The 42396-nt window shown below is 68.5% G+C and carries 46 protein-coding genes and 2 pseudogenes (1 of these 48 cut by a window edge); 23 read left to right on the top strand and 25 right to left on the bottom strand.

What is annotated here, in order from left to right; genetic code table 11:
• Together ACFXHE_RS22635 and istA are read right to left on the bottom strand one after the other, a co-directional pair.
• Positions 1 to 161: pseudogene (locus ACFXHE_RS22635) on the bottom strand (IS21-like element ISAau2 family helper ATPase IstB); the annotation flags it as partial.
• Complete coding sequence (gene istA, locus ACFXHE_RS22630; protein WP_379385898.1) at positions 161 to 1402, bottom strand: IS21 family transposase; 1242 nt, start codon at positions 1400 to 1402, stop codon at positions 161 to 163. The pseudogene ACFXHE_RS22635 and the gene istA, both read right to left, overlap by 1 nt.
• 473 nt (positions 1403 to 1875) lie before the next feature.
• On the opposite strand from istA, the gene ACFXHE_RS22625 reads away from it, so the two are divergent.
• Both ACFXHE_RS22625 and ACFXHE_RS22620 read left to right on the top strand, forming a co-directional pair.
• The gene (locus ACFXHE_RS22625; RefSeq protein ID WP_379385896.1) at positions 1876 to 2367 is read left to right on the top strand and encodes a hypothetical protein; all 492 of its coding nucleotides are present in this window, start codon (positions 1876 to 1878) and stop codon (positions 2365 to 2367) included.
• 63 nt (positions 2368 to 2430) lie between these two features.
• Complete coding sequence (locus tag ACFXHE_RS22620; RefSeq protein ID WP_379385894.1) at positions 2431 to 3432, top strand: MBL fold metallo-hydrolase; 1002 nt, start codon at positions 2431 to 2433, stop codon at positions 3430 to 3432.
• Here the strand turns inward: ACFXHE_RS22620 and ACFXHE_RS22615 are convergent.
• Entirely contained in the window at positions 3423 to 6158 is a 2736-nt protein-coding gene (locus tag ACFXHE_RS22615) for an AAA family ATPase (RefSeq protein ID WP_379385892.1), read from the bottom strand. The two genes, ACFXHE_RS22620 and ACFXHE_RS22615, sit on opposite strands and share 10 nt — an antisense overlap.
• 120 nt (positions 6159 to 6278) lie before the next feature.
• On the opposite strand from ACFXHE_RS22615, the gene ACFXHE_RS22610 reads away from it, so the two are divergent.
• Genes ACFXHE_RS22610 through ACFXHE_RS22580 form a run of 7 tightly spaced genes read left to right on the top strand, consistent with a single transcriptional unit; the run spans position 6279 to position 10610 of the window.
• Positions 6279 to 7517 carry a M24 family metallopeptidase gene (locus tag ACFXHE_RS22610; RefSeq protein ID WP_379385890.1) on the top strand — a complete coding sequence of 413 codons (1239 nt, stop codon included), beginning with the start codon at positions 6279 to 6281 and terminating at the stop codon, positions 7515 to 7517.
• 2 nt (positions 7518 to 7519) lie between these two features.
• Positions 7520 to 7648, top strand: a complete 129-nt coding sequence (locus ACFXHE_RS22605) for a flavoprotein (protein ID WP_379385888.1) — start codon at positions 7520 to 7522, stop codon at positions 7646 to 7648.
• A gap of 44 nt (positions 7649 to 7692) precedes the next feature.
• A complete protein-coding gene (locus tag ACFXHE_RS22600; protein ID WP_379385886.1) occupies positions 7693 to 8139 on the top strand; it encodes a UbiX family flavin prenyltransferase in 447 nt (148 codons plus the stop codon).
• Positions 8127 to 8711, top strand: coding sequence for a UbiD family decarboxylase domain-containing protein (locus tag ACFXHE_RS22595; protein ID WP_379385884.1), 585 nt, complete (start codon positions 8127 to 8129; stop codon positions 8709 to 8711). Before ACFXHE_RS22600 ends, ACFXHE_RS22595 begins: the two co-directional genes overlap by 13 nt.
• Entirely contained in the window at positions 8711 to 9445 is a 735-nt protein-coding gene (locus ACFXHE_RS22590) for a UbiD family decarboxylase domain-containing protein (protein WP_379385882.1), read from the top strand. Before ACFXHE_RS22595 ends, ACFXHE_RS22590 begins: the two co-directional genes overlap by 1 nt.
• Positions 9426 to 9773, top strand: a complete 348-nt coding sequence (locus ACFXHE_RS22585; RefSeq protein ID WP_379385880.1) for an anthrone oxygenase family protein — start codon at positions 9426 to 9428, stop codon at positions 9771 to 9773. The genes ACFXHE_RS22590 and ACFXHE_RS22585 overlap by 20 nt, the downstream gene beginning before the upstream one ends.
• A gap of 24 nt (positions 9774 to 9797) precedes the next feature.
• Positions 9798 to 10610 (top strand): class I SAM-dependent methyltransferase, encoded by an 813-nt coding sequence (locus ACFXHE_RS22580; RefSeq protein ID WP_379385878.1) that lies wholly within the window; start codon positions 9798 to 9800, stop codon positions 10608 to 10610.
• Positions 10611 to 10863: 253 nt separating this feature from the next.
• Here the strand turns inward: ACFXHE_RS22580 and ACFXHE_RS22575 are convergent, their stop codons facing one another.
• Positions 10864 to 12297 (bottom strand): RNA polymerase sigma factor, encoded by a 1434-nt coding sequence (locus tag ACFXHE_RS22575; RefSeq protein WP_379385876.1) that lies wholly within the window; start codon positions 12295 to 12297, stop codon positions 10864 to 10866.
• Between the two features lie 153 nt (positions 12298 to 12450).
• On the bottom strand, positions 12451 to 13209 hold the full coding sequence (gene ppgK / locus ACFXHE_RS22570) for a polyphosphate--glucose phosphotransferase (protein ID WP_379385874.1): 759 nt from the start codon (positions 13207 to 13209) through the stop codon (positions 12451 to 12453).
• A 126-nt stretch (positions 13210 to 13335) separates the two neighbouring features.
• Here ppgK and ACFXHE_RS22565 point away from each other — a divergent pair, with 126 nt between their 5' ends.
• Positions 13336 to 14277, top strand: a complete 942-nt coding sequence (locus ACFXHE_RS22565; protein ID WP_379385872.1) for an inositol monophosphatase family protein — start codon at positions 13336 to 13338, stop codon at positions 14275 to 14277.
• Positions 14278 to 14454: 177 nt separating this feature from the next.
• Here ACFXHE_RS22565 and cei read toward each other — a convergent pair whose 3' ends face one another.
• Entirely contained in the window at positions 14455 to 15132 is a 678-nt protein-coding gene (gene cei / locus ACFXHE_RS22560) for an envelope integrity protein Cei (protein ID WP_379385870.1), read from the bottom strand.
• Positions 15133 to 15567: 435 nt separating this feature from the next.
• Between cei and ACFXHE_RS22555 the strand changes: the two genes are divergently transcribed.
• Positions 15568 to 15870, top strand: a complete 303-nt coding sequence (locus ACFXHE_RS22555) for a DUF4193 domain-containing protein (protein WP_364618887.1) — start codon at positions 15568 to 15570, stop codon at positions 15868 to 15870.
• A gap of 136 nt (positions 15871 to 16006) precedes the next feature.
• Here ACFXHE_RS22555 and ACFXHE_RS22550 read toward each other — a convergent pair whose 3' ends face one another.
• Positions 16007 to 16501: a DUF3093 domain-containing protein gene (locus tag ACFXHE_RS22550; RefSeq protein ID WP_379385930.1), complete on the bottom strand. Its 495-nt coding sequence runs from the start codon at positions 16499 to 16501 to the stop codon at positions 16007 to 16009.
• A 79-nt stretch (positions 16502 to 16580) separates the two neighbouring features.
• On the opposite strand from ACFXHE_RS22550, the gene dut reads away from it, so the two are divergent.
• On the top strand, positions 16581 to 17081 hold the full coding sequence (gene dut / locus ACFXHE_RS22545; protein ID WP_379385868.1) for a dUTP diphosphatase: 501 nt from the start codon (positions 16581 to 16583) through the stop codon (positions 17079 to 17081).
• Between the two features lie 5 nt (positions 17082 to 17086).
• Positions 17087 to 17944 (top strand): DUF3710 domain-containing protein, encoded by an 858-nt coding sequence (locus tag ACFXHE_RS22540; RefSeq protein ID WP_379385928.1) that lies wholly within the window; start codon positions 17087 to 17089, stop codon positions 17942 to 17944.
• A 182-nt stretch (positions 17945 to 18126) separates the two neighbouring features.
• Here ACFXHE_RS22540 and ACFXHE_RS22535 read toward each other — a convergent pair whose 3' ends face one another.
• Entirely contained in the window at positions 18127 to 18843 is a 717-nt protein-coding gene (locus tag ACFXHE_RS22535; protein ID WP_379385866.1) for an alpha/beta fold hydrolase, read from the bottom strand.
• 165 nt (positions 18844 to 19008) lie between these two features.
• Here ACFXHE_RS22535 and ACFXHE_RS22530 point away from each other — a divergent pair, with 165 nt between their 5' ends.
• The 3 genes from ACFXHE_RS22530 (at position 19009) to ACFXHE_RS22520 (ending at position 21112) form a co-directional block, all read left to right on the top strand.
• Positions 19009 to 19401 carry an OB-fold nucleic acid binding domain-containing protein gene (locus ACFXHE_RS22530; protein ID WP_354836890.1) on the top strand — a complete coding sequence of 131 codons (393 nt, stop codon included), beginning with the start codon at positions 19009 to 19011 and terminating at the stop codon, positions 19399 to 19401.
• Positions 19402 to 19559: 158 nt separating this feature from the next.
• The gene (locus tag ACFXHE_RS22525; RefSeq protein ID WP_379385926.1) at positions 19560 to 20234 is read left to right on the top strand and encodes a DUF3159 domain-containing protein; all 675 of its coding nucleotides are present in this window, start codon (positions 19560 to 19562) and stop codon (positions 20232 to 20234) included.
• Between the two features lie 239 nt (positions 20235 to 20473).
• Entirely contained in the window at positions 20474 to 21112 is a 639-nt protein-coding gene (locus ACFXHE_RS22520) for a sigma-70 family RNA polymerase sigma factor (RefSeq protein WP_379385864.1), read from the top strand.
• An 87-nt stretch (positions 21113 to 21199) separates the two neighbouring features.
• Here ACFXHE_RS22520 and ACFXHE_RS22515 read toward each other — a convergent pair whose 3' ends face one another.
• Positions 21200 to 21889 (bottom strand): potassium channel family protein, encoded by a 690-nt coding sequence (locus ACFXHE_RS22515; RefSeq protein WP_379385862.1) that lies wholly within the window; start codon positions 21887 to 21889, stop codon positions 21200 to 21202.
• A 19-nt stretch (positions 21890 to 21908) separates the two neighbouring features.
• On the bottom strand, positions 21909 to 22574 hold the full coding sequence (locus ACFXHE_RS22510; RefSeq protein WP_379385860.1) for a potassium channel family protein: 666 nt from the start codon (positions 22572 to 22574) through the stop codon (positions 21909 to 21911).
• A 213-nt stretch (positions 22575 to 22787) separates the two neighbouring features.
• On the opposite strand from ACFXHE_RS22510, the gene ACFXHE_RS22505 reads away from it, so the two are divergent.
• The 3 genes from ACFXHE_RS22505 to ACFXHE_RS22495 all read left to right on the top strand — a co-directional run bounded on the left by ACFXHE_RS22505 (position 22788) and on the right by ACFXHE_RS22495 (position 27328).
• Positions 22788 to 24776 (top strand): APC family permease, encoded by a 1989-nt coding sequence (locus ACFXHE_RS22505; protein WP_379385858.1) that lies wholly within the window; start codon positions 22788 to 22790, stop codon positions 24774 to 24776.
• Complete coding sequence (locus tag ACFXHE_RS22500) at positions 24773 to 26371, top strand: class I SAM-dependent RNA methyltransferase (RefSeq protein ID WP_379385856.1); 1599 nt, start codon at positions 24773 to 24775, stop codon at positions 26369 to 26371. Before ACFXHE_RS22505 ends, ACFXHE_RS22500 begins: the two co-directional genes overlap by 4 nt.
• A 147-nt stretch (positions 26372 to 26518) precedes the next feature.
• On the top strand, positions 26519 to 27328 hold the full coding sequence (locus tag ACFXHE_RS22495) for a hypothetical protein (protein ID WP_379385854.1): 810 nt from the start codon (positions 26519 to 26521) through the stop codon (positions 27326 to 27328).
• A 3-nt stretch (positions 27329 to 27331) separates the two neighbouring features.
• Here ACFXHE_RS22495 and ACFXHE_RS22490 read toward each other — a convergent pair whose 3' ends face one another.
• Positions 27332 to 28018, bottom strand: coding sequence for an SIMPL domain-containing protein (locus ACFXHE_RS22490; RefSeq protein WP_379385852.1), 687 nt, complete (start codon positions 28016 to 28018; stop codon positions 27332 to 27334).
• Positions 28019 to 28113: 95 nt separating this feature from the next.
• Positions 28114 to 28713 carry a winged helix-turn-helix transcriptional regulator gene (locus ACFXHE_RS22485; RefSeq protein ID WP_379385850.1) on the bottom strand — a complete coding sequence of 200 codons (600 nt, stop codon included), beginning with the start codon at positions 28711 to 28713 and terminating at the stop codon, positions 28114 to 28116.
• 94 nt (positions 28714 to 28807) lie between these two features.
• On the opposite strand from ACFXHE_RS22485, the gene ACFXHE_RS22480 reads away from it, so the two are divergent.
• Positions 28808 to 30019: a pyridoxal phosphate-dependent aminotransferase gene (locus ACFXHE_RS22480; RefSeq protein ID WP_379385848.1), complete on the top strand. Its 1212-nt coding sequence runs from the start codon at positions 28808 to 28810 to the stop codon at positions 30017 to 30019.
• Positions 30020 to 30022: 3 nt separating this feature from the next.
• Here ACFXHE_RS22480 and ACFXHE_RS22475 read toward each other — a convergent pair whose 3' ends face one another.
• The 9 genes from ACFXHE_RS22475 to ACFXHE_RS22435 all read right to left on the bottom strand — a co-directional run bounded on the left by ACFXHE_RS22475 (position 30023) and on the right by ACFXHE_RS22435 (position 36387).
• Positions 30023 to 30766: a glucose 1-dehydrogenase gene (locus tag ACFXHE_RS22475; RefSeq protein WP_379385846.1), complete on the bottom strand. Its 744-nt coding sequence runs from the start codon at positions 30764 to 30766 to the stop codon at positions 30023 to 30025.
• Positions 30763 to 31962, bottom strand: a complete 1200-nt coding sequence (locus tag ACFXHE_RS22470; protein ID WP_379385844.1) for an NADH:flavin oxidoreductase — start codon at positions 31960 to 31962, stop codon at positions 30763 to 30765. Before ACFXHE_RS22470 ends, ACFXHE_RS22475 begins: the two co-directional genes overlap by 4 nt.
• Positions 31959 to 32534 (bottom strand): TetR family transcriptional regulator, encoded by a 576-nt coding sequence (locus ACFXHE_RS22465; protein ID WP_379385842.1) that lies wholly within the window; start codon positions 32532 to 32534, stop codon positions 31959 to 31961. Before ACFXHE_RS22465 ends, ACFXHE_RS22470 begins: the two co-directional genes overlap by 4 nt.
• A gap of 134 nt (positions 32535 to 32668) precedes the next feature.
• Positions 32669 to 33016 carry a hypothetical protein gene (locus tag ACFXHE_RS22460; protein ID WP_379385840.1) on the bottom strand — a complete coding sequence of 116 codons (348 nt, stop codon included), beginning with the start codon at positions 33014 to 33016 and terminating at the stop codon, positions 32669 to 32671.
• A 54-nt stretch (positions 33017 to 33070) separates the two neighbouring features.
• The gene (locus ACFXHE_RS22455; protein ID WP_379385924.1) at positions 33071 to 33646 is read right to left on the bottom strand and encodes a GrpB family protein; all 576 of its coding nucleotides are present in this window, start codon (positions 33644 to 33646) and stop codon (positions 33071 to 33073) included.
• Between the two features lie 32 nt (positions 33647 to 33678).
• Positions 33679 to 34695 carry a hypothetical protein gene (locus ACFXHE_RS22450; RefSeq protein WP_379385838.1) on the bottom strand — a complete coding sequence of 339 codons (1017 nt, stop codon included), beginning with the start codon at positions 34693 to 34695 and terminating at the stop codon, positions 33679 to 33681.
• A 68-nt stretch (positions 34696 to 34763) separates the two neighbouring features.
• Complete coding sequence (locus ACFXHE_RS22445; RefSeq protein WP_364618937.1) at positions 34764 to 34937, bottom strand: hypothetical protein; 174 nt, start codon at positions 34935 to 34937, stop codon at positions 34764 to 34766.
• A gap of 16 nt (positions 34938 to 34953) precedes the next feature.
• Positions 34954 to 35367, bottom strand: coding sequence for a DUF1707 domain-containing protein (locus ACFXHE_RS22440; RefSeq protein ID WP_379385836.1), 414 nt, complete (start codon positions 35365 to 35367; stop codon positions 34954 to 34956).
• Between the two features lie 93 nt (positions 35368 to 35460).
• A complete protein-coding gene (locus ACFXHE_RS22435; RefSeq protein ID WP_379385834.1) occupies positions 35461 to 36387 on the bottom strand; it encodes a LysR family transcriptional regulator in 927 nt (308 codons plus the stop codon).
• A 163-nt stretch (positions 36388 to 36550) separates the two neighbouring features.
• On the opposite strand from ACFXHE_RS22435, the gene ACFXHE_RS22430 reads away from it, so the two are divergent.
• Entirely contained in the window at positions 36551 to 38038 is a 1488-nt protein-coding gene (locus ACFXHE_RS22430) for a UbiD family decarboxylase (RefSeq protein ID WP_379385832.1), read from the top strand.
• A gap of 133 nt (positions 38039 to 38171) precedes the next feature.
• Here the strand turns inward: ACFXHE_RS22430 and ACFXHE_RS22425 are convergent, their stop codons facing one another.
• Together ACFXHE_RS22425 and ACFXHE_RS22420 are read right to left on the bottom strand one after the other, a co-directional pair.
• The gene (locus ACFXHE_RS22425; protein WP_379385932.1) at positions 38172 to 38294 is read right to left on the bottom strand and encodes a hypothetical protein; all 123 of its coding nucleotides are present in this window, start codon (positions 38292 to 38294) and stop codon (positions 38172 to 38174) included.
• Between the two features lie 19 nt (positions 38295 to 38313).
• Positions 38314 to 38472: pseudogene (locus ACFXHE_RS22420) on the bottom strand (glutaminase); the annotation flags it as partial.
• Positions 38473 to 38659: 187 nt separating this feature from the next.
• Here ACFXHE_RS22420 and dxs point away from each other — a divergent pair.
• Complete coding sequence (gene dxs, locus ACFXHE_RS22415; RefSeq protein WP_379385830.1) at positions 38660 to 40606, top strand: 1-deoxy-D-xylulose-5-phosphate synthase; 1947 nt, start codon at positions 38660 to 38662, stop codon at positions 40604 to 40606.
• A gap of 127 nt (positions 40607 to 40733) precedes the next feature.
• Complete coding sequence (locus tag ACFXHE_RS22410; protein WP_379385828.1) at positions 40734 to 41537, top strand: enoyl-CoA hydratase; 804 nt, start codon at positions 40734 to 40736, stop codon at positions 41535 to 41537.
• A 29-nt stretch (positions 41538 to 41566) separates the two neighbouring features.
• Here ACFXHE_RS22410 and ACFXHE_RS22405 read toward each other — a convergent pair whose 3' ends face one another.
• Positions 41567 to 42079, bottom strand: a complete 513-nt coding sequence (locus ACFXHE_RS22405; RefSeq protein WP_379385826.1) for a hypothetical protein — start codon at positions 42077 to 42079, stop codon at positions 41567 to 41569.
• 28 nt (positions 42080 to 42107) lie between these two features.
• Positions 42108 to 42396: the 3' portion of a hypothetical protein gene (locus tag ACFXHE_RS22400; RefSeq protein WP_379385824.1), read on the bottom strand. Its footprint extends 212 nt past the window's final position; the window shows 289 of its 501 coding nt (coding positions 213-501); its start codon lies beyond the right edge, outside the window; its stop codon occupies positions 42108 to 42110.

Genomic DNA, 42396 nt, shown 5'->3' with positions numbered 1-42396 from the left:
TCCTCGTGGGTCCAGTTCTCGGCGCGAGCGCGCTCGGGCAGCCGCTGCGCGGCCTCCCGCAGCGAGGGCGCCTTCAACGCCCGGGTGAGGAAGTTCAACTCGGCAGCGAAATCCCTTGTCGTGGTGGAGGTTTTCGCCGCGGTTGCGGTTCGTCCGGCCATCAGGCCACCCCGCCTTCGATATCGATGCCCAGCGCGGCGTCGTAGTCGGTCAAGCAGCGCTGCTCGACTTCGGGTTCCGGCGCTGGCCGCAGGACACCGATCCGGCCGCGCCGCAACACTTTCGCCGCCTCGACATGGACGGCATCGGAGATCGTTTGATGCCAGGCCCAGATCCGCTCATGGTCGGCGACCAGGCGTCCGCCGGACAAAACCCGGACCCGGTTCAGATCGGCGAGGATCTCGATGCGGTGCCCGATCGCACTTGGATGCACCGAATAGTCGTTGGAGTCCAAGCGAATGTAGTGATCACGCGGCAGCCGCGCCGAGCGGCGCCATCCGGTCTCCGGCGCGACCGGCGGCAACGTGAGCATTGCCTGGCGGTCCGCGGTGATCCGGTCGGTCGGTGCGCAGCCGAGCGCGCGCCGGGTCCGGGCGTTCACCAGCTCCAGCCACTGCCCGAGCTGGTTGTTGAAATCGGTTGGGCTGGTGAATGTTCGGCCCGGAAGGAACGACCGTTCCAGATAGTCGTGGGCTCGCTCGATCATGCCTTTCGCTTCCGGATCAGCGGGCTTGCAGACGATCACCTTCGACCCCAGCGTTCCTCGGAATGCCTGGCACTCTCTGGTGAGCTCGCTGCGACCGCCGCGCCAGCGGCCGATCGCCCCTTCACCGTCCCAGACCAAAACCCTTGGCACCGAACCTAATCGGTGGATATGGGTCCACCACCCAGCGAACAAGTCTTCGGCATGCCGAGACGGGATCAGGATCGCCATCAACCATCGCGAATATCCCAGCACCATCGTCAGGACCGGCAACTGTTTCGGGCCGCGGACCTGCCCGAACCCGACCGGCAGATCAATCGGCGGGAACCAGAAATCGCACTGGGCGATCTCGCCTGCGACATAGGCGGTCCGCGACGCCGGATCCGGCGGCAGATACGCCGACCGCAACTCCGCGACCCGGCCCGAGAGCACCCGCACCGAGCGGGTCCACCCGATCCGCTCGGCGATCACCGTCGACGGCATCGTCGGATACACCTTCAGCAATTCGCGGATCTGCGGCTCGACCGCGTCCACGATCGACCCCTTGGCCGGCCGCTCGTATTTCGGCGGTCTGTCCGAGGCCAGCGCGGCCCGCACGGTGTTGCGGGACACGCCCATCAGCCGGGCGATCGCCTTGATCGGAACACCCTCTGACCGGTGCAAACGACGAATCTCAGCCCAATCCTCCACGGCAAGCATCCCTTCGTCCTCCTGGCTCGGTTGAAGCCAGGGTCCCGACCAAAGGGGTCAATTTTCAGATGCCACGCGGGGGTCAGTATTCACGTTCTGCCGACATCAGCGGCCCAAACTCGGGTGATCGCTAGTCGAGGTAGTCGCGCACTAGGGAGGGGTGTGGCACTGTGCAGGTCCAGCGCAAACGAGGTGACGGGCGAGCGTACCGTCTGCCGATATCTTTGACTGAGCTGTCCGATCTGTTGTACCGGAGCTGTGCCTGGTTGCCGAATGCCCACCTACAAGAGGTGCCGGACGATCGCGGCGGTGGATGCTCGGGAAGCTCTGAAGATTGGCTGACGAACCGAGCAGTGGCCCTGACTGCAGTGACGGAGCGGAGCTGCCGGACCAGCATGCGACGTTGACCCTCGCAGTTCGGGTACTGCGCTGTTCGTGCAGGACGGCGGGCTCGGTGGCGCGCTGCTGAACCTGGTCTTTCTGTGGTGCTGGGTACGGCTGCCGAACAGGTGTTTCCGCGGTGGCGCTGGCTGGTTCAGTACTTCGGGGTCGGGCTGGTGGTCGAGTTCATCGCCTATGTGTGGCAGCCTGTGGGAGGTGGGAACTCCATTGCTGATTGTGGTCTCGCGGGAGGGCTCGCGGTGTCGCTGTGGCGCCGGAAAGTGAGCTTGCCGGACTGGACGCCGATTTCCGTAATATTTTGGAGTACAGCCATGTCCGCCACCCTGTGGGACCGAGCGTGGTTGCCTGCAGCGGTGGGGTGTGCGTTGCTCGTGGGGCCGGCGAACGTGCTATCGGCCCGTGGCATCGACCTGCGCCGCCCGGTGGCGGTTCTGCTCGTGGCCGCTGGCCTGGTCCTCGCCGCGACTGCGAATATTCATGGTGCAGCGTTGATTCTGGGCACCGCCGCTGCTGCGAGTGCCGCCCCCGATCCCGGTGAATCGATCGGTCATCGACACCAGTCGATCGACTGATTCGGTCGGGCCGTCGGTTCCTAGCGTCGGGTGGGTACACCGTGCTCGACGAAAGGCAATGACATGACCACCACCTCGGCGATACCGGACCGGGAACTCAGCGAGCGGCCCGAGGGATATCAGGGACCGAACCTGTCACCGGTGGGACTCGAACACCGCGCGCATCGATTCGACGACGGGGTCTTCGCGCTGATGGCGACGCTGCCGCCGAAGGACAACAACGGCCTCATCGTGGGCGGCGACGCGGCGCTGATCGTGGATGCCGGTATCACGCCGGCCATTTCGGCGCAGATTCAGGCGCAGGCGGCCATGTTGACCGATCGGCCGGTGCGGTACCTGGTGAATACGACCTATCACGGTGATCACACGTTCGGCAATGCCGCGTTCCCGGATGAGGTGGTGGTGATCTCGTCGCGGCTGAACAAGGAGAACATGTCCGATCTGGACAACGAGAAGCGGCAGCGGACCGGGAACATGTACGGCTCGGAGGCGGAGTTCGACGCGGTGACCCGTTGGCGCACACCGGATGTGGTGTTCGACGACTTCGCCGAGATCGATCTGGGCGGGCGCGTCGTGCAGCTGTGGCAGTTCGGGCCGGGCAACGGCCCGGGCGACACGGTCGTGTACGTCCCGGATACCCGCACCGCGTGGACCGGCAACTACGTCTGTCATGCGGGCATCGCCCCGATGCTGCTGCAGGGTGGGCCCGAGCCCTATCTCGCCTCGCTGCGCAAGTTGCGGGAAACACTGCCGGACATGGCGATCGTGGTGCCCGGGCACGGGCCGATGGGCGATGCGCTCGAGGCCGTCGACTGGTTGATCGGATACCTGGAACGGCTCCGCGACGAGGTCACCGCGGCGTTCGCCGCGGGACGGACCCTGGAACAGGCCCAGGCGCAGGTCACCAACCCGTGGGCGGAGACGCTGACGCCGAGTCTTGTTGCCGCGCTGAGTGATTACGCTGTTCCGGTCGAATTCGCCACCCAGGGACTGCTCACGCTGTGCCGGAATCTGCACCGACTCAATGTATTGGCGACCTACCGGAGTCTCTCCCGCTACAGCTGATCGAGCAGTGCGGATAGTTCGGCCCGGACCGCGACGCCGAGTTTCGGATAGGCCTTGTAGAGGTGGTAGCCGACGGTGCGGGGGCTGAGGAACAGTTGCCCGCCGATCTCGCGGTTCGACAGCCCGCGCGCCGCCAGGCGGACCACCTGAATTTCCTGCGGCGTGAGCAGATCCAGCACCGACGCACCGGCCGGCTGCCGGCCGGTGTCGCCGGTGGCGCGCAGTTCGGCGCGGGTCCGCTCCGCCCAGACCTTTGCGCCGATGCGCTCGAAGGTCTCGAGCGCCGCACGTAAACTCGTGCGCGCCTCGGTCTTTCGCCGGGCGCGCCGTAGCCATTCCCCGTACAGCAGGTCGGTGCGGGCGGCCTCGAGGGGGCGGTTGCCCTTCTCGTGCAATCGGACCGCCGCGGCGAAGTGCGCCTCGGCCTCGTCGCCGGAACTCATCTGGGCCAGGCACCGCGTGTAGACGCCTTGGATCCAGGGCGCTCGGCTGGCGTCCGCCCAACGGCGGAGACGTTCGAGCGACTCGCCGATGCGCCCGGGCTGGCCGGTGCGCAACGCGGCGTCGACGCGCAGGGGCGTGAAGAACACGGCCATGTAGTGGCCGCCCATGGGACCGCGGGCAGCGGATTCGATCCGGTCCAGTACCCGGTCGTAGCGCCCCGCGCCCAGATCGAGCAGCCCGAGCGCGGTGGTGGCCAGCAGGGCAGTGGCGAGTTCGCCCCGATCCAGGGCGGCGGCCAGGGTCGGTTCGGCGAATTCCCGGCAGCGCTGCTCGTCGCCGGTCTGGGCCGCACCCCAGGCGAGAATGCTGCGGAGGCCGTCCATTTGGTGATGCTGTCCAACGGAGTCGGCCAGTGCCAATGCCTCCTCGGCATGCACGGTGGCGTCGCGGTGATGGCCGGTCGCGTATTCGGCGGAGGCGAGATAGTGCAGCCGCATCGGCAGCATCCGGAGCGAGGACTGTTCGCGGTCCTCGGCGACCAGGGCCGTGAGCAGTTCCCGTGCCTCGTCGTCGAGGCCGACCATCAGGCCCATGGCGGCGGCGTTCATGCGCTCGTCCGGGCTCAGTTCGGCGGAACGGGAATGTGCGTACGTCGCGCAGGCGTGCAGCCGGCGCAGTGCGGCTTCGTCGTCGCCACCCAGCATGTGGGCCATGCCGATCATGCCCTCGCTCATGGGACTCGGGCCGCGGCGCTGCTGGATCAGATCCGCGGCATGCTGGGCGAGCTCGGCATTGCCGACCAGTACGCCATTGCGCATCGCGTCGGTCAGCATCTCGCCCACCAGGTGGTCCGGTGCCCGGCGGGCCGCGTCGATGAGGATGCGGGCGGCCTGGTGCCGGGAACCGAATTCGGATTCGACGATGGCGCGCAGATAATCCAGGCGCGGTGCGTCCGCCTCGTCGACCGTTCCGCGCGCCGCGCGGCGTACGAGAACGGCGGTGCGCTGCAGATCGCCGGCCGTCGCTGCCGCCTTGGCGGCGCAGGTGAGGCGACGGGTCGCGGTGGCCGGATCGACGGTCAATGTGGCCGCGCGTTCCATCGCGGCGGCCGCGAGCGCGTGGTCGGCTCGGTCGGATGCCCGGCGTGCCGCGGTTTCGAGGGCCGTGGCGATGTCGTCGTCGGGTCCGGTCGCGGCCGCGGCGCGATGCCAGGCCCCGCGATCGGCCGCAGCGGGGCAGCCGCACGCCGTGAGTGCCGCGGCCAGCGCGCGATGCGCGTCGAGCAGGCGGTGCATCGGGGCGGCGCCGAGCACTGCCGCGCGTGCCAGCGGGTGGCGGAAGGTGATCTGATCTCCTTGGCGCACAATCAAACCGGAGTCCTCGACGGCGGCCAGTTCGGTGTGTCCGGCGTCGTGGGCGGCCGCTGCGGCCAGGATGATCTCGAGGCGGCCGGTCTCCTCGGCGGCCGCGATCAGCAGCAAGGCGGTGGCCGCCTCGTCCAATTGCGCGGCGCGCCTGCCGAATGCCGTCTGCACCCGGGCGGAGACGGGCAGCGCGGCGAGGTCGTAGGCGCCGGTCGGCGCGCGGCCGGTACGTTGCTCGGTGCTCAGCACGGACGGCAATTCGACCAGGGCCAGTGGATTGCCCTCGGTTTCGGCCAGCATGCGGGCGCGAACCGCCGGCACGAGTTCCGGATACCGCTCGTCGAGCAGGGCGGCCGCGGCGGCGGGATCGAGTCCGGTCAGCTCCCGGGTCGCGAGGGCGGTGAGTCCGGCCGGATCGCGGGCCTCGCCGCGCACCGCGAACAGCAGCAGCACCCCCTCGTGGTGCAGGCGCCGGGCCGCGAAAGTCAGTGCCTCGGTGGAGGATCGATCCAACCATTGGGCATCGTCGACGAGGCACAGCACCGGGCCCTCGTCGGCCAGTTCGGCCAGCATGGACAACACGGCCAGACCGATCAGGAAGCGATCACCGGACTGCGCCACGGCCAGGCCGAAGGCGCCGCGCAGCGCGACCGCCTGTGGTTCGGGCAGCGCGTCGAGGCGATCGAGGGCCGAGCGGAGCAGCAGATGCAGTCCGGCGAAAGGTAACTCGGCCTCGAGTTCGATGCCGGCGACGCGGATGACCCGCAGTCCGCGGGCCTGTTCCGCGGCGTAGTCGAGCAAGGCCGTCTTGCCGATACCGGCGGGTCCACTCAACACCAACGCTCCGCTACGGCCCGCGCTCGCATCCGCCAGTAGTCGATCGATCAGCGCCAATTCTTCTGCACGCCCGTATAGCACTCGACGGACCCTACTTAACCAACGTGACAGATCAAGAACCAGTCGGTCAACTGAATCGTTTCCGATCGCGCCGCTATAGCGTTCCCAGCAGCCGATTCACACGAAATCAGGAGCTTTGACATGCAACCGAATTACTCGCTGGGCGAACGCGATCGACGCTGGGCACTGGCCCGTGAACTGATGGACGAGCAGGGCGTCGACGCACTGGTGATCTACGGCGAACACGAGAACGGCGGCCCCGCATCGTTCTCACCCGATGTCTATTTCACCAATGAGCGCCCGGGCGCGATTGTGGTGTTTCCCCGCGATGCCGACCCCATTTCGCTGGTGTGGTCGCCCATGCATATCGCCGACCACATCGAGGCCCGCCGCCGCGGCGACGCCTGCTGGACCGAGCCGCAGAACATGCGGGTGGCCAAGCACGCCCAGGGCGTGGTCGACGTACTGAAAGAGCATGGGCTGGAACGGTCGGCGGTCGGCGTGATCGGTCTCGAGCCGTACCCGCCGTTCCACTTCAACCCGATCATGCCCTACACGCTGTGGACCGCGGTCCAGCAACAGCTGCCCCAGGTGAACTTCAAACCGGTGTGGTTCCCGTTCCTGCTGCGCACCCTGACCCAGTCCCCGGAAGAGCTTGCGGTACTGCGGCATTCGGCCGAGATCGGCGAGGCCATGGCGGCCGCCATGCTGAAGGCCACCGCGGCGGGCGTCACCGAGGCCGACGTGTATGCCGCCGGCATGGCCGAATCGTTCCGGCTCGGCACCGTCGCACCCGGCATGCTCATCCAGTCCGGGCCCGGCTTCGCCTGCTGGGGGCCGCCGGTCTGGTCCTACCGCCCGCAGTCCCCGCGCGTCATCGAGGACGGCGATGTGATCCTGGCGGAAGTGTTCTGCCAGTTCGGCATGCGCGAAACCCAGCATCAGGTGGCCATCGCGGTGGGCGAGGTGCATCCCGATATCGAGGCGGCGGCGCAGGTGGCGCGCGCCTCCTACGAGGCCGGGCTGGGCGCGCTGCGGCCGGGCAACACATTCGGCCAGGTGGTCGACGCCATGAAGGCGCCACTCGATGCGGCAGGCGGCTGGAACATCCATCCGCTGGTGCACGGGATGAATCCCTATGGCACCGTGTGCGGTTTCGGCCGCGGAATGCGTGAGCTGCCCGAAGCCGCCGAGTACGGGCTGCTGGCCGAGGTGCCGACCATCGGCACCGATCTGCCGCTGGCCGAGGGCATGACCTTCGCCTTCGAACCCAACTGTGTGATCAACGGGAAGCTCGCGAATATCGGCGGCACCGTCGTCGTCGGATCGGACGGCGCCGTGGAGCTGAATTCGCTCACCACCAACCTGCTGCGGGCCTGACCATGACTCCACAACGACTGGTGGTCGGCATCGGCGGCGCCACCGGGATCGTTTACGGCATGCGGATTCTCGAACTGGCCCGCAAGGCCGAGGTGGAGACCCACCTGGTGGTGACTTCCGCCCACAGCTGACCCGCCTGCACGAAACCGACATCAGCGCAGGCGATCTGGCGGCGATGGCCGATGTCACCTACCGTCCGGCGGAGATCGGGGCCGCCATCGCGTCCGGATCGTTCCGCACCGCGGGCATGATCGTCGCACCCTGCTCGGTGCGGACACTGTCGGCGATCGCCTATGCGAACAACGACAATCTGCTCACCCGCGCCGCCGACGTCACGCTCAAGGAACGCCGCCGGCTCGTGCTCATGGTGCGCGAAAACCCGCTCACCATGGCGCATCTGCGCGCGATGACCGCGGTCACCGAATCCGGCGGGATCGTCATGCCGCCGGTGCCCGCGTTCTACCTCGGGCCCGAATCCGTCGACGACATCGTCGAACACACCGCCGGGCGGGCGCTGGATCTGCTCGGCATCGACGTGCCGGACCTGCCGCGCTGGGGCGAAGACACGACACCCAGCCGGGAAACATTGTCGCATCAGGAAAGATTGGTATGGAACACCTGAAGAGCCTGCGGGAGTTCGTCACCGCACTCGAGACCATCGGCGAGATCCAGACCATCGACCACGAGGTCGACTGGTACCTCGAGATCGGCGCGGTGATCCGGCGCTCCTACGACTTACGTGTGCCCGCACCACTTTTCACCAATATCACCGGATATCAGGACACCGGGTTCCGGGTAGTCGGCGCACCCGGCGCCTTGAGCGCGCCCGAACATCGGCTGGGCCGCATCACGCTGGCTCTCGGCCTGCCCGCAGACGCCACCGGTCAGGAGCTGATGGAGGCGCTGGTCGCCGCGCGGGAAAAGCCCGGCATGCCGCCGGTCGAAGTGGCGCGCGCGGACGCGCCGTGCAAGCAGAACATCATGCTCGGCGACGACATCGATCTGCTGAAGTTCCCCACCCCGTGGATTCACGGCAATGACGGCGGCCGCTACATCCAGACCTGGGGCTTGAATATCGCTCGCACACCGGACGGTTCGTGGACGAGCTGGTCGGTCAACCGCATGATGATCCACAATGCGGAGCGTATTTCGGTGAGGGCATCGAGGTGGTACCCGCCGAGACAGTGGATCTGATGGTCCCAGCGACCGCCGAGATTGTCATCGAGGGCTGTATCAGCCTGGACGAGACGGTCATGGAAGGCCCGATGAACGAGTTCCCGGGCTACAACGCCGCCGCTTCCTCGCCCAAACACCTGTTCACCGTCACCGCGATCACGCACCGCGACAACGCGATTCTGCCCGTGGTCGCCGCGGGCGGCCGGTGGAGGAAGACCACACCTGCACCGCCACCATGCACGGCGCGGAACTGCTCTACCAGCTGCGCCAGGCCGGGCTGCCGATCACCTCCGCCTGGCACCCCCGAGGCCGCCATGCACTGGCTCACGCTGTCGGTGCGCCAGGACTGGCACGAAACCCTGGGTATCTCCTCGGCCGAACTGGTGCAACGGATCGCCGACGTCGCCTTCACCGGTAAGGCGTCGGTGAACGCACCGAAAATCGTGCTCGTCGAAGACGACGTCGACATCACCAACCTGAACGAAGTGGTGTGGGCCTTCGCCACCCGGTCACATCCCGACGTCGAACGCGGCGAATTCCATTTCCCGCACCGGCTCAGCGACGACCTGCCCGTCTACCTCGACGACGAAGAAAAGCACACCTACATGGCAGGCAAGGTCATCTACAACTGCCTGCTCGCCGACCTCTACCCGGACGGCAAGCGACCGGTGAAGGGCAGCTTCGAAAACGGCTGGCCCACCGACATCCAAGAACGCGTCCTCGCCAATCGGCGTGCGTACGGTTACCGATAGGAACACGAGAAGGTATCGCACACTGGACTTTCTGGCGATCATCTCCGCGGCCATGCTGGTCGGCCTCATGACCATCTTCCTGACCGTCATGCGCTGGGATGTGGCCAAGGTATGCGCCCTGACCGGCGGTGAAGTCTTCCTAGTCGGCTTCTTCCTCTGGACCGCCATCGTCAACCTGCCGATCTACAAGGCCGTCGCCAAATGGAAACTCGCCGAAGCCACCCCGGCCGACGTCCGCACACAAATCCGCCGCTTCCACACCTCGAACCTCGGCCGCCTCACCGCCGCCCTCGCCACCACGGTGCTGTTCTTCGTGGCGACCTTCTGATCAACCCCGGAAAGAACGAGAGACATGCAAAACATCAGCTTGAATCTGAATCAGCTCGAGGAAACCCTGCTGATCACGCTGTGGGCCAAGGCCCTCGACAGCAAACTGCCCGTGCCGATGCTCGGCGACACCCGCTCCGCGGAAATCGCGGACCGGATCGACTACGACTTCAGCAAATTGAAGATCAAGGACAGCCTGACCTACGAAACAGCGCTTCGCAGCCGGAAACTGGACGACGCTGTGCGGTCGTTCACCGCCGCGCATTCCAACGCGGTGGTGCTCGACCTGGGCTGCGGGTTGGATCCCCGGATGATCCGGTGCCGCCCCTCCGCCGGAATCGATTGGTATGACGTCGATTTCCCGGAGGTCGTGGATCTGCGTCCGCAATTCCTGCCCGAGCCTTCACATCTCGTCGGCACCAATATCACCGACACCGACTGGCTCGCCGGCATACCGCGCGACCGACCGGCCATGATCGTCGCCGAAGGCTTGATCCCCTTCCTGCCCGGCGATTCGTTCCAGCTCCTGACCCGCACTCTCACAACACATTTCACCACCGGCGAGATAGCCCTCAACGGCTACACCCGCTTCGCGGCCTGGGCGATGAAATACCACCCCACCATCAAGGCACTCGGCATCAAGGCCGCCGCCGGGTTCGACGATCCACACATACCCGAAACCTGGAACACCGGTCTCACCCTCATCGACGAGGACTTCCTCACCCGCGCACCGCAGATCGCCGACTGGCCACAACCCCTCCGCGCCCTCACCCGCGCCATGTCCCACAGCACCGCCCTATCCCGCCAGGGCGCCCGCATCCTGCGCTACCGGTTCTGACCCGAAACGATGGCCTCGCAAGCGAGGCCATCGAAATTCGGATCGCCCCCAGACCCCCCGATCGCCTTACTTCGCTGTGCCGGTGACCCGGGGGCTCGATGTGGTCGCTAGCTCCCATGAGGGCAACAGCATGGCGAGATCAATCGTGCGGTCGATCGCGATGTCGTTACCTTGACCGGGAGCTCCGTGCTCGTCCAGGAAACAGAGATTGGGCCCCAAAGCCGCAGCTCAGGGGCCCAATCTCGGGTGACGCCTAGTCCAGGTAGTCGCGCAGGACCTGGGAGCGGCTCGGGTGGCGGAGCTTGCTCATGGTCTTGGACTCGATCTGGCGGATGCGTTCGCGGGTGACGCCGTAGACCTGGCCGATTTCGTCCAGGGTGCGGGGCTGGCCATCCGTAAGGCCGAAGCGGAGGCGTACGACGCCCGCTTCGCGCTCCGACAAGGTCTCGAGGACCGACTGCAACTGGTCCTGGAGGAGGGTGAAGGAGACCGCGTCGACGGCGACTACGGCTTCGGAGTCTTCGATGAAGTCGCCGAGTTGGGAGTCGCCCTCGTCACCGATGGTCTGGTCCAGGGAGATGGGCTCGCGCGCGTACTGCTGGATTTCCAGCACCTTCTCGGGCGTGATGTCCATTTCCTTGGCGAGCTCTTCGGGGGTGGGCTCGCGGCCCAGGTCCTGGAGGAGTTCGCGCTGGATGCGGCCGAGCTTGTTGATGACCTCGACCATGTGCACGGGGATGCGGATGGTGCGGGCCTGGTCGGCCATGGCGCGGGTGATGGCCTGGCGGATCCACCACGTCGCGTAGGTCGAGAACTTGTAACCCTTGGTGTAGTCGAACTTCTCGACCGCGCGGATCAGACCGAGGTTGCCCTCCTGGATCAGGTCCAGGAACGCCATGCCGCGGCCGGTGTAGCGCTTGGCGAGCGACACGACCAGTCGCAGGTTGGCTTCCAGCAGGTGGTTCTTGGCGCGGTTGCCGTCGCGCATGATCCACTGGAAGTCGCGCCGCGACTGCACCGGCAGCTTCTCGCCCTTCTCGGCGAACTCGCGCATCTTCTCCGTGGCGTAGAGGCCGGCCTCGATGCGCTTGGCGAGCTCGACCTCCTCCTCGGCGTTGAGCAGCGCGACCTTACCGATCTGCTTGAGGTAGGCGCGGACCGAGTCGGCGGAGGCGGTGAGCTCGGCATCCTTGCGGGCCTGGCGCAGCGCCTCGGATTCCTCTTCGTCCCAGACGAAGTCTCCGGAGGCCTTGTCCTTCTCCGACGGCTCTTCGGCCTCTTCGGCCTCCTCACCTTCGGCGGCGGGAGCGGCCGGGCCGGCCTCTTCCTCGTCCTCTTCGACCTCGACCAGGTCTTCCTCGTCGAGGTCGTCCTCGTCGATCTCGATGTCACCCAGGTCGTCGTCGAGCTCCAGCGAGTCGTCGTCGATGACCTCGTCGCCCTCAGCGCCTTCGGCGCCGGGCTCCGCGGCCTTCTTCGGCGAGGCCTTCTTCGCCGCCGTCTTCTTGGCGGTGGCCTTGGTCGCCTTCTTGGCCGCGGTCTTCTTGGCCGCGGTCTTCTTCGCCGCGACCTTCTTGGCCGGGGCCTTCTTCGCGGCAGCCTTCTTGACCGGCCGTGCTGCGGTGGTGTCTGCTGAGTCGGCGGCCTCGGCCGATTCGGCGGTCTCTCGGGTATTCGTGGCTACCACGTACGCCCTTTCGTGACGGTCTCGTGCGGCGTCACGCCAGAGTGGTGATCCGGCGGAGCGGTTCTGTCGGGGGGTAAACCGGCTCTCGTGCCGGTGTCGGTTTCCGGCCTACCGCCGGGCATGTGTTCCATTGTAACGATCGAACCAGCTTACTTACGGTGCGATCCCGGCTGACACCGCCATGGCTGCTCCGACGATGCCCGCGGTGTTGCGCAGCGCGGCAGGTACCACGGGGGTTCTGTTGGTGAGCAACGGAATCCACTCCTGGTAGTCGCGGCTGATGCCGCCGCCCGCGACGAACACATTCGGCCAGAACAGGTTCTCCAAGGTGACCAGCACCTTGCTGACCTCCCGCGCCCACTCCGGGTAGGACATGCCGACCCGATCCTTGACCGAGGCGGCGGCCCGGTGCTCGGCCTCGCGGCCGTCGACCTCCATGTGCCCGAACTCGCTGTTGGGCACGAGCACGCCGTTGTACATCACGGCCGATCCGATGCCGGTGCCGAAGGTGAGCAGCATTACCAACCCGTCGAGATCCTTTGCCGCGCCGTACCGGTCCTCGGCCATGCCCGCCGCGTCGGCGTCGTTGAGGACGGTCACGTCACGGCCGCCCAGCGCCAGCGAGAACAGGTGCCGGGCGTCGATGCCGATCCAGGTCGGGTCGATATTGGCGGCGGTGCGGATCTGCCCGTGCAGCACCACGCTCGGCATGGTGATGCCGACCGGGCCCTCCCAGCCGGACTGGGCGACGAGCTTGGCGACCGCCTCGGCGACCGCGTTCGGAGTGGCCGGATGCGGCGTCACGATCTTGATGCGCTCATAGACCAGCTCGCCGGTCGCGAGATCGACCTCGGCGCCCTTCACACCGCTGCCGCCGATATCGATGCCGAACGCGCGTCCGGGATCGGACATGGACCACTCCTCGTTTTTCCTGGGATGCCGGCGAGTCGACGCCACCGGCCGATGACCGCTCGATCGACCTCCGCCTTGTGTCGTGCACGACAAGCCTAATGCGCCGGATGCCGGATCTGTGCTGCGATGGTGCTCGTGCCGGAATCGAATTTCACTTCCACCGTCCCCGCCGCCGCCACGACCACCGACACGTCCGATATCGCCGAACTGCGCCGCGTCGCGGTGTATCTGGCCGAGACCGCCGCCGCACACGTCCGCGAGCGCCGGCCGCAGGTCTTCGGACCGGGCGCGCACGAGCAGGACGCCGTGCAGTCCAAGAGCACCCCCACCGACCCCGTCACCATCGTCGACACCGAGACCGAGCAGCTGGTCCGCAAACTGGTCGCCGAAGTGCGCCCCGGCGACCGTGTGGTCGGCGAGGAGGACGGCGGCACCCTGGCCGACGACCCGGATCTGGTGCACTGGGTCGTCGATCCCATCGACGGCACCGTCAACTTCGTCTACGGCATCCCGTCCTACTCGGTGTCGGTGGGCGCGGTGCGCGGCGGCCGTCCGGTCGCGGGCGCGGTCGCCGATGTCGCGCACGCGGTCACCTACAGCGCCGGGCTCGGGCTGGGCGCGCACCGCGCCGATTCCAGCGTGGACGGCACCGCCCCGGGCGGTGCGCCGATTGCCTTGCGCGCCAACCGGGCCGACACGGTGTCCATGGCGCTGGTGGCCACCGGCTTCGCCTACGCCACCGAGCGGCGGATCCGTCAGGGTGAGCTGGTGGCGCGGGTGCTGCCGCACATTCGCGACATTCGCCGCTTCGGCTCGGCGGCGCTGGACCTGTGCGCCGTGGCCGAGGGCCGCACCGACGCCTACTACGAGCACGGCCTGAACCTGTGGGACTGGGCGGCGGGCGCGCTCATCGCCACCGAGGCGGGCGCACGCCTGATCCTGCCGCCCGGACCCGACTCGCCGGGCACCGCAGGCGATTTGGTGTCCGCCGCCGCCCCCGGCATCGCTGACGAACTGTTTGGTCTGTTCGGGCGTCTGGATGTCACCACCCCTATCCCGGTGCCGTGACAGAGGGCTGGACGACCACCGGGCCCGGCTGACCGCCGGTCCGGACCGGGCAAAACGAATCGCCGCGATCGAAGGATCGCGGCGATTCGTGTTATCCGGATTCATATATATGGTTGCGCCGGTTGGAGTTTCGCGCCGGGTCTGCCGGTCAGAGCACACACCCCGCGAAAGAGATTCTCAGCACTTCGCGTGCCGCGCGGCCTCCAGCAGCTTCGGGTCGATGGCCGGCGCGGTGCCGGGCGTCGGGTTCTTCAGCGACTTCAGCACCTCCTCGGCATCGGTGTCGGGCCGGATATCGCGGAACAGCGAGCCCAGCACCATGTCCACGGTGTCGTCCTGGCGCTGATCCTCGATGAGCTCGGCGCACGGCGCCACCAGCTGAACCGACGCCGCCGCGGGCCGGCCCTTCACGCCGAAACGGATCTGCCCGGTGCATTCGAGGTCGCCGTTCACGTACACCGGATCGTTACCGATCTGCACGTCCGGTGCACTGGCGAAACCGAGGTCACCCAGTTCGGAGGCCACGTGTGCGGCCTGGCCGCGCTGGCCGTTGGCATTGAATACGCGCACCTTCGACTGGGCGAGGGCCGCGGGCTCCACATCCCGCAATCGCGACGCCCCCACCCGTTCGCCGAGGGGGGCGGGCTGGGCCGCGGTTGTGCTCGAGGCGGGACTGGGGGAGTTGCAGGCCATTGCACCCTGGTCACCCTCGCTCGTGGTCAGCGCCTTGAACCACACGCCGACGCAGATGAGAGCGATGACGCCCACCATGGCCGCCCAGGGCTCCCAGCGCCGCCGGATGAAGGACCGTCCGTCCGGATCGGTCGAGTTACCTTGGGTGATCAGTGAAACCACGCCCACACTCTACGAAAACCTCGCGATTGTCGTGTGAACGGCCACGGCAAGTCGGCCGCCGGGTGTGGCGGGGAGGTCTCGGAGGATGCCAGGAAGATCTCGAAGAGTTCCCTTGTCGGTGACGATTACCCCTCAGTTTCAACTCGCAGGGGTTTTGATTGCGACTTTTGTCCCGGGGTCCGCTATTGTCTGGCGGCCCAGATCGTACAGCCCGGGTGAAACTGGGGTTCGATTTCGGGAACAACAAGGGCATGTCCTGCGTTGACCGAGCGCGATCCGGTGCGGATGAGGAGTATCCGGCTCGGATCTGTGACCGGTGTACGCGTGACGTACACCACGGGCGGGGCGGCATCCCACCCGATCCGGCTCCTGCCAGGAGCCGGTCAGGAGGGTGCCGGTCCGGGATATACGGAGTAAGGACGAGGGGAAGACGACATGGCAACCGACTATGACGCACCGCGGCGCAATGAATCCGACGACGTTTCGGAGGACTCGCTGGAGGAGCTGAAGGCTCGCCGCAACGAAGCCGCGTCCGCCGTCGTGGATATCGACGAATCCGATACCGCGGAATCGTTCGAGCTTCCCGGCGCGGACCTTTCCGAGGAAGTGCTCTCGGTCCGGGTCATCCCGAAGCAGGCGGACGAATTCACATGTTCGAGCTGCTTCCTGGTGCACCACCGCAGCCGACTGGCCACCGAGTCCGGCGGTCAGCTGATCTGCATGGACTGCGCCGCGTAAGGCACGGTCCCGGAGCGCGATCCGTCAGCCCGCGCTCGGTCCGCCGAGCGCGGACCGGACGGGGCTGCGCGGAAAGTCCCCTTTGCGAAGCAGGGCGGAAAGACCTCTTCGCAGCAGGGCGCGGCACCTCGATGAATCAGGACTGCTCGGCCGCATTCTTCAGGCCGAGCGCGGTGATGATGCGTTCCGGATGACGCGTACTGACCAGCCAGTACGGCGTCGGATCATCCGGATCATCGAGCACGAGCAACACCATGGGCCCGATCCAGGCCCGATGCTGGACGAACGCGGCGGGGTCGAGTTGTCGGCCCAGCGCCGCGCTTTTCGCGCTGGTCGGCACCGGTGCGGCGCGCTTGACGAAGGTCGCGGGCAGGTGCGCGCGATCGGTGCGCAGTTCGGGGACACCGGCGTCGTCGGGGGCCACTTCCACGCGATGGCGGGAGAACCACAGCAGCACCCACACGGGCACCGGGAACAGCAGCACATACGGCAGCCACGCCCGCACTCCCGGTGCGCCCATGTGGATTTCGGCTGCCAGCAGCCCCGTCACGACGAGCGCGACGGGCCACCACCACAGCGGCACCCAGAGGCGCTCGGTGTAGAGGGGCTCGGTCTGCTGTTTGGGATCCATGGTCACCTGAGGGGGCTGGTCGGACACGACCTCAGACTAGGTCAATGACCGAGAGGGGGAACGCGTAGGCTCGGCCTACGTGACCGGTATTCCACCTATTCCCCTGCTGCGGCTCGATCCCGGCATCCCCGTACCGACGCGTGCCCACGAGGGCGACGCCGGCGTGGACCTGTGCACCACCGAGGACGTCATCATCGAACCGGGGGATCGGGTGCTCGTCGGCACCGGCATCGCGGTGGCGCTCCCGATCGGCACGGTCGGGCTGATCCATCCGCGGTCGGGCCTGGCGGCGAAGGCGGGACTGTCGGTTGTCAATACCCCCGGCACGGTCGATGCGGGCTACCGCGGTGAGATCAAGGTGTGCCTGATCAATCACGATCCGCGCACGGCCATCGAGCTCCGGCGGGGTGACCGCATCGCGCAGTTGCTGGTGCAGAAGGTCGAATTGGTGGACTTCGTCGAGGTCGAGGCACTCGACGACACCGCGCGCGGCGCAGGAGGATACGGATCCAGCGGTGGGCACGCCAGCCTGTCCGCGCAGTCCGGTGGGGCGGGTCAGGCGACCGGCAAGGAGGCATGACGATGGTGTTCGGACGCAAGAAGAACAAGGGCGGCGACAGAGACGACGCGTCGCAGTACGACGACGAGTACACCGAGTACGACGAGTACGAGGACGCGGACGAGTACGACGAGACCGGCTACGCGGCAGACGAATTCGAGGAGTTCGACGAGCCCGCCGCCCGCGGCCCGGAGACCGGTCCCTACGACTACGAGGACGTCGCCGACCGGCTCGAGTCGATCGCCGAGCAGCGCCTGGATCTGGGCTCGGTCATCGTGCCGGTGCCGCCGGGCGGGCAGCTGCAGGTCGAGATGACCCCCGAAGGCGCGCCGCAGGCGGTGCACCTGGCCACCCAGCACGGCCGGATCACGGTGGCGGCCTATGCCGCTCCCAAGACCTCGGGCCAATGGCGTTCGGTGGCAGCCGATCTGGCCGAGACGCTGCGCAAGGACGGCGCGCAGGTGTCGGTGGTGCAGGGTCCGTGGGGTCGTGAGCTGCACGCCGTGACCCAGGGCGCGGATCTGCGCTTCATCGGCGTGGACGGCTACCGCTGGATGGTGCGCCTGGTCGCGGCCGGTCCGACCGGTGCGGCCGACGAGAACACCCCGCTGGTGGCCGCGGCTCGCGCGGTCATGAGCGAGACCGTGGTGCGCCGCGGGGACGAGCCGCTGCCGGTGCGTGAACCGCTGCCGGTGGTCCTACCCCAGGAACTGGCCGACCAGCTCGCCGCCGCCCACCAGCAGCAGCTGGCCGCCCAGCAGCAGGCCATGCAGGCCCAGATGGCCGCCATGCAGGGCGGCCCGGCCTTCCAGCCCGAGCAGGCGCCCGCCGAACCGCGTCGCGGCGCGGAGGGCTCGGCCATGCAGCAGCTCGGCCTGAACTGACCGGACGGTCCGGACCGGTCTGCCCGGATTCGGCTGCACGACAAGCGAAACGGGGCTCCGCCACAGTGGCGGAGCCCCGTTTCGCTATCGGCGCGATGAAGGCGTGCAGCGCGGCCATCGGACTGTCGTGAGCGCGACTCACCGCACTCACGGACGGGCGTCGTGGCGGGGACGGATTCCGGTCAGGGGGCGGGGATGCGGCGGGGCAGCAAGGCGTTGATACCCCGGAGGCCGAGAACCGACGGGTCCGCGCCCAGCTCGTCGAGGGTGATCGAGTGCAGCGTGGCGTGCGGGAGCAGCGTGGTCCAGCGTTCGGCCACGACGAACGGATGGACGGGGTCGTCGATCGCGCCGATGACCTCGACGGGGGCGGTGACAGCGGTCAGGACCTCGGGTTCGGGCCAGCGGTAGTCGGCGGCCTCTTCCAGGGCGGCGGGCAGCTCGGGCCACTGGGAGGTCCAGGAGCGGGTGAGGGCCTCGGCCAGCCAGGCGGGGCTGGACTCGCGCATGCGGGTCAGGACGGCGTCGAGGCCGTCGGCGCGCAGCTGGGCGGCGGTGGCGGCGGCGCTCAAGGCGGCGGGGCAGCCGGTGGTGTCGGCGCCGGTCCAGGCGGGCAGGGCGGCGACCACGCCGTACACCGAGTCCGGGTGGTGCGCCGCCCAGTCGACGGCGACGGCCGCACCCAGCGAGATGCCCGCGATCAGCACGGGGCCCGAGCGCGCGGCGGCGTCCAGGGCGCTGCGGTAGCTGTCGATCACCCCGCGCGGGTCCGGGTCGACCGCCAGGAACGGCAGATCCAGTGCGGCGCAAGCGGATCCGAAGGCGCGGCGGGCGAAATGGGCGTCGGAGCCGGTTCCGGGCAGGGCGACGGCGACCGCCGGACGTGGTAGATCGGGCACCGATCGAGAGTACTGGTGACCGGCGTGCGTGGCGGGTGCAGGCCGTCCCATCTACAGTGGCGGAGGTACGGCCACAGGCGGCCGGGTGGCAAACCGCCGGGCGCCGTGGAAGGAAACGAACGACGTGAGACCCACGCCGTCGAGCTCTACAGGAGAGCGTGCGAGATGCCATCCGCGGGTGGGAAGGACACCCCGTCGGGCTATTTCCGGCGGCTCGGCCGGCGCCTGACAGAGGACCTGGATCGTTTGGATGCCGAGGAGCTCGCCGAGACGTCGGAGGCGTCGGGCGCGTGCCGGGCATCGGAGTGCCGGCGCGGTGAGGAAGTCACCATGCTGGGCCGGCTCCGCAGTGTCGAGGCCTGTCCCAAATCGGCGGGCGCGGAGGTGGAGGCCGAGTTCTTCGACGGCACCGACAGTGTGGCGCTGGTGTTCATCGGGCGGCGTCGCATCCCGGGAATCGAGCCGGGCCGTCGTATCCTGGTGCGCGGCCGGGTCGGCGAACGCGACGGCGGCAAGGTCATCTACAACCCCTACTACGAACTCCGCGGGAACTCCTGACACTCATGCCTAACCCCACCAGCAACGGCGACCAGGGCCGTGATCGCACCGAGTCCTTCGGCGCGCCTGCCCCGTTCGATCCGCCCACGGTCCAGCTCAATGCCGTCTCGGGCGACGAACCGCCACTGCGCATGGACCACGCCCTGCTGGACGAGGACATGCAGGCGCTGGTCGACGCCGAGCGCGCGGCCGGGGACGAGGGCGAGCAGGAACCCGAACAGACGCTGCTCGAGCAGATGGGCGGCCTCAGCGGCCTGATCTACTCCTCGCTGCCGGTGCTGGTGTTCGTGCCGGTGAACTCGCTGCGCGGGCTGACCGCCGCCATCTGGGCGTCGCTGGGCGTGGCCGCGGCGATCCTGGTGTGGCGCCTGGTGCGTCGCGGTCCGATCCAGCCGGCCATCTCGGGCTTCCTCGGGGTGGGCGTGTGCGCGTTCATCGCCTACCGGATGGGTGAGGCCAAGGGCTTCTTCCTGTTCGGCATCTACGCCAGCCTGGTCTACGGCGGTGTGTTCCTGATGTCGCTGGTGGTGCGCTGGCCGTTGGCGGGCGTGATCTGGGGTGCGCTCAACGGGCACGGCACCGAGTGGCGTTCGGACAAGCGCGTCATGCGGCTCTACGACATCGCGACCGCGGTGTGGGCGGTGGTGTTCGTGGCCCGCTACCTGGTGCAGAACCACCTCTACGACGCCAACAGCACCGGTCTGCTGGCCGTGGCGCGCATCGCCATGGGCTGGCCGCTGACCGCGGTGGCGGCGCTGGTGACCTTCTGGGCGGTGCGCAAGGCGGGCCATCTGCCCTCCTCGTCCGCCAAAGCCCCGGAATCCGCGGGCTAGACAACCGCCCGATCGGGCCCTTATCGCGCTAAAAGTCCAGGGCGCAACACCTTCGGGGCCATTGGGGGACGGGAGGGGGTGACCAACCCACCCCTGGGGTACCTATTTCGGCGGGCCCCCAGCGAGCACGATCTTTCTCAGGAGCTCTCAGCAGCTCATTCGGAGAAAGGATCGCGGAGTTGGTTACCGACGGCAAGGCAGTGGCAGCGCAGGACCGTGGCGAGGGGCTCGGGACTGCGATGCAGATTGCAGCCTCGCGCCGGCACCCGGCGGGGCGGGGAGGCAAAACAGGCAGTGTGGCGACGTCGGAGTCCCGGCGCGCCGCAGCGGAATTGGAGAAGCTGATCGGCCCGGCCGCCGCCGGTGACCGGGCAGCGGTCTCGGAGATTCTCAAGACCGTGTACCCGCTGGTGCGCCGCTACTGCGCGGCGCGCATGGGCGGCGCGGGTCACCTGCACGTGACCGCGGACGATGTGGCGCAGGAGGTCTGCCTGGCGACGGTGCAGGCCATCCCGCGCTACCGGGATCAGGGCAAGTCGTTCCTGGCGTTCGTCTACGGCATCTCGGCGAACAAGGTGGCCGACGCGTTCCGGCGGGCGCAGTTGCACCCGGCCTACCCGGTCGCGGAGTTCCCGGATGCGCCGATGAACGAGGCGGGACCCGAAGAGCGGGCGCTGGCGATGGAAACCCGCCGGGCGGCACGCGATCTCATGCAGGTGCTGTCCACGACCCACCGTGAGGTGCTGGTCATGCGAATCGTGCTGGGGTGGACGGCGGCGGAGACCGCCGAGGCCATCGGCACCAGCCCGGGCGTGGTCCGCGTCATGCAGCATCGCGCGCTGAACCGGCTGCGCGCCGAACTGCGGGTGGCGTCCTGACGGTTCGGTGTGGACAACGGCGAGTGGGCCGGGCGCAGGGGGTGCGCCCGGCCCACTGTTGTGTCCGGATCCGTGGTCGGCGCGCGGTCAGGCCGGGGCGTTGCCCGTGCTGTTGAACCCGTTGACGCCGAGCGCTTTGCGCAGCTCGTCCTCGGCTTCGACGGAGGCGACGAACAGCAGCTCGTCCTCGCCTTCGAGGGGGTCGTCGGCCTGCGGGACGATGACACGGCCGCCGCGCAGGATGGTGACCAGCGCGGCGTCGCGGGGCAGGGCCAGGGTGCGAACGGCCTTGCCCGCCAAGGGGGTGTCGGTGGGCAGGGTGATCTCGACCAGGTTGGCCTGACCCTGGCGCAGCGTCATCAGCCGGACCAGGTCGCCCACCGAGACGGCCTCCTCGACCAGTGAGGCGAGCAGGCGCGGGGTGGAGACAGCGACGTCCACCCCCCAAGACGAGTCGAACAGCCACTCGTTGCGGGGGTCGTTGACGCGGGCCACCACACGCCCCGCGCCGAACTCGGTCTTGGCCAGCAGGCTGAACACCAGGTTCACCTTGTCGTCGCCGGTGGCGGCGATGACCACGTCGTAGGTTTCCAGCCCGGCCTCCTCGAGGGTTTCGAGTTCGCAGGCGTCGGCGTGGGTCCAGACCGCGGTGGGCGCGCTGGTCGGGTCGATGTGGTCGAGGCGGCGTTCCAGCAGCATGACCTGGTGGCCGCCGCGCAGGAGTTCCTGGGCGATGGAGCGGCCGACGGCTCCGGCGCCGGCGATGGCTACCTTCATGCTCGGGCTTCTTTCACGATCAGTCTTCGCTAGCGGGGGGATTCGCGGCGAGTGCGACGGCCTCGCCGACGGTGCCGGAGGTGGCGGCGACATAGACCACGTCGTCGGCCTGCAGCATGGACTTGCCATTGGGCAGTACGCCCTGCCCGAAGCGGATGATGAAGGCCACCCGGGCGCCGATGGCGTCCTCGAGCGAATGCACCGAACGCCCGTACCAGTTCTCGTGCAGGACGAGTTCGGTGACCGCGACGGTGCCGGTCGGGTCGCGCCAGGTGGTGGTCGACTGGTCGGCGACCAGGGCGCGCAGGAAGCGGTCGGTGGTCCAGGGCACGGTGGCGATGGTGGGGATGCCCAGGCGCTCGTACACGGCGGCACGCTTGGCGTCGTAGATGCGGGCCACCACGCGTTCCACGCCGAAGGTCTCGCGGGCCACGCGGGCGGAGATGATGTTGGAGTTGTCGCCGGAGGACACCGCGGCGAAGGCGCCGGCGCGCTCGATTCCGGCGCGGGTCAAGACATCTCGATCGAAACCGACGCCGGTGATGCACGCACCGGGGAAGTCGCGGCCCAGACGCAGGAAGGCGCTCGAGTTCTGATCGATCACCGCGACCTCATGGCCGACGCGGACGAGAGCGCGAGCGAGCGAGGAGCCGACCCGCCCACACCCCATGATCACGACGTACACCGTACGAACCCCATTCCCGAAAACCGTGGTGTGCGGTCTGGTTGCTTGCTCGGGTCGCAACCGTACCGTTCGAGTTTCATTGCGGGCACTTTCCCCCTCCGGAAGGCGTTCAAACCGGAACCGGGAAAACCTCACAACCCGCACCCGCCACCCTACGACTGCGAGGTCGCGCCCCGAACACGGTCGCTCGCGCACTGCCTTATGCTGCCTGGAGTGTCGAAGTTGACGACGGCCGCCAAGCGCATGCTGGTCGGCCGCCCATTCCGCAGCGATTCTCTCGGGCATACGCTGCTGCCCAAGCGGATCGCGCTCCCGGTGTTCGCCTCGGACGCGTTGTCCTCGGTGGCATACGCGCCGGAGGAGATCTTCCTGGTGCTGTCGGTGGCCGGACTGTCGGCCTACGCCTACGCGCCGTGGCTCGGTCTGGCGGTCGCGCTGGTGATGGCCGTGGTGGTTGCCAGCTACCGCCAGAACGTGCACGCCTACCCCTCCGGCGGCGGCGACTACGAGGTCGCGACCAAGAACCTCGGCCCCACCGCGGGATTGACTGTCGGCAGCGCGCTGCTGGTGGACTACGTGCTCACGGTGGCGGTGTCGATTTCGTCGGCGGCCTCCAATATCGGGTCGGCGGTGCCGTTCGTCGCCACCCACAAGGTGTTGTTCGCGGTCTCGGCGATCGTGATCCTCACCGCAATCAATCTGCGCGGCGTGCGGGAATCCGGTACGGCCTTCGCGATTCCGACCTACGCCTTCATGATCGGCATGTTCATCATGCTCATCTGGGGCTTCACCCGGCTCGGCCTGGGACAGACCGTGCACGCCGAGTCGTACGGCTTCGGTCTGAAGGCCGAGGACGAGCATCTGTTCGGGCTGGCGTTCGTGTTCCTCCTCGCGCGCGCGTTCTCCTCCGGTTGTGCGGCGCTGACCGGTGTCGAGGCGATCAGCAATGGAGTGCCCGCGTTCCGCAAACCCAAGTCCCGCAATGCCGCGACCACCCTGCTGCTGCTCGGCTGCATCGCGGTGACATTGTTCATGGGTATGATCGTGCTCACTCAGAAGGTCGGCATCGTGTACGCGCACAATACCGACGACCTGATCGGCGCACCCGCCGGATACGAGCAGAAGACGCTGGTGGCGCAGCTGGCGGGCGCGGTGTTCTCCGGATTCCAGCCCGGCTTCTACTTCATCACCATCGTCACCGCGCTGATCCTGGTGCTGGCGGCCAATACCGCCTTCAACGGCTTCCCGGTGCTGGGTTCGATTCTGGCGCAGGACCGTTTCCTGCCGCGGCAGCTGCACACCCGCGGTGATCGGCTGGCGTTCAGCAACGGCATCCTGTTCCTGGCGGGGGCGGCCATCGCCTTCGTGGTGCTGTTCGGCGCCGAGGTGACGCGCCTGATCCAGCTCTACATCGTGGGCGTGTTCGTGTCGTTCGTACTGAGTCAGACCGGCATGCTGCGGCACTGGACGCGACTGCTGCGCACCGAGACCGATCCGGCGGTGCGGGCGCGGATGAAGCGGTCGCGGGTGATCAACGCGATCGGTCTCACCATGACCGCGACCGTGCTGCTGATCGTGCTGGTCACCAAGTTCCTGGCGGGCGCGTGGATCGCCATCGTCACCATGGCGGCCATCTTCGGCCTGATGAAACTCATTCGCCGCCACTACGACACGGTGTCGCGGGAGCTGGACGAGTCCGAGTGGGACGGCGTGCTGCCCAGTCGCACGCACTCCATCGTGCTGGTGTCCAAGCTGCACCTGCCCACCAAGCGCGCGCTGGCCTACGCCCGCGCCACCCGGCCCGACACGCTCGAGGCCATCACGGTGAACGTCGACGAGCCCGATACCCGGGCGCTGGTACGGGAGTGGGAGCACAGCGATATCGTGGTGCCGCTCAAGGTGATCGAGTCCCCGTACCGTGAGATCACCAAGCCGGTGGTGGATTACGTGAAGCGGGTGCGCAAGGACTCACCGCGCGACGTGGTGACCGTGTTCATTCCCGAATACGTGGTCGGCCGCTGGTGGGAGCAGTTGCTGCACAACCAGAGTGCGCTGCGGCTGAAGGGCCGGCTGCTGTTCGAGCCCGGCGTCATGGTGACGAGCGTGCCCTGGCAGCTGTCCTCCTCGGCGGGCCGGGCCCGTCCCGGCCGGGTGGTCAATGCCCCCGGTTCGGTGCGTCGCGGATTCGGAGACGAGGCATGAGCGCCGGATCCGATTGGTACGGAGAGGTCTTCGAGGTCCGCCTGGGCCCGCCCGGCCACGGCGGCTTCTGTGTGGCACGTCACGAGGGCCGCGTGCTGTTCGTCCGCCACGGCCTGCCCGGTGAACTGGTCCGCGCTCTCGTCACCGAGGATCGCGGCGGCTCCTTCTGCCGCGCCGACGCCATCGAGATCCTCGATGCCTCGCCCGACCGCATTCCCGCCACCTGCCCGGTCTCCGGCCCGGGCGGCGCGGGCTGCTGCGACTTCACCTTCGCCACCTCCGCTGCTCAGCGCGAACTCAAACGCCAGGTCGTCGCCGAGCAGCTGCGCCGCCTCGCCGACTGGGAACCGGAGTTTGCCGTCGAACCGATCCCGGCACCGCCCGGATTGGCGATCGGTGGTGTGGCACAAGGAACCTCGCTCGGTTCAGCGATCCCGGAGCACGGCCATCCCGGGCGGCTCGGCAGCGTGACGACCAACCTCGGCTCGACTCTGCTCGGCGGTCGCGCCGAGCCCGCCGCGACGGCCCCGCGCCCGACCCCGGGCACGAGCGTCCCGCCGGGTCGAATCGGCGGGGTGTCGACGCCCTCGGCACGTGCGCTCATCGCCCGCCCCGGTGCCGGGGAAACGGCGCAGGGCGGCGAGCCTTCGGCGGGGTCGTATACCGCCGGATGGCGGAGCCGCGTGCGGCTGGTGGTGGACGCGGAGGGGCGGGCCGGGGTGCACCGGTATCGCAGCACCGAGGTGATCGCGGATCTGCGGTGCCCGCAGCCGGTCGCGGGGGCCATGGCGGGGATCGGCGAGCGGGTGTGGACGCCCGGGGCGGATCTCGTTGTGGCCGTGGACGGGGACGGGGTGCGGCATGTCGTCGAACTGGCTCCGGCCGGGGCGGAGGCGGGCTCGCGCGGGCGGCGTGAAAGAGGCGGTGGGGCAGGGGATTCCGGTCGGCGCGGCGGGGGCGATCGGCGCAGTACCGCCGCGCGGCGGGCGGCGGCGCACAGTGCTCGGACCGAGCGTGTCGTGGATGGCAGCGGCCGGGCGGTGCAGTACGTGGGCGAGCGGCGGTGGGAGCTGTCGGCGACCGGGTTCTGGCAGCCGCATTACGGTGCGGCGCAGTGCTATTCGGATGTGGTGGCGGAGTGGGCGGACTGCGCGCCCGGGGCGCTGGTCTGGGACCTGTACTGCGGCGTGGGCGTGTTCGCCGCGCGGCTGGCGGAGCAGGTCGGTGTGACCGGGATGGTGCACGGTGTCGAGTTCGCGCGCACCGCGGTCGCCGAAGGGCGTGCCGCGCTGCGGGATCTGCCGTGGGTGGACCTGACCGTCGAGCGCGTCGAGCGGTGGATTCACGAACAGCCGGATACCGCACCGGATGTCGTCGTGCTCGACCCGCCGCGCGCGGGCGCCGGCAAGGACGTGATCAATGCGCTGAGTGAGCGTTCGCCCCGGCGCATCATCCACATCGGTTGCGACCCCGCCGCTTTCGCCCGGGACGTCGGTCTCTACCGCGCCGTCGGCTACCAGCCGGTGGACCTGCGCGTCTTCGACGCCTTCCCCGGCACCCACCACGTCGAGTGCATCACGGTCCTGGAGCGCTGACCAGGTCCTTCGAGATCGGGGAGCTGTCCCTCCGGAATGTCGCCCGATGCTCCGCACCGACAGCTCCCCGATCTTGGTGCGGCGGGTCGGGGTCGCGGGGGATGGGTTGGGGCGCGGGCGATTTGGGGGTGCGCCAAGATGTTGCCCATGACTACGTTGTCGGATCCGACTGTGGCGTCGGTGGTGGAGCTGATCTATGGGGATCAGTCGCGGTTCCACTCGCTCGAGGCATTGCTGCTGGGGGTGGATCTCAAGCGGCCGGAGTACGGCGTCGAGTTGTGGGTGAACGCCGACAGCTACTGGGGGCGGTTGGTGACGCCGGTGTACGGGGCGCGGCTGGCGGCGCTGGGCGGGAACGCGGAGGCGGATCGGGCGCTGCTGGATCTGGTCGAGGTGACGGTGGCGCGGTTCCTACAGGGAGAGTCCCTGGCGCGCAAGAGCCTTCCGTTGTGGATGCCGGCGCTGCGCACGGCGCTGCTCGGGGACGGCTACCGGATGAAGATCGACCGGGTGATCGGTGCCGAGCCGGAGGCGAGCGTGCGATGTCGCCTGAAACCCACGGCGTGGCTGCCGGTGCGGCTGGCCGAGCGGGTGGCGCTGCTGGAGACCGAGCTCGAGGTGCGCGGCCAGCAGACGGCGCTGGAGCACCTGCGGCACGCGGTGAAACACTATGAGCGGGGCCGGTTCCCGGCGTGCGAGAAGCGGCTGCGGTCGGCGTTGCAGCAGGTGACGGCGTACGCGGCCGGGACCGGTGATCCGGACGGCGGTCGCAATGTGCGGCACCTGGTGGACATCGGCCGCCTCACCATCGCGCAGGGCACGCGGCTGCTACACGATCTGCGCGGAATGGTCGTCGAGGACCCGTTCCCGCATCGAACCCGGGCGGACGCCACCCGTTTTCGCATTCAGCTCACCGCCGTGCGCGCCGGTTCCCTGCTGGCGCAGGTCGAGCTCTGAGGCTCAGGCCAGCTGCCAGGTGATCCGGACGCTGGTGGACAGTTCGCTCTCGCCGAGCTCCACCGGCACCGCGCCGCCCGGAGCGGCCATCTTGCTGGCGGCGAACGCGATTCGCGGCGTGGGCGCGGGACCGGAGACGTCCTCGGTGATCTCGAGCACTGGTCCCAGCCTGCGGCCCGCCCGGAACACGTACTGTTCGGCCTTGCCCAGCGCGTGGTCCCAGGCGGCGTCGCGGGCGCGGACCATGAGGTTCTCCTCGTCGGCGACGGTCAGCGTCAGCCCGCCCAGGCGCACATCGTCGCCGCCCGCGTCGACCGCATGCGCGATGATCGCGGCGGGCCCGCCGTCGGCGGCGGGTTTCGCCTCCCCGCCGGGTCCGGCGATCTCGCGCAGCGTGACCGTCAGCGCGGTGCCGGCGATATAGCCGACCAGCTTCTCCCGATTCCCTTCGGTCCATACGGTTTCCGCGCGCACCGTGAGCCCGCTGGTCGTGATGTCGCGACCCGCCACACCGTCCGCGCGCAGCGACGAGATCATCGCGTCGGCACGTTCCCCGGCCCGCGCATAGGCGGCGGCCACGGTGTCGGCGCGCGTCTCGACCGAGATCGACACCCGCATGATGTCCGGCATGGCACTGGCACTGCCCGAGCCGACGATCGTGATCGTGCCGGTGGGGTTCTCGCTGGTCACGGATTCCTCCTCGATCGATGCGGGCACAACCCAGCCGATGCTACCGACGGCCGCCGACCACCTGCCGCCAGCGCGTCGACGAGGGGTGCCGCGGTTCAGGCGACCGGTTGCCCGGTTCCGCTCGCCTGGTCGAGGGTCGCGGCGAGCGAGCGGGCGCCGGTGGCGATCTCGCTCGCCGCGGCCAGCTCCAGCCGGATCTCCAGATCCGGTGCGGCGGCCGGGCCGTCGTGATGGGTGACGCCGGATTCGGTGATCACGTAGTGGAAGGCGGTCTCGCCGATGCGGACCGTGACGGTGCCGGCGGGCACCAGCTCGGCCACGGCATGTCCGAGGGGGAGTGCGAACCAGTGCGCCCGTACGGCGTCGGTCGCGCGCTGTTCGCCGAGTTGTGCCGCGCCCCAGGCCGACAGCGAGTCCAGCACCGGCCGCAGTGCCGCGCCGGAGTCGGTGAGCTCGTAGACCGCGGTTCCGGCACGGGGGCCGACACGGCGCTTGGTGAGAATCCCGTCACGCTCGAGATCCTTGAGCCGGGCGGCCAGTACATCGGTGCTGATGCCGGGCAGGTCGGCGAACAGGTCGCTGTATCGGCGCGGGCCCGAACACAATTCGCGGACCACCAGCAGGTTCCACCGGTCGCCGACGATGTCGAGGGCGCGGCTGACGGTGCAGTAGTGGTCGTAGCTTCGGCGTGTCACGATCCCACTCTAACCAACAGCTTGGAAATACCAAGTGCAAACTTGGAATTTCCAAGTAGAGTGTGCGGCAACCACACCGAGAAGGGGTCGTTTGATGCAGGTGAAGCAGTCGAGCAAGCTGGCGGGCGTGTCCTACGAGATCCGCGGGCCGGTCGCCGAGCACGCCGCACGGCTGGAGGCGGAAGGGCATCACGTCGTGAAGCTCAACACCGGCAACCCGCTGACCTTCGGCTTCGAGGCGCCCGCCGAACTGCTTCAGGACATGGTCCGCAATCTGCCGCAGTCCAGCGGCTACTCCGCCTCCAAGGGCTTGCTCTCGGCGCGGCGCGCGGTGGTGCAGTACTACCAGACGCTCGGACTCTCCGAACTCGACGTCGAACAGGTCTTCCTGGGCAACGGCGTCTCCGAGCTCATCATGATGGCCATGACCGCGCTGCTGGAGAACGGTGACGAAGTCCTGGTTCCCGCACCGGATTTCCCGCTCTGGACCGCCGCCACCGCGCTCAACGGCGGCCGGACCGTGCACTACATCTGTGACGAGGGCTCGGACTGGATGCCCGATCTGGCCGATATCGAGTCCAAGATCACCGACCGCACCCGGGCGCTGGTCATCATCAACCCGAACAACCCCACTGGCGCGGTGTATTCGCCCGAGGTGGTGCGCCAGATGCTGGAGATCGCGCGCCGCCACAACCTGGTGGTGTTCTCCGACGAGATCTACGACAAGATCCTCTACGACGGCCTGACCCACACCGCGACCGCCGCGCTGGCCCCGGATCTGTTGTGCCTCACCTTCTCCGGCCTCTCCAAGTCCTACCGCGCCGCCGGCTTCCGCGGTGGCTGGCTGGTGGTATCGGGCCCGATCGAGCACGCCGAGAACTACCTCGAGGGCCTGACCATGCTGGCGGGTCTGCGGCTGTGCGCGAATGTTCCTGCGCAGCAGGCGATTCAGGCCGCGCTCGGCGGACATCAGAGCATCTACGACCTCACCCTGCCCGGCGGCCGCCTGCGCGAGCAGCGCGACCGCGCGTGGGAGGCGCTCAACGCCATCCCGGGCATCTCGTGCGTGAAGCCCCGGGGCGCGCTGTACGCCTTCCCTCGCATCGACCTCGACATGTACCGGATCCACGACGACGAGCAGTTCGTGCTGGATCTGCTGCTGCGCGAGAAGATCCACATCGTGCAGGGCACCGGCTTCAATTGGCCGCGCCCCGACCACTTCCGGATCGTGACGCTGCCGCACGCCGATGAGCTCGAGGCCATCATCGAGCGCATCGGACGTTTCCTGGCGACCTACAAGCAGTAGGTCTCAGACCGGGCGGCCCGCCGTCATACCGCCGTCGACGACGAACTCGGCGCCATTGCAATAGCTGGATTCGTGGCTCGCGAGGAACACCACGAGCGCCGTGACCTCTTCGGGCACACCGAGGCGGGCCAGGGTGTTTGCGTCGCGATCGGTGGTCGTGCCCTCGGGCACGCCGATCATGGGCGTCATGATCCCGCCCGGGTGAACGGAATTCACCCGCACCCCGTGCGGGGCGAGCTCGAGCGCCGCGGACTTGGTGAGTCCGCGCACCCCGAATTTCGAGGCGGTGTAGGCGTGCGCGCCCGGCACGCCCTGGATCCCCGCAGCGGAGGAGATGTTCACCACCGCCGCGGGCCTGGCCGCCACCAGGGCGTCGCGGGCGGCGGTCAGGCCGAGGAAGGGGCCGGTGAGGTTGATGGACAGGGCACGCTGCCACTGTTCTTCGGTGTAGGTGCCGAGCGGCCCGAAGTCGAGGATGCCGGCATTGTTGACCAGCACGTCGAGCTTGCCGAAGCGTTCGACCGCGGTGTCCACGGCCGTGCGCCAGTCCTCGGCCTTGGTGACATCGAGATGGACGTACGCTGCGGCGTCGCCGAGTTCGGCGGCCAGTTTCGCGCCCGCCTCGTCCGAGATGTCGCCGATGAGCACCGAGGCGCCCTCGGCCACGAATGCGCGCGCGTGCGAGGCGCCCATTCCCGATGCCGCGCCGCTGATCAGCGCTACGCGTCCGTCGAGCCGTCCGCTCATGCTCGGTGCCTTCCGTCGAGATCGATGATGGTCCGCTCCGGCCGGAACACGCAGCGGGTGGTGGTGTAGATGGTGGGCATGCACTTGTTGCAGTGCACGCAGGCCGACCGGGTGGCCGCGTCGGCCTGGATGCGCTGCAACAGATTCGGCTCGCGCAGCAGTGCCCGGCCCATGGCGACGAACTCGAATCCCTCGGTCATGGCCAGGTTCATGGTGTCGAGATTGGTGATGCCGCCCAGCAGGATCAGCGGCACGGACAGTTCACGTCGGAACTGGCGGGCCCGCTCCAGCAGGTACGCCTCGTGGTAGGGGTACTCCTTGAGGAAGGCACGCCCGACCAGTTTGAAACCCATTCGCGCCGGGCCGGGCAGCACCTCGGCGAACTCCTTGCGCGGTGCGTCGCCGTGGAACAGCAGCATGGGGTTGAGAAGTGAACTGCCCGCGGTCAATTCGAGGGCGTCGAGCGCGCCGTCGGCCTCCAGCCAGGCGGCTACCTGGATGCTCTCCGGGACCGTGAGCCCGCCTCGGCGGCCGTCCTCCATGTTCAGTTTGGCGGTCACGGCCAGCCGGTCGCCCACGGCATCCCTTACGGCGCAGGCGATTTCGCGTGCGAGCCGGGCCCGGTTGGCGAGCGTGCCGCCCCACTTGTCGTGGCGGCGATTGAGCAGCGGGCTCAGGAACGAGCTCACGAGATAGTTGTGGCCGAAATGGATTTCGACCGCGTCGAATCCGGCCCGCTCGGCAAGCAGCGCCGCATTCGCGTGTGCCGCAATGAGTTCACGGATCTCGGAGTCGCCGGGCACGTGCATGGCCTGCATGCTCAGCGGGCTGAACATACGGCTCGGCGCGAGCGCGGGCACGCGGTTGGAGGCGGCGTTGGCGACCGGTCCGGCGTGCCCGATCTGGGCGCTGGCGGCCGCGCCCTCGGCGTGCACGGCGTCGGTCAGTTCACGCAGTCCGGGAACGGCTTCGGGCCGCATCCAGATCTGGTGCCGGTCGGTGCGGCCGCCCGGCGCGACCGCGCAGTAGGCGACGGTGGTCATGCCCACCCCGCCCGCGGCGACCTCGCGATGGAAGTCGATGAGCTCGGGGGTGACCAGCGCGTCGGGGGTGCGTCCCTCGAAGGTGGCGGCCTTGATCACCCGGTTGCGCAGAGTGATCGGGCCGAGTTTCGCCGGTGCGAAGATCTCGTTCATGGTTTTTCTCCCGGTGCGGTGAGTCCGGCCACCACGAAGTTCCGCAGGGCCGTCAACGCCGGTTCGGGCATCCCGTGATCCTCGATCTCGGGAGCGCCGAACCGCATGATGATCAGGTCGAAGGCCAGCATCCAGCGCCGTCCCGCCTCGCCGGCCCTCAGTTCGGGCAGCAGCGGGGTCCAGGAGTCCATCCGGAACCACGGCCCCTGCCACGAGGTCTGATGCCGGCCCAGCACGAAGCGGGCCAGCAGCCGAAGATGCAGGCGCCCCAGCGGATCCGCGGCCAGCTCCTGGAACGGCGCGAGGATGGTGTCCACCACCGCGGGCACCGAATCCCGCCCGCCCGTGGCCCGGCCGAGCCCCTCCTCCCACAGCGGCCCGAGCCGCGCCTCGATGAGCGCGGCGACCAGCGCCTCCTTGGATCCGAAGTGGTAGTGCACCGCCGCGGGATTGGCGCCCGCCGCCGCGCACACGGCGCGCACCGATACCTCGTCATAGGGCTCGGTCAGCAGTAGCTGCTCGGCTGCCGCGAGCAGCCGTTCCCGCGTTCCCGCGGACACCTTCTCGACCATGACAAGCAGTGAAACACGGTTCAATCAGTAATTCAATCATTGATTGAAAATTGCCGTTGTGGGCCTGGTCTGCGTTGTGGGCCTGGTCTATTGGAAGTGGCGGCAGTGCCACCGCGCCGGCCGGCAGTGAGCGGTCACTCGCTCTGCGACCAGGCCGCGACCGGCAGGGTCAAGTAGACGCCGATATGCGCGTCGACGAACTTCTCGATATCGGCGAGCAGCTGGTCACAGCGCTCCTGCCGGTTCTCGGCCCGGCTCGCGAAGTACTTCGACCGGACCTCGATGACCACATCCATCCCCGAGCGATCGAACTTGCCCAGCGGATGGAAGCGGATCTCGACATCCCCCGCCTGCAGATCGCCGTCGTAGGGCTCCTCCGGGCATTCGACGGCGAGGGACACCAGGTGCGGCAGCCATTTGCCCAGCTCACGCAGCACGGTCTCGGGAAGCTCCGGCTTGTAGGTCACCTCGACGAGGGGCATCCGGCCAGTGTATTGGCCGAGGCAAGGACCGCCGGGGCCCGGCGGCGGTACGCGCTAGCGGGCGGGGAGGGCGCGGGCGATGATCTCTTCGATCACCGCGCTCTTGGCGTTGGAGTAGTGCTGGACGTACTTCCACTGTCGTTGCGCCAGTACGCGTTTGGTCCGTTCGTAGTGGGCGCGGTCGGCGTCGTGGGTGCGGAGCCGATCACGGAAGGCGAGGACTCGCTCGATCCCGGTGTCGCCGAGGCCGGGGGAGAACACGTGGAGGTTGATGTCGTGCGGCGCACCGTCTTCCACGCGGCGGACCAGGCAGCGGTGTTCGTACCAGTCGGGTTCGCGTACGCGCAGGGTGTATCCGGCGGCTTCCAGGGCGGACACGTAGGCCGGTTCGTCGGCGGTGTCCGCGACCACGAGCAGGATGTCGATGACCGGCTTGGCGGCGAGGCCGGGCACCGAGGTGGACCCGGTGTGCTCGAGTCGTAAGACCGTCGCCCCCAAGGCCGCTCGGATCGCCCGGGCGTCGTCGGCGTACCAGGACGGCCAGTCGGGGTTGGGTTCCTCGAGGATCACCGGCACCGCGTAGGGCGTCAGCTCGCCGACGAACGCGGCGGAGATCTCGTCGTCGTCCATGATGGCCACGACCTGAGCCTGATCGGCGCGGGTCAGGAGGTGCGGAGACTGGCGATCACCTGCGCGGCCCGGTCGGCGGCCAGTTCGCCCTGGGTACCGCGGTCGGCCAGGATGGCCAGCACCAGCAGCGCCTTGTTCGGGCCGGAGAACGCGAACGTGTAGATCGAGTAGCTGGTCGTGGTGCAGCCCGGCACGCCCGGCTGCCAGCTGCCGGAGGTCTCGACCTGCTGACCGGTGATGCCGCTGGTGGTGGTGACCGCGGCCGGCGCGCCCTGGTTGCCGCCGGTCGCGTCCGAGTAGCCGCTCTCCGCCGAGATTCTCGCCACCTTGACGGCCGCGGCGGCGGGATCGCTGCCGTCGACGTGGGCGACGAAGGCGAGGGTCCGATACGCCGAGCCCGCGCAGTAGTCGTTGCCCTCGGTGGACTTGGCGTGCCCGATGACCGAGCCGTCGGTCCCGGTCTGCGCGGTGATGTCGGTGGGCTCGGCGATCGTCCACCCGGCGGGCACGTCGTAGCTGATACCCAGTGCCGGGGCGACCACGGTGGTGCTGCCGGGCTTGGGTGCGCCGGACCGGGACGGCCCGGTGGCGGACGGCCCGCCCGAGGGCGCGGCGGTCGTGCCGGGCGCGGCGGTGGTGCCGCTGCCGGCGGAGTCCCGGGTCAGCGCATACGCCGCGATACCGCCGCCGGCCAGCACGATGACCGCGGCCAGCGCGGCGAGAATCAGCCGGGTGCGACGGGGACCGCCGCCGGGTGCGGGTGGCGGCGCGTAGCCCGGAATCGGTTGCTGCCCCGCATAATTCGGGACGGAATGCTGCCCGGTGACGTACTGGTGGTGCTGTCCGGTGATGTACTGGGGCTGCTGACCCGTGATGTACTGCGGAGGCGCGAGCTGGTACCCCGGGGGCAGTTGCGCGGCAAAGCCCGGATACTCGGTCGGCTGCGGTGCCTCGCCCGGATAACCCCAGTCCTGTTGTCCCGCATCGGGATAGCCCCAGCCCTGTGGCCCGCCGTGGGGGTTCGCCCAGTGATCATTGTTGTCGGTCACGTGTTTTCACCCTCCGGCCGCACCGAGCCGCCTCGGCTTGGTCGAAGCCCGACCCTATCGGGTGTGTCCTAGCCCTGCGACGCGGGCGCGTCCGGGCCGGGATCCGGCCGGGCCGGGGACACCCGGATCACCCCGGCGTCCAGATCGAGGCTGACCCGGGGCCGGTGGCCCTCGCCGCTGCCGTCCTCGCTGCCCTCGTCCTGCAGCTTCTTGCCGGGGAACAGTTCGCCTATGACGCCCACGAATTCACCCTAGCCCTCACATGCGGTGGTAGCGCGGACCGCGATACCCGTACCGCCCGCGGGCGAAGACGAAGAACAGCACCGGGAACAGGAAGAACGGGAAGAAGTGGGTGGTCACCGCGAACGCGACCATGAACACCAGCAGCACGGCCGCACCGATCGGGGCCAGCGGCAGCGGGCGGCGCGGGGCGGGCGGCGGGGCCGGGATCTGCGGCGCGAGCGGTTGCGGCCGGGGTAGGTCGCCGAACAGCACCGCCAGCTCGCCCGCGGTCTTGGCCGCGTATGCCCGGCCCACCCGCTCGTCGTATTCCGCGACGTCGAGCCGGCCGGCGGCGAAATGCTCGCCCAGTGCGGCGGCGGCCTGTTCGCGTTCCGCGGTGCCGACGCGGACGGTGGACGGTCCGTAGACCGCGGGATCGAAATCGGTCATGACAATCCACCTCGGGGGAGGGAAGCAATCTCGTTGTCCGCCAGCGTAGGCGCGTTCGCGGCGGCGCGCCTGCACGCGTTTGCGTAATCCTGGCTACGCCTGCTGACGTAGGCCCGCCGCGGGCTGTCCGGCGGCCAGCCCGGCGAATTCGTCGACCTTGGGATGGTCGGTGTCGGTGCGCCACACCAGCCGGACCCGTGCGTCGGGCAGGCCGGTGAGCGGGACGAATGCCACCTCCGGATGGGTGAAGTAGGTGGGCATGGCGGTGGTGGTGGCGAAGACGGCGTTGTTGTGGGCGACCGCGGTGAGCATCTCGGGTTCGGTGCGCGCGGGCGCGACCCGCGGGATGGGCCGCCCGCGCGGGGTGGTGGCCGGCGGCCAGAAGGCGCGCGCGAATTCGGGCGCGACATCCGGATGCGGTCCGATCACCCGCAATTCGGCCAGATCCTCGACGTCGATGCGGTCGCGGGTGGCCCACGGATGGCTGCGGGCGATGGCCAGCAGCCGCGGGAACACGCCCACCTCCGGCCCGACGGTCAGGCCGAGCTGCTCGACCGGGGCCAGGCAGATCTGGATGTCCACCTCGCCGCGCCGCAGCGGGCCGAAGATGTCGGTCCACGCCAGCTGGGTGAGCGTGATCTGGCATTCCGGATGGCGGGCCCGGAATCCGGTCAGTGCGGTGTCCAGGGTGGACGCGTAGGGCCCGAGGAAGCCGATGCGCAGGCCCCGTGCCGCGGTGCGGGTTTCGGCGAAGGCCCGCTGCAGCTCCTGGAAGGCCGGGCGCGCGCGGGCCAGCAGATGCTCGCCCAGCGGATTGAGGGTGACCCGGCGGCTGGTGCGCTCCACCAGGCGGCGGCCGACGCGGCGCTCCAGGCTGCGGATCAGCTGGCTGACCCGGGGCTGGGACAGTCCGAGGCGGTCGGCGGTCCGGCCGAAGTGCAGTTCTTCGGCGAGGACCACGAACGCTTCCAGTTCGGCCGGGTCGACGCGGGGTTCTCGAGGCGAGTCTTCGATCAGCATTTCTTATCGATCTTCGCGGATTTCGGCGTTGATGGCTATCCGACACGTGACGGATGCTGAGCCGGTGAGTGTGAATCGCGTCGACTTGCCGCGGTCACCGAGATGGGCGGCATCGTCATGAGCACCCGACACCGGCGAACACCCGACGCTAAGGAAAACCCCTGTGCCGCATTTGAAGAGCCTGCGCGAGTTCATCGAGGCGCTCGACGCCATCGGTGAGGTCCAGCACATCGACACCGAGGTCGACTGGAATCTGGAGATCGGCGCTGTCATCCGCCGCTCCTACGACCTGAAGGCCCCCGCGCCGCTGTTCACCAAGATCACCGGATACCAGGACAGCGGTTTCCGCGTACTCGGCGCGCCCGGCAGCCTGTCGGGGCCCGGGCATACGCTGGCGCGAATCGCGCTGGCGCTGGGCTTGTCCCCGGACGCGTCCGGGCAGGAGATCGTCGAGGCCGTTGTCGAGGCCCGCCGCAAGCCTGGCATCCCGCCGGTGCGGGTTCCCGCCGAGACCGCGCCGTGCAAGCAGAACATTGTGCGCGGCGACGATATCGACCTGCTGGCCTTCCCGACCCCGCTCATCCACGGCAATGACGGCGGCCGCTACATCCAGACCTACGGCATGAACATCGCCAAGACTCCGGATGGTTCATGGACCAACTGGTCGATCAACCGCATGATGATCGCTGGCCGGAACACCTTGGCCTGCCTCATTCCCGGGCCACAGCACCTGGGCATCATTCGCGCCAAATGGGCCGAGCAGGGCAAGCCCATGCCCATCGCGCTGGCCCTGGGCGTCGAACCGGGTCTGCCGTTCGTCGGCGCCATGCCATTGCCCGAGGGCGCGGACGAATCCCATTTCCTGGGAGCGCTGTTCGGCGAGGGCATCGAGGTGGTGCCCGCCGAGACCGTGGACGTGCTCGTCCCCGCCACCGCCGAGATCGTCATCGAGGGCCACATCTCCTTCGACGAGACGGTGACGGAGGGGCCGATGAACGAATACCCCGGTTACAACGCCGTCGAAGCCTCGGACAAGCCGGTCTTCCACGTCTCCGCCATCACGTACCGCGACGACGCCATCCTGCCCGTGGTCGCGGCCGGGCCACCGGTGGAGGAAGATCACACCGCCACCGGTACCATGCACGCCGCCGAGATCCTCTACCAGTTGCGCGAGGCCGGTCTGCCTGTCGCGTCGACGTGGTTCTCCTACGAATCGGCACTGCACTGGCTGATCGTGGCCGCCGATTCCGATTGGCACGACAAGCTTCCGATTTCCTCCGGCGAGTTCGCGCACAAGGTCGGCGATGTCGTCTTCGCGGGCAAGGCCGGTTTCGGCGTCCCCAAGGTGCTGCTGGTCGAGGACGACATCGACATCACCGACGTGAACCAGATCGTGTGGGCCTTCGCCACCCGCGCCCACCCCGAACACGGCGAGGTCCACTTCCCGGCCGAACTCACCGCCGCGCTCTCGGTCTATCTCTCCGAGGTGGAGCAGCACTCGTACCGCGCGGGCAAGGTCATCTACAACTGCCTGCTGGCCGATCTGTTCGACGAGTCCCAGCGCCCGGTGAAGGGCAGCTTCGAAAACGGTTGGCCCGCAGCGGTTCAGCAGCGTGTCCTGGATCGCTGGCAGGAATACGGCTACCTCTGACCACCACTGGTCCCCCGGTGACCACCCACCGCCATCCGGATGGCCGACCCACCCCGCCATCCCGGCCGGAATGACTGCGGGCGGCCTCGTACGACCATCGAGGGGTGTCGGACGAGGCTCGGCCCGAGGCGGATCAGATGCCGCCGTGCGCCGCTACCGCGCGCACGGCGGCATCGGTCTGCGTATGGGCGGCGCCCGCCAGGCGTTCCAGCAGTGCCAGTCCAGCGGAGACTGTCCCGGGCGACGATGAGCTCACCGCGGGCAATGGTGCGGGTCGACTGAATCGTGAAGGCGGCGTCCAGATCTCCGCTGCCGTAGACCGGCCCGTCGGCGGTAGCCGGGCAGATGCCGAATGAATCGGGTTGTACTGCCGCCAGTTCCGGAATGTAGTCGGCCGGCGTTCCCGACGCGTCGGCCCGGCACAGCTCGTACACTTCCTCGATGATGCGGGCGACGACGCCGCCGGACGGGACCAGTGGGCCACTGTAACCGGCGTAATCTGTGTTGAGCCTCACATCTGCTACGGATGTTGCAGGTGGCGTTTCGTTCCTGGCATCGGGGGCCGGAATGGGCTCCGTAGACTGTTGCAAACACAGGAGACATCCGGAGGGAGCAATAGCCGTGGGAGTGCTTTCCCGGGTCGACACGCCCGAGGACCTGCGTCGGCTGTCGGTACCGGAGCTGCACGAGCTGGCCGAGGAGATTCGTGAGTTCCTGGTGCGGAAGGTCGCCGTCACCGGCGGGCACCTGGGGCCGAACCTCGGCGTCGTGGAGCTGACCATCGCGTTGCACCGAGTTTTCGACTCGCCGGCCGACCCGATCATCTTCGATACCGGGCATCAGGCCTACGTGCACAAGATCCTTACCGGCCGCAAGGACGGGTTCGACACGCTGCGCAAAGAGGGCGGGCTGTCGGGGTACCCGAGCCGGGCCGAGAGCGCCCACGACTGGGTGGAGTCCTCGCACGCGTCGGCCTCGCTGTCCTATGCGGACGGCATCGCCAAGGCGTTCGCGCTGACCCGGCAGAAGCGGCATGTGGTCGCGGTCGTCGGTGACGGCGCGCTCACCGGCGGCATGTGCTGGGAGGCGCTGAACAATATCGCCGCCGGGCCGGACCGCTCGGTCATCGTGGTGGTCAACGACAATGGCCGCTCCTACGCGCCGACCATCGGCGGGCTCGCCGAGCGGCTCGCGGGGCTGCGCACCCAGCCCGCCTACGAGCACGCGCTCGACGCCACCAAGCGGATCGTCCAGAGCATTCCGCGCGTGGGGGATTCGGCGTACTCGATGCTGCACGCCATCAAGACCGGCATCAAGGACGCGGTCGCGCCGCAGGAGCTGTTCAGCGATCTCGGGCTGAAGTATGTGGGCCCGGTCGACGGGCACGATCCGGTGCAGCTGGAGGCTGCGCTGCGGCGGGCCAAGGACTTCGGTGGTCCGGTCATCGTGCACGCGGTGACGCAGAAGGGCCGCGGCTACAAGCCGGCCGAGGACCACGAGGCCGATCAGATGCACGCCATCAACCAGATCGACCCGGAGACCGGTGAGCCCCTGGGCGGCCCGTCCGCGCCGAGCTGGACCTCGGTGTTCTCCAAGGAGCTCATCGCCCAGGCCGAGCAGCGCGACGACATCGTGGCGATCACCGCGGCCATGCCGGGGCCGACCGGGCTGACCCCGTTCGGAAATCGCTTCCCGGAGCGCATGTTCGACGTCGGCATCGCCGAACAGCACGCCATGACCTCCGCGGCCGGTATGGCCCTGGGCGGTCTGCATCCGGTAGTGGCCATCTACTCGACCTTCCTCAACCGGGCCTTCGACCAGCTGCTCATGGATGTGGCGCTGCTCAAGCTCCCGGTGACCCTGGTGCTCGATCGCGCCGGCATCACCGGCGACGACGGCGCCTCGCACAACGGCATGTGGGACCTGTCGGTGCTGGGCATCATCCCCGGCATCCGGGTCGCCGCCCCGCGCGACGCCGCCCGCCTGCGTGAGGAATTGGGGGAGGCCCTGCACATCAGCGACGGGCCCACCGCCATCCGCTTCCCCAAGGGTCCTGCGATCGAAGAGATTCCGGCGGTGGAACGCTTCGAGGGCGTGGATGTGCTGCGCCTGCCCGACGTGGAAGACGCTGCCGCGTACTCGGTGCGCGCCGATGTCCTGCTGGTCGCGGTCGGCGCCTTCGCCGACCTCGCGCTCAAGGTCGCGGATCTGCTGGAGGCCGAGGGCGTCTCGGTGACCGTGGTCGATCCGCGCTGGGTCCTCCCGGTCTCCGACACCGTGGTGAAGCTGGCCGGGAACCACCGTCTGGTGGTCACTCTCGAGGACAGTGGCCTGCACGGCGGCATCGGCTCCACAGTTTCCGCCCGGCTCCGCAGTTCGGGCGTCGACGTCCCGGCCCGCGACCTCGGCGTCCCCCAGCATTTCCTGGACCACTCCTCCCGCGCCAAGATCCACCAGGATCTCGGCCTCACTCCGGGCGAGGTGGCCCAGCGGGTGCACGTGTGGCTCGGCGCCGCCGATGCCTCCGGCGGCGAGATCGAGCAGGCCCTGCTCCCGGCGGCCGAGTAGCCCCGCAGAATGGCACTCCGCTCGTGACGGGCCCGCGATCATCCGATCGCGGGCCCTTCTTTCTATACGGAGCTGGGGTTCTCGCGTAGATTCTGAAACAGGTTACAGTTTCGGGACGGGAGTTCGGATGTCGTTTGTGCTTGTCGAGAAGCCGCGGCCGGGGATCGCGTTGGTCACATTGAACCGGCCGGACCGAATGAACGCCATGGCGTTCGACGTGATGGTGCCGCTGCGGGAGACCCTCGAGGGCGTGGCGGCCGACAACGAGGTGCGCGTGGTGGTGCTCACGGGCGCCGGGCACGGGTTCTGCTCGGGCGCGGATCTGCAGCACGCCGGCAAGGTGCCGGGGGTAGAGGGGCTGACGCGCACCAGCATTGCGCGGCGCTCGATGGAGCTGCTGAACAATGTGATGCTCACGATCAAGCGGATGCACCAGCCGGTGATCAGCGCCATCAACGGCGCGGCCATCGGCGGCGGGTTCTGCCTGGCCATGGGGACCGATATCCGAATCGCCTCGGAGGACGCGTATTTCCGCGCGGCGGGCATCAACAACGGCCTCACCTCCGCCGAACTCGGCATCAGCTACACGCTGCCGCGGGCCATCGGCTCCACCCGCGCCTTCGAGATCATGCTCACCGGCCGCGATGTGGACGCCGCGGAAGCCGAGCGCATCGGCATCGTCTCCCGCGTCGTCCCCGGCGACAAACTCCTCGAGGCCGCTTACGACACCGCCGACCAGATCATCCGCTGGAGCCGGGTCGGCGGCGAGCTCACCAAGCGCCTGCTGTGGAGTGGCCTGGAGGCGGGCAGTTTCGAATCCCACATGCAGAACGAGGGCATGGCCCAGCTCTACGTCCGCCTCACCACCGACAATTTCGACGAGGCCATCCGAGCCCGCCGCGACCGCCGCCCACCCGAATTCCAGGACTGACCGAACGGCCGCCGCGCGCCCGGCGCGTGCTAACTGCCGGATCCGAGCAAGTTGGAACTGCCGGATCCGAGCAGGTTCGCGCTTCCGGATCCGGTGCAGGTGCCCTGCTGCGGGGGCTGCGGAGTGCCTGAACCCGGTGGCGCGGCGACCACCGACACCGTGAACGTATACGGCTGCATCACCACGAACGGGATCGTGGAGGAGGTCGCAACGGAGAGTTCGTGTGTTCCGGCCGTGGTCGGAACCCATGCGATGGCATTGCGGCCGGTGTGTGGGTACGAGATGCTGCCGATGCATTTCCCGTTGTCGTAGAAGCTCGTGGCGCTCACGTTCGTCAGAAATGGGCCCGCGTAGAACGAGTAGGTCTGTCCTACGACGTATGACGATGGCACCGTGCAGGTGCCGGTCGAACAATCGTCGACCTCGGGACCGTCGATGGAGGCAGTGACGGTGGGCGCGGACAGTGCGGCGATGGTCGCGGCCACCGCCAGAGTTGTTGCGCCCCAGCCGATGCGGTGTGTGGTGCGGTGAGTGATATGCATTTGGTTGCCGTCTCTTCCGTATTCGTGATCAGAGTCCGGCGCTGCCGGATCCGTCGAGGGCGGCGCTGCCGGATCCGATGAGGTTGGCGCTGCCGCCACCGCCGCAGCCGGGTTGCTTCGGCGGCTGGGCGGGGGTGGATCCCGCGGGCGCGGCAGTCACGTCGTACTTCTCCGAGATCTCCTTGACGCCGCCGACGATGGTGAGCGTGTGCGATCCGGCGGCGGTGGGAACCCAGGTGATCTGGAGTGCACCCGGACCCGATATCGGGGCGCTTCCGATGCATTGCCCGTTGTCGTAGAAGTCCGCTGTGCTCGCG

The sequence above is a fragment of the Nocardia sp. NPDC059229 genome (assembly GCF_042754165.1).
Lineage (GTDB): Bacteria > Actinomycetota > Actinomycetes > Mycobacteriales > Mycobacteriaceae > Nocardia.
This window is presented reverse-complemented; position numbering and strand designations above follow the sequence as displayed.

Coding starts and splice junctions, on each gene's coding strand:
- istA (WP_379385898.1), bottom strand. CDS start 1,402: ATGCTTGCCGTGGAGGATTGGGCTGAGATTCGTCGTTTGCACCGGTCA.
- ACFXHE_RS22620 (WP_379385894.1), top strand. CDS start 2,431: ATGACCACCACCTCGGCGATACCGGACCGGGAACTCAGCGAGCGGCCC.
- ACFXHE_RS22610 (WP_379385890.1), top strand. CDS start 6,279: ATGCAACCGAATTACTCGCTGGGCGAACGCGATCGACGCTGGGCACTG.
- ACFXHE_RS22605 (WP_379385888.1), top strand. CDS start 7,520: ATGACTCCACAACGACTGGTGGTCGGCATCGGCGGCGCCACCGGGATC.
- ACFXHE_RS22600 (WP_379385886.1), top strand. CDS start 7,693: ATGGCCGATGTCACCTACCGTCCGGCGGAGATCGGGGCCGCCATCGCG.
- ACFXHE_RS22595 (WP_379385884.1), top strand. CDS start 8,127: ATGGAACACCTGAAGAGCCTGCGGGAGTTCGTCACCGCACTCGAGACC.
- ACFXHE_RS22590 (WP_379385882.1), top strand. CDS start 8,711: ATGGTCCCAGCGACCGCCGAGATTGTCATCGAGGGCTGTATCAGCCTG.
- ACFXHE_RS22580 (WP_379385878.1), top strand. CDS start 9,798: ATGCAAAACATCAGCTTGAATCTGAATCAGCTCGAGGAAACCCTGCTG.
- ppgK (WP_379385874.1), bottom strand. CDS start 13,209: ATGTCCGATCCCGGACGCGCGTTCGGCATCGATATCGGCGGCAGCGGT.
- ACFXHE_RS22565 (WP_379385872.1), top strand. CDS start 13,336: ATGGTGCTCGTGCCGGAATCGAATTTCACTTCCACCGTCCCCGCCGCC.
- ACFXHE_RS22555 (WP_364618887.1), top strand. CDS start 15,568: ATGGCAACCGACTATGACGCACCGCGGCGCAATGAATCCGACGACGTT.
- ACFXHE_RS22550 (WP_379385930.1), bottom strand. CDS start 16,501: ATGGATCCCAAACAGCAGACCGAGCCCCTCTACACCGAGCGCCTCTGG.
- ACFXHE_RS22530 (WP_354836890.1), top strand. CDS start 19,009: ATGCCATCCGCGGGTGGGAAGGACACCCCGTCGGGCTATTTCCGGCGG.
- ACFXHE_RS22525 (WP_379385926.1), top strand. CDS start 19,560: ATGCAGGCGCTGGTCGACGCCGAGCGCGCGGCCGGGGACGAGGGCGAG.
- ACFXHE_RS22520 (WP_379385864.1), top strand. CDS start 20,474: ATGCAGATTGCAGCCTCGCGCCGGCACCCGGCGGGGCGGGGAGGCAAA.
- ACFXHE_RS22515 (WP_379385862.1), bottom strand. CDS start 21,889: ATGAAGGTAGCCATCGCCGGCGCCGGAGCCGTCGGCCGCTCCATCGCC.
- ACFXHE_RS22500 (WP_379385856.1), top strand. CDS start 24,773: ATGAGCGCCGGATCCGATTGGTACGGAGAGGTCTTCGAGGTCCGCCTG.
- ACFXHE_RS22495 (WP_379385854.1), top strand. CDS start 26,519: ATGACTACGTTGTCGGATCCGACTGTGGCGTCGGTGGTGGAGCTGATC.
- ACFXHE_RS22480 (WP_379385848.1), top strand. CDS start 28,808: ATGCAGGTGAAGCAGTCGAGCAAGCTGGCGGGCGTGTCCTACGAGATC.
- ACFXHE_RS22475 (WP_379385846.1), bottom strand. CDS start 30,766: ATGAGCGGACGGCTCGACGGACGCGTAGCGCTGATCAGCGGCGCGGCA.
- ACFXHE_RS22470 (WP_379385844.1), bottom strand. CDS start 31,962: ATGAACGAGATCTTCGCACCGGCGAAACTCGGCCCGATCACTCTGCGC.
- ACFXHE_RS22465 (WP_379385842.1), bottom strand. CDS start 32,534: ATGGTCGAGAAGGTGTCCGCGGGAACGCGGGAACGGCTGCTCGCGGCA.
- ACFXHE_RS22460 (WP_379385840.1), bottom strand. CDS start 33,016: ATGCCCCTCGTCGAGGTGACCTACAAGCCGGAGCTTCCCGAGACCGTG.
- ACFXHE_RS22455 (WP_379385924.1), bottom strand. CDS start 33,646: ATGGACGACGACGAGATCTCCGCCGCGTTCGTCGGCGAGCTGACGCCC.
- ACFXHE_RS22440 (WP_379385836.1), bottom strand. CDS start 35,367: ATGACCGATTTCGATCCCGCGGTCTACGGACCGTCCACCGTCCGCGTC.
- ACFXHE_RS22435 (WP_379385834.1), bottom strand. CDS start 36,387: ATGCTGATCGAAGACTCGCCTCGAGAACCCCGCGTCGACCCGGCCGAA.
- ACFXHE_RS22410 (WP_379385828.1), top strand. CDS start 40,734: ATGTCGTTTGTGCTTGTCGAGAAGCCGCGGCCGGGGATCGCGTTGGTC.
- ACFXHE_RS22405 (WP_379385826.1), bottom strand. CDS start 42,079: ATGCATATCACTCACCGCACCACACACCGCATCGGCTGGGGCGCAACA.